The organism is Duganella vulcania, from assembly GCF_009857655.1.
Taxonomy (GTDB): domain Bacteria; phylum Pseudomonadota; class Gammaproteobacteria; order Burkholderiales; family Burkholderiaceae_D; genus Rugamonas; species Rugamonas vulcania.
The window spans coordinates 1-54,817 of the sequence record NZ_WWCX01000010.1; the positions used below are offsets into that span (position 1 = coordinate 1).

The window sequence follows — 54,817 nt, forward strand, 5'->3', positions numbered from 1 at the left end:
CCTACTCGCAGGACAGTCTCGATGAGGTGGCCAGAAGGCTGAACGAACGTCCCAGGAAGACGCTGCACTTCCAAACGCCGGCTCAGCAATTTGAAAGATGTGTTGCGATGACAGATTGAATCCGCAGCCGCGTGCAGTCAACTGGCCTATTTGGTACTGGCACGCCAGGAAAAGCCCGCCACCAGCCCAACTCCCAAGAGCAACAAGGATGCCATGCCCTTGCTTACAGCGAAAACGATTATTTGAAATCTGATGCTGTTTGCATAGAGGTCTGGGGCGGGGTTCAATCTTAACTCTTCCATCGTACTGTAGATATCTACACAGCCATAAATAAGCACGCCAAGAAGCCAAGTACAGAAGATGGCTAGTAAAATGAATTTTCGCTGCATTTCAAACCTTCTCGTCAATGCTAATCTGTCCGCAACTGTTAGGCGTAATCCACGTCAATGAGTCCACCAAAGTCTTCAGAGTAGACATAGTTACCTGCTATGACTGCATCGACATATTGTGTAAACCAAAGTTTGAAAGTACGTGCTTCAACCGACCTGGTGCCCATGTCATGCCACATTGTAATGATCTGTCCTTCCGTGCCGGCGAGGCCCGGTGCAAGGTCCAGACAGTAGTGATCGCCACCTCCGTTATGGGTAAACGGAATCCATTTTGCATTCCACCAGTCGTCTCTAACACCGGCTTGGGGTTCTGACTTGATTCCTTCAAAGTCGCCCGAGTCGAGCAAGTCCTTCCATACCATCCATTGTTCGATTATCGCAGTAGTTGAGAGAAACTCTGAGTTATCAAAAAGCCCGCCGGCACTGCCTTTTTGGCCATTGTGCATCTTCAAAAAATCCACAAAATCGGGCGGTAAACTAACGCCGAGTATCGCCTCCAAATTCTTTAGTTCATCATCTGTGGCGGGTGGACACAGGTCTTTTAATCCATCGGGCCAGTGCTCGCCAAGCCAAAGCTCAAAAGCCGCCCACGTGTCGGCTATGGAGGGAGAAGTAGCGGGTCGGCTTTTGAAAAATTTTGAGAAAAAGTTTGCCATAAAAAAGTTGATGCAGGGTTTCACAAATCAAACGGCGGGTTGTGGCCGTTATCCGCCGAATTCGCCATTGGCGATACGCCGCAAAAATTTAGTGCGTGCAATGGTCTCTTCTTGCAGACATCGAGAATCAAACTCAGAAACCGAAAGATTACTTCCGCCTTCAAGTCCACCAATTAGTGCGCAGTTTTCTTCTTTAAATTTCAGCCAAGCCCGCTGAGACTTACGAAGCTGTTCGCTGTTTTTTCTGATATCCCATTGGTCTTTTTCTGGGCGCACCACAAGGGCAGCCTTATATGCAATATTCAATTCATCATCAAGTTTTTTGTTCAACTGATTTATACATTGGACCTCAGACATATGGTCTGGAAAGCTCTTGTCGCATTCATCAGCGCCAAAAGAAAACCCCGGCACTAGCGAAGTAAGAAACATGGCGATGCACGACGCACGACGAATATGGTTTATTGGAAGAACGTCTCTTGGGGTTTGTCTCATAGGAGCAATTTCTGTACTTCTGAGGTTTTTAAAATCATTGAAAATGTCTCTGGCAGCTCTTGGCCGGTTACGGCCGCGTCGCATCCAGCTAATGGCAAGAGGCCGCCTCACCTCAACCGCACCGCGTCGCAGTTTCGGGGCGTCGCATTCTCATGATATAAATCCGCCAGATACTCACACAGATCATCTTCGGCGACGTCACTTGGCACTATGAAGTCTGCTGGCCTGCGCTTCCCATCGGCCCCAAGATAAAAAGCCCTCCAGCTCCCTTGTGAGCCGGTGATGGCGATAAGGGCGCCGAAAATATTAAATCTAAATTCTTTCACGGGTAGTAGTCCTCCGCAGAGTCAGGTTTCCAGAAGCTTCCCATCGACAAGGATGCGCACCCGTTCGCCCACAAAACCGACACGGTGGCTGCCGTAAATCGCCTTGCCGATAGCCTCGTAATGTGAGGATGTGTCTGCTTCGATCGAAACAGTCGCATCTGGATGGTCGGCGTAGATTTTTCCGAGAGCCTCGGCAACCTCATTTGTCGAAGCCAGCTTCGCCCCATTCAAATGCACGTACACACTATCCATAATCTTCAAAACAACTATTTCACTCACGATTACCACTCCAAACTTAATGTCCTGATAATGACATGAAAAAGTTGCAAGTGCAATTGCCGCCGCGAGAGGCAAAAAAAAGCCCGCGGCACAAAGAGGCGCGGGCGAAAGGTTTTCAAATCGGGAGAGACTTGAAAGAGCAAAGCCAGTATTGCAGCGCAACATTACGCCCTGATGACATACGGCGCTGCGAACATACTTTTTTTACTCTTTCAGCGGGACACGATCAGTTTCAGCCCCAAGCCGACGAAAATCGTGCCAGCCACACGGTCCATCCACGTGCCCGCGCCCGGATGGCGGTTGATCCACGCGCCCACCGCGCCGGAGAAATACCCCAGCAAGCCGAACAGGACCACGCCCTGCGCCGTGAACAACAAGCCCAGCTGCGCGGTCTGCCAGCTGGCGTCGCCCCGCTCGGCCACCACGAACTGCGGCAGGAACGACAGGAAGAACAGCACCACCTTGGGATTGACGGCGTTGGCAAACAAGCCCTTGACAAACAGCTTGCCCAAACTCTCGTCCGGCACGCCTGCGCCCTCGACACGCGCGCCGCCACGACTGCGCAGCGCGCCGATGCCCAGCCAGATCAGGTAGCCGCCACCCAGCAGCTTGAGCGCGCCGAACGCCAGCGGCGACGCCTTGATCAGGGCGCTCACGCCCAGCGTCGCCAGCAGCGTATGGCTCAGGCAGCCCAGCGCGCAGCCCAGGCCGAACATCATGCCCTGCCGCCTTCCGCGCGACATGCCGACGCTGAGCACCATCAAATTATCCGGGCCCGGCGATATCGTGATCAGCAAGGCGGCGCTGAGAAAGCCGATGAATTGTTCTGGGGAGATAAGCACGGTCGCGTTCCTGTGGTGCAAAGGCGCCATCTTACCCGCCTCGTCCGGCACGCGCCAAGTATCGTTACATGCCTTAAGTCAATTTTTGGATAAAACAATAAGTTCTCGTTTAAAATGGAAAAAACCCACCTTATCGAGACCGGCGGCCTTCGGAACACTAATGAGTAAAGCTTGCAAGATGTCTTACGGTCTGACGCGTGGCTTTTGGGTCGTGCTGCTGGCGATGCTGGCATGGTGGCAGTTGCCGCCCGCCGCCGCGGCGTCCGCCGAGACTTTGCCGGCCGCCATCAGCGTGAATACCGCAAGTATCGATCTAATGACGACAGGCAAGCTCTACCTGGACGAGGGCCAGCCCTTCCCGGTCGACGCCGCCGGCCTGCCCAAGCTGCTGGCGCGGCTCAAGCCCGCGTCCAAGGTCGATCTGCTGGGCGGCAGCTACTGGCTGTATGCCGAGCTGCGCAATGACAGCCACCAGCCCGCCTGGGTCATCGATCCCAACGACACGCTGATCGACATGGTCGACATCCAGGTGTTCGGCCCCGACGGCAGCGCACGCCAGATGCTGACCGGCTACCGCCAGCCCCATTCCTATCTGCTGCACTATGGTAAAGACGTCGACCTGCAACCCGGCCAGCGCTACCAGGTGCTGATCCGCTTCGCCAGCCCCTACTATGCGCGCACGCCGGTGATGTCCGTGCTGCCGCGCACGGCCTACCAGCAGCTGGTGGCGCGCGAGAACGTGCTCATCATCGGCTCCATCGGCGCGCTGCTGGCGCTCACGGTGTTCAACTTCTTCATCTATTCGATCACCCGCGACAACTCCTCGCTGTACTACTCGCTGTACGTGCTGTGCTATGCCGTCGCCTGGGGCATGACCTTCCACATGACGGCGGACCTGTTCGGCTGGCACAACCTGCAGTGGCATTACGTGCCCTTCTTCCTGCTGCCTGTGCTCAGCACCATGTTCTACACCAACTTCCTGCGGCTGCAGGACCACTCGCCGCTGCTGTACAAACTCAGCCGCATCAATATCGTGCTGCCGCTGCTGACGCTGCCGAGCTGCTTCTTCTACCTGAGCTACGCGCACACCATCGCCACCATCGTCATCTCGATCTGGATGACGATGGCGCTCACCACCGGCATCGTGGTCTGGCGGCGCGGCTATTATCCGGCGCGCTTCTTCGTGCTGGGCTTCGTGGCGCTGATGGTGCCTGGGCTGCTCATCCTGCCGGCCAATGTCGGCCTGATCCCGGCCATAGTCCCCAACGCCCAGCTGTTCACGCTGCTGGGCGGCACGCTGGACGGCGTGCTGCTGGCCTTCGCGCTGGCCGACCAGATCCGCCTGCTGCGCAACACGCTGGAGCAGCGCGTGCAGGAGCGCACCGCCCAGCTGACCGAGGCCAAGGAACACGCCGAAGTGGTCAGCCGCCACCGCATCGACTTCCTGTCGGCGATGAGCCACGACATCCGCACGCCGCTGGCCGGCGTGATCGGCATGATCAAGTTCGCCATGCGCGACCAGTCGGTGCGCGGCCGCACCGAGGAATACCTGCGCATCGGCCTGCAGAACAGCGAATCGCTGCTGGCCATCCTCAACGATATTCTGGACTTCTCCAAGATCGACGCCGGCCGCCTGTCCATCGAGACGGTGGACTTCGACCTGATCGCGCTGGTGGACGACGCCATCGGCATCCTGCAAGGCCAGGCCGACGCCAAGAGCCTGCTGCTGCGCTGCGACCTGGCGCTGGACATGCCGCGCTACGTGCGCGGCGATCCGACCCGCCTGCGCCAGATCCTGCTTAACCTGCTGGGCAACGCCATCAAGTTCACCGACCGCGGCGAAGTGCGGCTGGACGCCTCGGCCTTGATGACGGTTGACGGCCGCACCAGCGTCAGCTTCGACATCAGCGACACCGGCCCCGGCATCCCGGCCGAGACCCTGCCCCGCCTGTTCCAGAAGTTCGAGCAGGCCGACCACTCGACCACGCGCCGCTACGGCGGCACCGGCCTCGGTCTGGCGATCTGCAAGGAGCTGGTCGAACTGATGGGCGGCTCCATCGCCGCCGAGAGCCGCGTCGGCGTCGGTTCCACCTTCAGCTTCACGCTGCCGCTGGCCTTGGGCGCCGTGCCGGAGATCGATCCTTCCAGCCTCCCGCGCAAGGAGCACCACGCCTACCGCCTGCGCGTGCTGTGCGCCGAGGACGTGCGCACCAACCAGATCATCGTCAGCACGCTGCTGGAGAACATGGGGCACGACATCCGCGTGGTGGAAAACGGCTTGCAGGCACTGCACGCGCTGAGTACCGCCGCCTACGACCTGGTGCTGATGGATGGCCGCATGCCGATGATGGACGGCGAACAGGCAGCGCGCCTGATCCGCAGTGGCGGCAGCGAGGACTACCGCGTGCTCGATCCCGGCATCCCGATCATCGCGCTGACCGCGAACGCCAGCGACCATGACCGCGCGCGCTACCTGGCGGTCGGCATGGACGGCTTCCTCAGCAAGCCGGTCGACGAGCGCCTGCTGTACGACCAGATCGAAAAGACCATCGCCCAGCACCTGAGCCGCGGCCGGCCGCTGCGCCCCACCGATGCGGCGCGGCTCGCGGCCTCGCGCGCCGAATCGCTGGACGAGCAGTTCGGCGTGGCGCCCGCCGTCGAGAAGCGCATCGATCCGTCCACGGTGCAGATCATGCCGCTGGCCGGGCTGTCGCACTCGCACATGCAGCGCATCACCCAGGCCTTCCTGGACGAGGCGCCGCGCCGTCTGGACACGGCGCGCGCCGCCGTGGCGGCCGGTAACGCCCACGCCGCGGCGGCGGCGATCCATGCGCTCAAGGGCAGCGCTGGTTATCTGAGCTCGACCCACCTGCACACGCTGTGCCACGAAATGGAGGCGGCGGCAGCCGCCGGCGACCTGGATGAAGTGACCCAGCGCCTGCCTGGCGTGGCGGCCACGCTGGACCAGGCCTGCAACGATCTGCGCCGCGCCGCCAGCGACGACGTCGATATCTCGCAGCCCGCATCGACCATCTGATCCCGTGCCGCCGGCCAGGTGGCTGCAATTGCCGGCGTTTTGCGCCACAATGACGGGCTCCATCATCTCATCCACAGGAATCGTTCATGTCCGCTACGTTCAGCGCCGACGCCACCCTGGCCGCGCGCGACGGCCTGCCGCCCGATGCGCGGCGCTGGGCCATGCTGTCGGTCGCCATTGGCGTCAGCATGGCCTCGCTGGACACGGCCATCGCCAACACCGCCCTGCCCGCGATGGCCGCCCAGCTGCACGCAACGCCGGCCGCCTCGGTCTGGATCGTCAACGTCTACCAGTTGGCCATGGTCGCCACCTTGCTGCCATTCGCCGCGCAGGGCGAAGTGGCCGGCTACCGGCGCGTGTGCCTGTTCGGGCTCGCGCTGTTCACCGCGTCCTCGCTGGCCTGCGCGCTGGCCTGGTCGCTGCCCTCGCTGGTCGCCGCGCGGCTGCTGCAGGGCGTCGGTGGCGCGGCCTTGATGAGCGTGAACACCGCCATGCTGCGGGCGATCTTCCCCGCCAAGCTGCTGGGGCGCGGCTATGGCTACAACTCGCTGGTGGTCGGCATTTCGTTTGCGGTCGGGCCGACGGTGGCGTCGCTGATCCTGGCGGCGGCATCCTGGCCATGGCTGTTCGCGGTCAACGTGCCTTTGGGGCTGTTCGCCATCCTGCTTGGCCGGCGCGCGCTGCCGCATACGCCGCGCGCCGCGCACAAGATCGACCTCACGACGGCGGTCTACAACGCCTTCGCCTTCGGTATGCTGATCCTCACCTTCGGCGACGCCGCCCACCAGGCAAGCTGGCGCAGGCTGCTGCCGGAAGCCGCCGCCACGCTGGTGTTCTTCGCGCTGCTGCTACGGCGCCAGCACGGCCACACGGCGCCAATGCTGCCGGTCGACCTGTTCCGCCGGCCGCTGTTCGCATTGTCCGCGCTGACGGCCGCCTGCACCTTCGCCGCGCAAAGCATGGCCTTCGTCTCGCTGCCGTTCTATTTTGAATCCACGCTGGGCCGCTCGCCGATCGAGACCGGCTTCCTGATGACGCCCTGGGCGGCGCTGGTGGCGGTGATGGCGCCCATCGCAGGCCGCCTGAGCGACCGCTACGCGCCCGGCGCGCTGGGCGGCATCGGCTTGGTGATGCTGTCTTCCGGCCTGGTGACCCTGCTGCTGATGCCGGCGCAGCCGTCGGTGCTGGACATCTGCTGGCGCATGGCCTGGTGCGGCATCGGCTTCGGCTTCTTCCAGGCGCCCAACCTGAAAGCGATCATGGGCAGCGCACCGCCGGAGCGCGCGGGCGGCGCCAGCGGCATCGTCGCCACCGCCCGGCTGACCGGACAGGCCACCGGCGCGGCGCTGGTGGCCTATTGCTTCATGCTCTCGGCCTCGCACGGCACCCGCTACGCACTGGCGCTGGCCGCGACGTTTGCCGCCGTCGCCAGCGTCGCCAGCTTCGCACGGCTAGCAGTGCGCTAGCCTGGGTGACGCTGTTACACTCGCTCCAACCATCCAGGAGACGCCATATGTCCAACCGCACACTCAACCTCACCGATCCGCTGTACGACTACGTGCTGGCGCATTCGCTGCGCGAGCATCCGGCGCAAGCCGCGCTGCGCGACGCCACGCGCGGCCATGAGCGCGCCACCATGCAGATCGCGCCCGAGCAGGGCCAGTTCATGGCCATGCTGGTCAAGCTGACCGGCGCCCGCAACACCATCGAGATCGGCGTGTTCACCGGTTACAGCGCGCTGTCGGTTGCGCTGGCGCTGCCGGCCGACGGCCGCATCCTGGCCTGCGACATCAGCGACGAGTACACCCGCATCGGCAAGCCTTTCTGGGCGCAGGCCGGCGTGACCGACAAGATCGACCTCCAACTCGGCCCCGCACTGGCCACGCTGGACGCGCACCTGCAGGCCGGCGAGGCGAATCACTACGACTTCGCCTTCATCGACGCGGACAAGGTCAACTACGACGGCTACTACGAACGCTGCCTGCGGCTGGTGCGTCCGGGAGGCCTGATCGTGATCGACAACACGCTGTGGAGCGGCCGCGTCGCCGAACGCGCCGACAGCGACGACACCGCCGCGCTGCAGGCGCTCAACATCAAGCTGCACCACGACGAGCGCGTCGACCTGTCGCTGCTGCCGCTGGGCGACGGCCTGACGCTGGCGCGCAAACGCTGACCTAAAAGTCGGTCTCGCCCTCGATGACGGCCGGGTGGCCGCTCATCGCGCGCGAGGCCTGCATGCCGGCCATCACCGCCGCCTCCACGCAGCCGGCGTTCAAGCCGGTCTTGATCCAGTCGCCCGCCAGGTACAGGTTGGAGAAGCCCGATTGGTCGGTCTGCAAACGGTACTTGGTGCTGTTCACCACCGACATCACGTAGCGCTCCGACGGATCGACGTTGGCGCGCCAGTACTGGCTGTCAAAGCGCGCCACGCCGGTCGCTTCGCTGCCGTCCACCAGCCATTGCCAAGGAAACGCACCGGCCGGTCCGGCCGCCGACCACAGCGAGGCTATCCTCTTGCTCAACTGTTCGACCGCGCCCTCCTTCGCCTTCGCCGCCATCAGCGCCGGGAAGCCGGTCTCGCTCGCTGGCGGATAGCTCTCCACCGGCAGCGCGCTGCAGAAGTAGGACACGTTGCGCGGATTGAGCGCGGGCGGCCAGTCCTCGCGGCACAGCAACTGGTCCATTGGCGCCCAGGTGTCATAGGGTTCGCCGAAGCCGCTCAGCACCGGCTGCTGGCCGCCGGGCTGATAGTCCCACCCCATCTGCGTCAGGTCCTTGTCCAGCCAGACCTGGTAGGCCTGCGTGGCCACCGTCCGCACCTGCTCATACGTGGTGTTGAGCGCCGGGCTTTGCGCCAGCAATTGCGGGCACAAAGGCTTGAGCGAGGCGATCGAGATGCCGAACACCACCTGGTCGAAATCGACGCCGCGCTTGAGCGTCAGCACCGGCAGCTCCTTGTCGAACTGCTGATGATATATTTTTGCCCAGTCGCTCCACCACGATTCCAGGTTGACGCCGTGCTCCTGCAGCAGCGCGGCCTGCGCCGGATCGATCTGGCCATAGTTAGGGGTGCTGGGCCAGCAGGCCAGGCCCTTGACGTCCACCAGCGGATCGTAGTCCGCGCCCTTCAGCGCCACCTGCTGCGTCATGCGGATGCTGCCGATCTGGCGGCCGTCCGGCACCAGCTCCTCGACCTTGTGGAAGAACTTGAACTTGACGCCGCGCGCCAGCAAGGCCTGGTACATCGGCGTGAACACCGTGTCGCCCATCCCCGCCTGCATCTTGAACATGATGCCGCCCTTGTAGGCCAGGCCGATGCGGGCCATCGCCCGCAGCAGCGTGCCGGCTTCGATATTCGGCTTGCCGAAGTCGCCGCCCTCGTAGGCGAACACCAGGTCGTAGAAGCCGCGTACCGGCGCCGAGTCCACGCACAGCTCCTCGTCGCCGCCGTGGTTGCGCAGCCACTGGCGGAAATCGACATCGTTGATGACGTCGAAGCCGTTGCGGATCACGCCGTCCTCGAACACGCCCTTCATCACCGTCACACCCAAGTCCACGCAGATGAACAGGCGGCGGATATCGTCGTTGGTGTCGCTGTCGGCCTGGTCGATCAGCTTGCGGTAGCGCGCGTGCAGCCGCTGGCGCACGCCCACCAGCGCGCCGGCCAGCGCCAGATGCTCGCCCGCCGTGTGCCGCGCCACATCGGCCGACATGTTGACCACCATGCCGTACAAGGCGCTGCCCAGCAGCGACATATCCTCCAGCAGCTCATGCGCCGACGACGTCACGCCTTCGGCCAAGTGATACAGCCAGTCCGGCAGCAGGCCGGTGTGGGGCGGGTGCGGAGGCAGTTCCAGTTCGCGGGTCAGCTTGTCCATGCTCTTGATCCACTGTTCGATCCAGCCGACCATCGCCACCGCCAGCTGCCATAACGTGATCTGCTCATTGCCCTCGCCCGGCTCGCCCGGCAGCGTCGGGAAGACGATGGACCAGTTGCGCCACTGGTCGCCGACCTGCTCCGACAGCGCCACGTAGTCGTGCTGTTTGAAGGCGTCGCGCCAGGTCGCCAGCGGCGCGCCGGCCGGGCGGTCAAGGCTGGCGTATGCGGCCTTGATCATCTTGAACGCGTTGGAATAGAAGCCGAACCAGATGTGCAGGCCGTGTTCCTCGATGCGCTGGCCGTATTGTGCGTTGCGTCCACTGGCGCCCTTGCCGCCCAGGCGCCAGCCCTGCTGGTAGACGGTGATCTCGTAGTTGTTTTGCCAGCCCGGCTGGTCGCTCAGGTAGTAGGCCGCCGTCATCGAACCGACGCCACCACCGAGGATGGCGATCTTCTGCGGCGCGATCGAGGAATTGTCGACCAGCTCCTCGCCCGGCTGCGCGGTGAAGTCGAAATCCAGCTTGTACGGCAGGATGGCCGCTTGCGGCCCCAGTTGCAGGCCTAGCGTCTCGTTGAGCGGGAAGCTGTCAAAGGCGTGCAGCACGCATTGGTATTCGTAGCCCAGCAGTTTGCCGCTGTGGATCTTGTCGATGGTGGCCGGCGCCGCCAGGATAGCCTGGTACACGGCCTTCAGGCCGGCGCTGTCCGGGAACTGCTTGAGGAAGACCTGGTCGATGCGCGGATTGCGCAGCAGCGAAATAATGTCGTCCCATCCCGCCACGTCCAGGTTGAAGAAATCGGGGATGGACAGGAACAGTTCTATCGCCTGATCGATCAGATCCAGCACGCTGGCGATGGGCTTCTCGATGCCAGTCTTGCGCGTCGCCGTCACGTCCAGCAGCGGATGCATGGCGATCCTGGTCTCGGGCGAAAACACCTGGAAGCCCTTGGCCGCGACCGAGCAGCGCAGCGGTTCGGCGTCCGCCGCCGGGATCTCGTACTCGCACAGGTACTTGGGATAGCCGAACAGCTCACGGCCGTTAATCAGCGCCATCGCGTCGTCGACGAAGATGTGCGCGGGGTAGTAGTAGATGTGGGCCAGCTTGCCCTCGTCGTCCATGGCGCCGACCATGATCCAGGTGACGATGTCGATCTCCGTGATCCAGCCCTTGGCATGGTCGACCGCGACCGCCGAATCGGCGTGGTTGACGCGCGTGAACGTCAGCAGCACATACGGCGAGATCGCATTGAAGCGCATGCGCTGGCCGGCAACCTGGTTCAGGGTGTCGTCCAGCGTGGCCTGGAGCTTGGCCAGGTCGCCCTTGACGAAAAAGCCGTACATCTCGGAGTTTTTCAATTGCAGCGGCGAGTGCATCATCACCGAGCCGCCCTGGTAGATATATGAAGGCCTGGTCGCCATAAGCTATTCCATCACGAAGTCAAGATCCGTCCAGTGTATTGCAAATCCGCCACTGCTTACCAAAAAATAATTGTTGGCTTGGGTGTAGGATGTAGCCTGAACCACAGATCAGGAAAGCCGCATGGGCCGCAATCGTCAGGAAGACCGCGCGTGGGTGCGCATGCCGTCGGAGCGCCGGCTGGACTTGCTCGATCCCACGCCGTTCGACTGGGAGGACAGCGACCTGGCGCTCGGCCTGGCGCGCACCTATCGCTGGGGTGGGCATTCGGCGTGGCCGTTGCCGCTGTCGGTGGCCCAGCATTCGCTGACGGTGATGCATCTGCGCGCAGCGGCCTGCACCGCGGTGGGGCTGGAGCTGCCGCCGCTGGCGGCGCTGCGCGAACTGCTGCACGACGCGGAGGAAGGCTTGCTGGGCTTCGATTGCGTCTCGCCGCTCAAGCCCTTCCTCGGCGAGGGTTTCAAGGCACTGACGGTGCGGCTGGAAAGCGCGGTGTTCCTGCGCTATGGCCTGCAACGCTGGACGCCGAAAGAACATGCGGCCCACAAGATGGCCGACCGCCTGGCCGCCGCCAGCGAGGCGGTGCATGTGGTGGGCTGGTCGGCGAAGGAGGTGCTGCACACACTGAAGATCACCGTGCCGCCGCTGAACGACGACCCACTGCAGGCGATCTACGGCGGCACCGCCTGGGAGCCATGGAAACCGGCGGTCGCCAGCGCGCGTTTCCTGGCGGAGCTTGACCGGCTAAAAGCCCTCAGTGCCTAGCAGGCGCACTGCAAGACAGCGGCACTGCACTTTTAGCGCATAGGCAATCGCCTTGCCGATGGGTACACTGGTGCTTCAAGCTAACTCAGGAGAAACTCATGGCTTTACCGGACAACGAACTGGCCAACAACGCCAAATTGACAGCGCTGGCGCACGTGCTGCGCGACCTGCACAAGCAGCTGATTCATGTGGAGACGCAGTATTTTGGCGCGGTCGGCAGTCCGCTGGAGCATTTGCAGCTGGTGGCCAACCACCCGCATTTCGCCTGGCTGCAAAAGCTGTCCGGCCTGATGACGCAGATGGATGAGCGGCTTGATGAGCCGGAGCCGGTCACGGCGGCCGAAGCCGTCGCCTACCGCCAGGCGATCGAGGCGCTGATCGGCCCGTCCGAAAACGGCGACGCGGAATTCCGTGCCAAGTACAACACGCTGCTGCACGACGGCACCGAGATCGTCATGGCGCATGGCGCCGTGCGCAAGCTGCTGGCCGGGATTACCGGCTGATTACGCCACTCCGCCTATTGCCGAAACAGGACGGACAGTTTGGCGTCCGATTTCTTGCCGCAGCTGCCGCGCAATTGCGCGTCGGTCAGCTCGTCGTCGAACGACACCTGTTGCAACGTGCCCTTCAGGGGCAGTGTCAGCGTGACCGTATCGTCGTAGAACATCAATATCTGCGGCAGGGCCTTGCCCTTGCCATCCTCGGGATTGAAGACATCCAGCACCACCTTGCCGCCCTTCTCTTCAAAACCAGCAGTCGCACGCCCCACCACCTTGAGACGGCAACCGGCGGCCTGCTGTTCGTACACATAGTCGAACGACGGCACGCCTTTGCCATCCACCTTCCATTGACTGAGCTTGAGGGTATGCTCAATGCCGGCCCGCTTGGCGGTGAACGAAGGCGCGCCGTCGAAAGCCTGGCTCAGGCTGGAGCACAGTAGCAGTGCGGCGAAAATTACTTTGTTATGCATGCCGAAATCCCGGAAAACCATATACGGGCCGGAATGTTATCACGAAGATAAAGTTAATACTGTTTTCACTTCCGCTTCCCACCGCGCTGCTGGAGCTGCACACGCTGGCGGCAGCGGCGGCAGGTCTGACCCAATTCCTGAGAAAACGCCGATAAGTCGCCGTACTTAAAGCGCTTTTTACAGATATCCACATCAACTGTGGATAAGGTTGTGAATAACCGCCACTTGACAGCCGAGAACGCCTTTAACGGCGCGGGTTTTAATAAAATGCTTAATCCACAGGCATTATTTTTACCTAATAAAATCAGATACTTACGCCGACGAAGATTCAGACGCCAATCGCTTTCCAGCACGCTTGAAAAATATTTTTTTGTGCATAAGTAGGGATAGCGCGCACGCGCCGGGGAATCCTTTGACAAAAGTGCTGGCAAGGAATAGTGTCACTGTGAAGGTCCGCAATTCCCTTCTTCGACCTCTCGCGGGATTGACGCATGAACCAGAACGACGACACCGATTGGATGATAGAGGATGAAGCACCGCCGGCAAGCCAGCCCCAGGCAGGCAAGCCAGGCACCGCGCCGGCCCCCTGGCGGGTACTGATCGTCGATGACGACGTCGATGTCCATGTGGTCACCAAATTCTCATTGAGCAACGTCTGCTTCCAGGGCCGGCGGCTGAGCTTCCTGCATGCCTACAGCGGCGAGGAAGCGCTGACCACGCTGCGCACCACGCCCGACATCGCGCTGGTGCTGCTGGACGTGATCATGGAAACCAGCGACGCCGGCCTGAACGTGGCCCGCCACATCCGCGACACCCTGCACAACAACCTGGTACGCATCGTGCTGCGCACCGGCCAGCCGGGACAGGCGCTGGAACACAGCATCATCCTCGACTACGACATCAATGATTTCTGGTGCAAGACTGACCTGACCACGCGCAAACTGTTCACCACGGTGATCTCGTCGCTGCGGGCCTATTCCGGGCTGGAGCAGGCGCACCGGCAAGCGCAGGCGCTGCAACAGGAGCTGGACCAGGCCAGGGCTTTGCTGGCGGCGGTGGACCAGCATGCGGTGATCGTCACGCTGGACGAGCGTGGCAAGATCGTCACGGTCAATGACAAATTCTGCACCGTGTTCCAGTACAGCCGCGAGGAATTGCAGGGCGCGGACCCGCGCCTGCTGCATGCGCCGCCCTACCCGCCGGACCAGCTGACCGACGCGCTGCAAGCGCTGAAGGAAGGCGAAGCGTGGACCGACGTGGTCAGCGCCTGGCGCCGCGACGGCCAGGAAGTGCGGCTGCGCGCCACCGTGACGGCCAGCGCCGAGTTGCCGCGCCGCTACATTGTTGTCGCGAGCGTCCTGCAGGCGCTCAAAAAACCGTTGTAAGTAGCGGATTGTTATAGCACTTTCGAGGATATCCACAGACGCTGTGGATATCTATGTGGATATCACCCTCTTGACACCGCAGGGAGGCTTTACCTATGCGGTTTTCAACAAACTGCCCATCCAAGAGGCAATTTCAAACCCCTTAGAAATCAATGACTTGGAAGCCAGCGCATTGTGACAAGAAATCGTTTTGAAAAAAAATCTTGTCAACATGGTTTGTGTATAAGTAAACCAGAAACCGGCGTGCGCGGCGGCCTCAATGTGGGGCTTCTCGGCGCTGTTCGGGGTGTAATAGCACCCGTTCGATCACCCGTGGATCCACGTTATGGGATTTCATGTATTCGATCGCGCAGACCGTGTTGAAGCTGGACTGCACCTGAATGCCGCGATTGACCGCAGCACTGCATTGCTCGTCACTGCGTTGCTGTAAAAGCGAAACGTTCATCATGATCCTTAGCAAAGGTTGGTGGCGGGGACTCTGATCTGCGTCATGCTAAGGGAGTATGGCCGACAGTGAAGCAAAGTCAATGTCAGCTTCCTATCAATCCTGAATTAATATTCATCCCGCTGCGGGGCTAATGGACAGGCGGCAATACCGGCGCGATAATAAGCCATGCCTATCGATCCGCCCCGCCCCCGCCCCAAGTCGCTACTTGATCTATTCGTCTCTTTCACCATCCTGGCGCTGCAGGGATTCGGCGGCGTGCTGGCCGTGGTGCAACGCGAACTGGTGGAACGCAAGCGCTGGCTGACCCAGGAGGAATTCGTCGAGGAATGGGCGGTTGCCCAGATCATGCCCGGCCCCAATGTGGTCAACCTGGCGTTGATGATCGGCAGCCGCTACTACGGCTTGCGCGGCGGCATGGTCGCCCTGGCCGGCATGCTCACGCTGCCGCTGCTGCTGGTCCTGGGACTGGCCATGCTGCACTCCCATTTTGCCAACCATCCCGGTGTGACCGGCGCGCTGCGCGGCATGGCGGCGGTCTCGGCCGGCATGATCGCCGCCACCGGCCTCAAGCTCGCTTCCGCGCTCGGCAGGCATCCGCTGCCGCAGTGGTTGAACGCCGCCATTGCGCTGCTGTGCGTGGTGTTCGTGGTGGCGCTGCGTCTGCCACTGGCCTATACCCTGCTCATCCTGGGCAGCATCGGCGTCACCCTCACCTATCGGAAAATGAAGGGACGCCAGCCGTGAACGACGCCCCCCTGCAACTGGTACTGAGCCTGGCCGACTGGGTCAACCTGTTCGCCCACTATATGTTGCTGTCGCTGATGTCGATCGGCGGCGCGATCTCCACCACCTCCGAAATGCACCGCTTTCTGGTCGAGGAGCACCACTGGCTGACGCAATCCCAGTTCAACGATTCGATCGCCATCGCCCAGGCGGCGCCGGGGCCGAACGTGTTGTTCGTGGCCTTGATGGGCTGGAACGTCGGCCTGAACGCAGGCAGCTACGCGGCGGCGCTGGCCGGCGTGCTGGTGACGATGGTGGGGATTATGCTGCCGAGCACCACGCTGACCTATCTGGCGGCGCGCTGGGGCCATCAGAACCGGGACTTGCTGGGCGTGCGCGCCTTCAAGCAGGGCATGGCGCCGGTGGTGGTGGGATTGATGGTGTCGGTCGGGATCATACTGGGCAGCGCCCACCGCGACTGGACCACCGACTGGCCCTTGTGGACGCTGTCGGTGGCTGCCGGCCTGGTGATCTGGCGCACCCGCATCCACCTGCTGTGGATACTGGCAGGCGGTGCGGTGCTGGGCTGGTTCCAGCTGGTGTGACTTACTTGTTCTGGTAGCCGCCGTAATACTTCACGGGGCTCCAGTCCGGCTGCACTTCAGGCGAGGCCGGCGCGTACTGCTTGAACTCCTGCGCCGCATACACCACCTTGCCGTTGACGATGGTCAGGCTGCTCTCCAGGTTCTTGATCTGCTCGGCCGCCATCGAGAAATAATCCTGCGGCAGGATCAGCAGGTCGGCGTACTGGCCGGCGGCCAGCGTGCCCTTGAGCTTTTCCTCGCCGCTCATCCATGCGCTGCCCTGGGTCATCAGCTTGAGCGCCTGATAGCGGCTCAGCACATCCCTGGGCTGCCACACGCGCAGGCCGCCCGCCGTCTTGCCCGTCACCGCCCAGTAGATCGACGGCCACGGCGCGTAGCTGCTGACGCGCGTGCCGTCCGTGCCCAGGCCGACCGGGATCTTCAACTCCAGCATTTTTTTAATCGGCGGCATCTGGCGGGTCTGCTCGCCATACTGCTTCCAGTACAGCTCGCCCTGGAAGTACATGCGGTTCTGCACCGCAATGCCGCCGCCCAGCGCCTTTACCCGCGCCAGCTGCTTGTCGCTGATGGTCTCGGCGTGGTCGAAGAACCAGCGCAGGCCGTTCAGCGGCGTATCCTTGTTGACCTTTTCGATGACGGCCAGGTCGCGGTCTATGCTCTCGTCATAGGTGGCGTGGATGCGGAATGGCCAGCGGTTCTTGATCAGCAGGCGCAGCACCGGCTCCAGTTCGCTCTCCATCTGCTGCGGCATGTTCGGACGCGGCTCCAGGAAGTTTTCGAAGTCGGCCGCGCTCCACACCAGATTCTCGCCGCCGCCCTCGGTGTTGTAGCCGTTGGCGTAGAACAGGTGGTCGTTGTGGTCGGGCTTGGTCATGGTCAGCCAGCGCTGATAATCCTCCAGCTCCTTGCCCGGCTTCTGCGCGAACAGGTAGTAGGAGGTGCGCACGGTCAGCTTGCCGCTCTTGGCCAGCTCCAGGCTGACCGCGTAATCGTCCGGATAGGCTTGCCCGCCGCCGCCGGCATCGATGGCGCTGGTCAGGCCCAAGCGGTTCAGCTCGGTGTAGTACTGCTGGGTCGAGTTGAGCTGCTGCGCGCGCGGCAGCACATTGGTCTTGCCCAGCGTGGTGTACAGGATCATCGCGTTCGGCTTGGCGATCAGCAGGCCGGTCGGCTTGCCGTCCGCACCCAGCTCGACCACGCCGTCCTTGAATTTGGTGTCGGCGTTGTAGCCCAGCGTGGCGATGCCCTTCTGGTTCAGGAAGCCCAGGCCGTACAGGTACAGGATAAACACCGGCTTGTCCGGCACCGCTTCATTGATTTCAGCCAGCGTCGGCAGGCGCTTTTCCTCGAACTGGAATTCGTTCCAGCCGCCGACCACCTTGACCCAGGCGCCGTCCGGCGTGCGCGCGGCCTGCTCCTTGAGCATTTGCAGCGCCTTCTTCAGCGAGGTCACGCCGTCCCAGCGCAGCTCGGCGTTGTAGTTCAAGCCTTCGCGGATGATGTGCAGGTGGGAGTCGTTGAGGCCGGGGATGACGGTCTTACCGCCGGCGTCGATCAGTTGGGTGCCGGCCGCCTTGAGTTTCAGGATCTTGGCGTTGCTGCCGACGGCCTGGATCTTGCCGTCCTTGATGGCGAGGGCTTGCGCGAAGGCGCCCTCCTTGGTCATCGTGGCGATCTTGCCGTTGCTGATGATGAGGTCTGGTGCGGCCTGCGCCACACCGGCGCAAGCCAGTGCGGCCGCGACCGCGAGCTGGTTCAATGTCATGCTGCTGCTCCTAAAAATAAACGGGCCGGCGCGGTACCAGTTATCAGTACCGCGCCAGCCCACATCAGAAGCTAATGAATTGAGCCAGGCTCAGTTCGATTAGTCCTTGATGGATTCGACTGCGAAAGTCAGGGTTACGTCGTCGCCGACGTAAGGTGCGTATTTACCGGCGTTGAATTCGGTACGCTTGATGGTGGCGGTGGCGTTGGCGCCGCAAGCCAGTTTCTTCAGCATCGGGTGATCCATGCACTGCATGTGGGTGACGGTCAGCTTGACTGGCTTGGTCACGCCCTTGATGGTCAGGTTGCCGTCGATCGACGCCACTTTGTCGCCGTCAAAGTTGAACTTGGTCGACTTGTAGGTGATGGTCGGGAACTTTGCGGTGTCCAGGAAGTCTTCACCCTGGATGTGGCCGTCGAACAGTTTCGAGCCGGTGTCCACCGATTTGGTATCGATCACGGCTTCAACCGAGCCGGTCTTGGCGACGCGGTCCAGCACGATCTTCGCGGTCGTGTTGTTGAAGCGGCTTTGCTGGGTCGAGTAGCCGAAGTGGCTGTACTCGAAGCGGGCAAAGGTGTGGTTGGCGTCGGAGGTGAAGCTTTCCGGCGCGGCAAAGGCGGACAACGAGATACCAGCGGCAACCAGCAGGGCGAAGATTTTTTTCATTAGTAGGACTCCAGAATGTGGGAACAAGGGTTAAGAACTCGACCGGACCTATGCCAGCGCCTGGTGCATGTCTTCGAGTGAAGCGATTATGCTCGTCACATTTAAAGTTGTAAAACGAAAAATTTACCGCCTTACTATCGATAAAATCGATCATAAATCCGGCGACTCATGTGGGAATGATAACGCGGCAGGCGTCGAACAACGATCTGCCATAAGGCCGGTGGCCGCACTACCCGGCGGAGTAATGCGGCCACGGAGGGCATGTCAGGCAGCGGCGGCCACGGCGCCCGGTTGATGCAGGATGCGGCCCAGCAGCCGCTGCTCCAGCGCCGCGAATGGCGCGCTGCCGCGTGCGCGCGGACGCGGCAAATCCACTTTCAGATCCAGCGTGATGCGGCCCTCCTCGATCAGCACCACGCGGTCGGCCAGGGCAAGCGCCTCCTGCACATCGTGCGTGACCAGCACGGCGGTGAAGCCGCGCGTCTGCCACAGCGCCTCGATCAGCTGCTGCATCTCGATGCGGGTCAGCGCGTCGAGCGCTCCCAGTGGCTCGTCCAGCAGCAGCAACTGCGGCTCGTGCAGCAAGGCGCGCGCCAGCGCCACCCGCTGCCGCTGGCCTCCCGACAATTCCGCCGGCCAGTCGTCGGCGCGGTCGGCCAGGCCCACGGTGGCCAGCGTGGCCGCCGCCGCGTTCAGCGCGTGCGGCAGGCCGATTGCCACATTCTCCAGCACCGATTTCCACGGCAGCAGCCGCGCCTCCTGGAACATGATGCGGACGCTGGCCGCGATGCTGCCGTTGCCGATGACGACGCTGCCGGCGTCGGCGCCGTCCAATCCCGCGATGGCGCGCAGCAGCGTGCTTTTGCCGCAGCCGCTGCGGCCGACCACCGCGACGAATTCGCCGGCGCGCAGTTCCAGCCGCACATCGCTCAGCACCGGCCGCGCGCCGAACGATTTACTGACGCCGTCCAGCGCGAGGGACACGCCCTGCCGCCTGGCGGGCGTTGGGACGGCCGGCTGGCGGTTCACGGCATGGCCGATGTCGAATAAAGCGGTCGAGATATGCATGGGGTCTCCTTCGTCAACGGTAAACGGGATTCCAGCGCAGGAAGTGCCGCTCCATCCCGCGCGACAGCAGGTCGGCCAGCTTGCCCAGCAAGGCATACAGCAGGATGCCCACCAGAACCACGTCCGTCTGCAGGAATTCGCGGGCGTTCATGGTCATGTAGCCGATGCCCGCCTGCGCCGAGATGGTTTCGGCGACGATCAGCAGCACCCACACCAGGCCAAGCGAAAAGCGCACCCCCACCAGGATGGAAGGCAGCGCGGCCGGCAGGATCACGTCGCGGTACAGCGGCCAGCCGGACAGGCCGTAGCTGCGCGCCATCTCGATCAAGCCATGGTCGGCGGAGCGGATGCCGTGGAAGGTGTTCAGGTACACGGGGAAGAACACGCCGACCGCCAGCAGGAACAGCTTGGCCGTTTCATCGATGCCGAACCACAGGATCACCAGCGGGATCAGGGCCAGCGCCGGGATGTTGCGCACCATTTGCAGCGTGGTGTCGAGCAGCGTTTCGGCGCGGCGCACGCTGCCGGTCAGCAGGCCAAGCGCCAGCCCCGCGCCGGCACCGAAGGCAAAGCCGCTGACCGCGCGCCACAGGCTGGCGCGCAGGTGCAGCCACAGCTCGCCGGAGACGGCCAAGGTCCAGAAGGCCCTGGCCACCGCCCATGGCGCCGGCAGGATGCGGCTGGACAACCAGCCCAGTTGCGACGCCGCCTGCCAGCCGGCGACCAGCAACAGCGGCAGTATCCACGGCGCGAAGGCGTTGGAACGCGGTGCGGTGGTACGCATGTCACGCCGCCTTCTTCGGCACAATGGTGTTGGCCATCACCTCGCCGAACGGACCGCTCAGAGACTGTTCGCCAGCCGCCCTGCCCTTGCCCAGCAGCGGGAACACCAGCTCGGCGAAGCGGTACGATTCCTCCAGGTGCGGGTAGCCGGAGAAGATGAAGGTCTCGATGCCCAGGTCCGCGTATTCCTGGATGCGCGCCACCACCGTCTGCGGATCGCCCACCAGCGCGGTGCCGGCGCCGCCGCGCACCAGGCCCACACCGGCCCACAGGTTGGGCGACACTTCCAGCTTGTCGCGCCGCCCGCCGTGCAGCGCGGCCATGCGCTGCTGCCCCACCGAATCCATCTTGCCGAACGCCGCCTGCGCCTTGGCGATAATGTCGTCGTCCAGATGGCTGATCAACTCCTCGGCCGCGCGCCACGCCGCCTCGTTGGTCTCGCGGACGATCACGTGCAGGCGGATCCCGAACTTCACGGTGCGGCCATGCGCGGCGGCGCGGGCGCGGATGTCGGCGATCTTCTCGGCCACGGCGGCCGGCGGTTCGCCCCAGGTCAGGTAGACGTCCATCTGCTCGGCCGCCAGCGCGTGCGCCGGTTCCGACGAGCCGCCGAAGTACAGCGGCGGATGCGGCTTCTGCACCGCCGGATACAGCGTCTTCGCGCCCTTGACCTTGATATGCTTGCCCTCGAAATCGTAGCCGGCCTCGCCGCCCTCGCCGGACAACGAGGCGCGCCACACGCGGATGAATTCATCCGAGATTTCGTAGCGCTTGGCGTGGTCGGCGAACAGGCCGTCCGCTTCCAGCTCGCCCTGGTCGCCGCCGGTGACGACGTTGATCAGCAGGCGTCCGTTGGACAAACGGTCGAATGACGCGGCCATGCGCACCGCCAGCCCCGGCGTGGTCAGGCCCGGACGGATCGCCACCAGGAACTTGAGCTTGCGCGTCGCGCCGATCAGCGACGAGGCCACCACCCAGGCGTCCTCGCAGGAGCGGCCGGTGGGCAGCAGCACGCCGTCGTAGCCCAGCGTGTCGGCGGCGACCGCACACTGCCGCAGATAGTCGGCATCGACCGGGCGCGCTCCCTTCGAGGTGCCGAGGTAGCGGCTGTCGCCGTGCGTGGGGATGAACCAGAAAATATTCAGGGACATGATGGCTTCCTTATAGCGCGTCTTTGACCAAGATGGCTTTCGGGATCAGTTTCAGGTTGGAGAAGGCGTCCGCCACCTTTTGCTGCTGCTCGATCACGGCGGCGTTGACCGGCTTGACGCCGTAGGCATAGCGCGAGGCTGCCAGCGCCACCACGTCCACATCCAGGCCGGTCTGCGCGGCGAGAATGGCGGCGACTTCCTTCTGGTTCCTGGCGCCCCACTCGTCCACCCTGGCGATTTCGTCGAGCACGATGCGGACGATTTCCGGGTTCTTCTCCGCGTAGCTGCGCGAGGCCAGGTAGAACTGGTGGTTTGATACCAGGCCCTTGCCATCGGCCAGCACGCGCGCGCCGAGCTGCTTCTCGGCGGCGGCCAGGAACGGGTCCCAGATCACCCAGGCATCCACGGTGCCGCGTTCGAAGGCGGCGCGCGCGTCGGCCGGCGGCAGGTAGATCGCCTGGACATCCTTGTACGCCAGGCCGGCCTTCTCCAATGCCTTGACCAGCAGGTAGTGCACGTTGGAGCCCTTGTTCAGCACCACCTTCTTGCCCTTCAGGTCCGCCAGGCTGCGGATCTTCGAATCCTTGGGCACGACGATCGCCTCGCTGGACGGGGACGGCGGCTCGTTGCCGACATAAACCAGGTTGGCGCCCGCGGCCTGCGCAAAGATGGGCGGCGCCTCGCCGACGGTGCCGAAGTCGATGCTGCCGACGTTGAGCCCTTCCAGCAGCACGGGGCCAGCCGGGAACTCGGTCCATTTGACGCTGACGTTCTTGGCGGCCAGGCGCTGCTCCAGCGTGCCGCGTCCTTTCAACAAAGTCAGCGTGCCGTATTTCTGGTAGCCGATGCGGACTTCCTGCCTGGCTTGCGCGCTGGCGGACGACGGCGCGCCGGCCGCGAATACGCCCGCCGCGAACAGCAGGCCCAGTGTGTGGCGGCGCGATGCGCGTTTTTGTTCGATGCTCATGGAGTTCCTTTGTTGTGATGATCAGCGTGCCAGGCGTACCGGCTGCAGCGGCGCCACGTACGCTTCTTCAGTGCGTCCGGCCAGCGCCTGCAGGCCGGACGACAAATCCTCGATACCGGCGTCCAGGCGCCAGGCGACGGCCGGATCGATCGTCAAGCCACCATCCTCGCTCCAGACCAGTTGCTGCGAGGTGGCGTAGACACTGGCCAGCACCTGGCGCGCCTCAAGCGCATGCAGCACCGGCCGCAGCGCGTAGTCCAGCGCCAGCATGTGCGACTGGCTGCCGCCGATGGCCAGCGGCAGCACCAGCTTGCCCGCCAGGCCATCCTGCGGCAGCAGGTCGAGAAAGCCTTTCAGGATGCCGGTGAACGACGCCTTGTACACCGGCGTGGCGATGACGATGGCGTCGGCGGCGGCCACCGCGGCCAGCGCGCGCTTGATCGCCAGGTCCGACGTATCGGCATGCAGCAGCGCGCGCGCCGGCAGGTCGCGCACTTGCAGGGTGCTGCGCCAGTGGCCCTGGGTGGACAGCTTCTGGCCCACGTGATCCAGCAAACGGCCGGTGCTTGAAGGGACTGCGGGACTGCCGCCTATCAGAAGTACACTCATTGCTGCTCCCTGTGTTGTTCGTGGAAGCCAGATTAATTCCGCACAAGTGAAATCAAAACGAATAGTTTTACGTTTTGATATGCGCTTTCTTCTTTATAATTTTTAGGCATATAGAAAGCGAAATAACTTCGTTTGCCGCATGAGCCGCAGATGCGATACTGCGCGAACCGGAACCTTACAACCGGTACCAACCGCTTATTCCTGATGACTACACCTCTGATTCGCATCGATCATGCGAGTAAAACCTTTGCGCTGCCCGACGGCGGCGCGTTCCACGCGGTCCGCGACGTTTCCCTGGAAGTGAATGCCGGCGATATCTTCGGCCTGATCGGCAAAAGTGGCGCCGGCAAGTCGACCTTGCTGCGCCTGTTTAACCTGCTGGAGCGGCCGGACAGCGGCCGCGTGTTTGTCGACGGCCGCGAATTGACCGCGCTGTCCAAGCGCGAACTGCGCGATGCGCGCAGCAATATCGGCATGATCTTCCAGCAGTTCAACCTGCTGCAAAACGCCACCGTGTTCGACAACGTCGCCTTCCCGCTGCGCATCCACGGCGGCCACACGCCGGCGCAGATCACGGCCCGCGTCAATGAATGCCTGGAACTGGTGGAGTTGAGCGGCAAGGCCGCAAATTATCCGGCGCAGCTGTCGGGTGGGCAGAAGCAGCGCGTCGCCATCGCCCGCGCGCTGGCCAGCGGACCGGCCGTCATGCTATGCGACGAGCCCACCTCCGCGCTGGACGCCGAGACCACGCGCGCGCTGCTCGCCACGCTGCGCGACATCAACCGCCGCCTGAACGTCACCATCGTCATCGTCAGCCACGAGTTGTCGGTGCTGGGCGAGATCTGCAACCGCGTGGCCGTCATCGAGGATGGCGCGATCGCCGAACAATTCGCGCTGGACGACACCGCAAGCCTGGCCGAGCCGCGCAAGACCGCGCTGGGCCGCGAACTGGCGCAGCACGGCGCCGCCAGCGCACTGGCCGCCAACACCGCCAACACTATCGGCACGGAGGCCGCCTATGTCTGAATATCTCGCCTCGCTCGACGCCATCATCGCCATGCTGCCGGAGATGTGGACCGCCCTCGGACAAACGCTGACCATGCTCGGCATCGGCCTGACCGCCGCGGTGCTGATCGGCGGCCCGCTCGGCATCCTGCTGTTCCTGGTGGCGGACGGCCAGTCGCTGCAAAACCGCCCGGTGGCATTGGTGCTTGGATGGCTGGTGAACGTGGTGCGCTCCTTCCCGTTCATCATTTTGCTGGTGGCGCTGGTGCCGTTCACGCGCATCATCGCCGGCACCTCGATCGGCCCGCTGGCCGCCGCCGTGCCGTTGTCCTTCGCCGCCGTGCCCTACTTCGCCCGCATGGTCGAACAGAACCTGCGTGAAGTGCCGCGCGGCGTAATCGAAGCCGCCCACGCCATGGGCGCGTCGGAACTGCAGATCGTATTGCGCGTGCTGCTGGTGGAGGCCCGCTCCGGCCTGGTGCTGGCGCTGACCGTGCTGTCGATCAGCTTCCTGTCCTATTCCGCCGTGGCCGGCGTGGTGGGCGGCGGCGGCATCGGCGACCTCGCCATCCGCTACGGCTACTACCGCTTCGAGACCGACATCATGGTCGCCACCGTCGCCATCCTGATCGCCATGGTGCAGCTGATCCAGTTCACCGGCAACCGCATCGCCAAACGCCTAGACAAACGCTAATCAAAGGAACACATATGAACGCAACTCGCCGCAACCTGCTGCTGGCCGCACTGACCATCGCCCTCGGCATCGCCGCGCCCTCCTACGCCAAGGATCCGAAAGAACTGGTGATCGGCACCAGCTCCGGCCCGTATGCGGACCAGATCAAACTGGGTATCAAGCCTATCCTGGAAAAGCAGGGTTATAAAGTGAAGCTGGTGGAGTTCAACGACTACATCCAGCCGAACTTCGCGCTGGCCGAGGGTTCGCTGGACGCCAACGTGTTCCAGCACATCGTCTACCTGAACGAGTTCGCGGCCAAGAACAAGCTGGCGCTGGCCGACCTGGTGAAGATCCCGACCGCGCCGATCGCCATCTACAGCAAGAAGCACAAGACGCTGGCCGAGGCGAAGGAAGGCACCACCGTCGCGATGCCGAACGACCCGACCAACCAGGCGCGCGCGCTGGTCATGCTGGATCAACTGGGCTGGATCAAGCTGCGCGAGAAGTTCGATCCGGTGAAGGCATCGGAGAAGGACATCGCCGTCAACGTCAAGAAGGTCAAGCTGATCGCGCTGGAGGCCGCGCAGCTGCCGCGCTCCCTGCAGGACACCGACTACTCCTTCGTCAACGGGAACTACGCGCTGGCCTCGGGCATGAAGCTCAAGGAAGCGCTGCTGACCGAGAAGATCTCGTCCAACTACATCAACCTGGTGGCGATCCGCGCGGCCGACAAGGACAAGCAGTTCGCCAAGGACATCGCGGCGGCCTACCGCTCGCGCGAGTTCCTGGCCGTGACCAACAAATACTTCCCCGACTACTCGAAGACCGAAGACCAGCTGGCGCTGGAAGCCGGCGGCGCGGCCAAGCCGGGCAAGTAAGATCGCCTCACCGGCCGCCTAAAAGCGAAGCGCCGCCTTGTTCGGCGGCGCTGTTGTCCACTCCAGCCGGACGACTTAGCTGATCTGTTTCTTCTTGCGCGCGACAACGCCCGACACCAAAGCGAAACCTGCCAGCAGCATCAGGTACGATTCTGGCTCCGGTACGGCCGATACCCGGGTCACGCTGGTCAACATGCCGGTCATGTTGATGTGCCCGTTATCCGAGTACCAATCCAAACCGGCCTCGGCCGTGTTCCAATCGTCCACATTGAAATGGGTCGGCATTGCCAGACTGGTCAAGGTGCTCCCGTTATCCGAAACGAATTCAAAACTGAGGCGCTGATTGCTTGCGACACCGGGGGAAACCGAGGCACGCGCTTCAATGTACACACGGTCGGAATAGCCGAGATTGCTATTAATTATCGAAACGTTGTTTGCGGCATAAGGCGTAGCGCTGGTCGTGCCACTTTTATCAAAAGTAATGCTTGTCAATCCCAGCGCACCGGCCCAATTGTAGTAATACGCATTCGTCTGATTCCAAGTAGACTGTTCGGAGTTCGTGTCGAGAGAGAAAGTGCCATGGAAATCATCACCTACCCGGACACCTCCTGGTATCTTGCTGCTCGATACAATGGCATGGCTGCTGCCATTGCCGATGGTTTCGCGTAAAGTGTTGATCACGCCCGTATATTCGAACGTGAGGATTTCGGCGGACGCCGAGGCGCTCAGAAAGAGGCTGATTAAACCAAGTGCAATGCGGCGCATGGAAATTTCCGTTAAGTTATAGAAATAACATTATATTACGGAAACATCAAGTGCGCCTAGAAATGTTTTAAATAACACAATTTGATTAATCAAGGTCTTTCGCATCGTGCCGCTCGGGCACCTGCTCTTCCGGCTCTCCGAATGTGCGGTTGACCTTGCGGCCGCGAACCACCGCAGGACGTGCGGCGACATCGTCGGCCCAGCGCTTGACGTTTTTGTACTCGTGCACCGACAAGAATTCGCCAGCGCCGTAAATCTTCCCGAGCACCAGAACGCCGTACCACGGCCAGATCGCCATGTCGGCGATGGTGTACTCGTCGCCCGCGACGTAGCGATGATGGGCCAGCTGGCGATCGAGCACGTCGAGCTGACGCTTGACCTCCATCGCGTAACGGTTGATCGGATACTCCAGCTTTTCCGGCGCGTAGGCGTAGAAGTGGCCGAAGCCCCCACCCAGGAACGGCGCGGAACCCATCTGCCAGAACAGCCAGTTCAAGGTCTCGGTGCGCGCCGCCAGTTCCTTCGGCAGGAAGGCGCCGAACTTCTCGGCCAGGTACACCAGGATCGAGCCGGATTCGAACACGCGCAACGGCTGCGCGCCGCTGCGGTCGACCATCGCCGGGATCTTCGAGTTCGGATTGATCTCGACAAAGCCGCTGGAGAACTGGTCGCCTTCATTGATGCGGATGAGCCATGCGTCATATTCGGCGCCGGTGTGCCCGGCGGCCAGCAGCTCTTCCAGCATGATCGTCACCTTCACGCCATTCGGCGTGCCCAGTGAGTAGAGCTGCAGGGGGTGCTTCCCGACCGGCAGTTCCTTCTCATGGGTGGGACCCGCGACCGGGCGGTTAATGCTTGCAAACGTGCCGCCGGAGGGTGCTTCATTGACCCAGACTTTCGGCGGCACATATTGGGATTGTTCCGTCATTCAAAAATCTCCATGCCTATACAAACCAAAAGCATACCCTAATCGCTCCGCATCTGCGCTTGAGACACATTACTCCCCGGAGGCACGCTTTGCGTGAGCCACACATTCCCGCCGATGGTTGAACCGGCGCCGATGGTGATGCGGCCCAGGATGGTCGCGCCGGCGTAGATCACCACGTCGTCCTCCACCACGGGATGGCGCGGCACGCCCTTGATCAAGGCGCCCTGCTCGTCCGCCGGGAAGCGCTTGGCGCCCAGGGTCACATGCTGGTACAGGCGCACGCGCTGGCCGATGATCGCGGTCTCGCCGATCACCACGCCGGTGCCGTGGTCGATGAAGAAGCTGCCGCCGATCTGCGCGCCCGGATGGATGTCGATCCCGGTCAACGAATGGCCGATGTCCGAAATCAGCCGCGCCAGGAAGGGCGAGCCAAGCCGGTGCAGGCTGTGCGCCAGCCGGTAGTACAGGATGGCGATGGTGCCCGGGTAGCACAGCATGATCTCGGCCACCGACGTCGCCGCCGGATCGCCCGAGAACGCCGCCTGAACATCGGACACCAGCAACCCGCGGATGCCCGGCAGGCCGGCCGCGAATTCGCGCGTGATGGCGTGCGCCTGCCGCGTCAGCGCTTCCTCATCATCGGGCGCGTCGTCCAGCGAGAACTGCAGGCCGCGCCGGACCTGCTCCGTCAGGCGGTTCAAGGTGGTGTTGAGCGTGTCGCCGACGAAGTAGTCGATGCTCTCGTCGGTCAGGTTGGGGCGCCCGTAGTGCGTCGGGAACAGCACCGCCGACAGGCCGTTGACGATGATCGTCAGCGCCTCGCGCGACGGCAGCTCGCGCACCTTGCCGTGATGGCGGATGTTGTGCGTGGCCTCACGCGACACGCGCAGCTGCTCGATCACGCCGTCCAGGTTCCAGTGCGACGGCTTGACGCCGGTTCCATCATAGGTATCGATAGTCATAGTGTCTCGAATTATAAAAACGCCGGCAGCAAGGCAAAGGAATGATTTTGCCCTTGGATATGCGATGGCCGCATATCGCGTAAAATGCTCGGCTCACAGAACAATACGCCTTTCATGAATATTTTGCTGACACTGCTGCTGGCCGGCCTGAGTATGGTCGGGCCGCTGGCCATCGACACGTACCTGCCGTCGTTCCCCGCCATCGCCCTGGCCTTCGACGCCAGCCCGATGCTGATCCAGCAGACCCTGAGCATGTTCCTGTTCTGCTTCGCCTTCATGATGCTGTTCTACGGCACGCTGTCCGACTCCTTCGGCCGCCGCCCGGTGATCCTGGTGTCGCTGGTGCTGTACATCGGCGCCTCCATCGTCGGCGCGATGGCGCAGTCCATCGGCGTGCTGCTGGCCTGCCGCATCGTGCAGGGCCTGGCCGCAGGCGCCGGCTCGGTGGTCGGCCGCGCCATCGTGCAGGACCGCTTCTCCGGCGTCGCCGCGCAGAAGATCCTGTCGCACATCATGATGATCTTCGGCCTGGCGCCGGCCATCGCACCGGTGCTGGGCGGCTGGCTGCAGGTGAGCTTCGGCTGGCGCTCGATCTTCTGGTTCCTCAGCGGCTTCGGCATCCTGATGTTCATCGCCGTGCAGCGCGCGCTGCCCGAGAGCCTGGCCGTCAAGGACCGCCATCCGTTCCACCTCGGCGTGATCGCCGCGAACTACTGGAAGGTGCTGTGCCACCACCACTTCCTGCTGCTGTCGATCGCGGTCGGCATGAGCTTCGCGGGCGTGGCGCTGTATATCGGCTCTGCCGCCTACTTCGTGATGAACATCCTGCACCTGCCGGAAACCGCGTTCGCATGGATGTTCGTGCCGCTGATCAGCGGCATGGTGATCGGCTCCGCGCTGTCGGGCAAGTTCGCGCACAGGTTCTCGCGCGGCGCGCAGGTGTGGATGGGCTTCGCGGTCATGATCGCCTCCGGCGTCATCAACGTGGCCTACAACAGCGCCTTCGTGGCCGCCGTGCCGTACGCGGTGCTGCCGCTGTTTATCTACTCCTTCGGCCTGGCGCTGTCGATGACGCCCCTGTCGCTGATCGCGCTGGAGTACTTCCCCAACAACAGCGGGCTGGCGGCGTCGATGCAGTCCTTCATCCAGATGCTGCTGTTTGCACTGGTGTCCGGCCTGGTGGCGCCGCTGCTGTTCGACAGCGCGCTGAAGCTGGCCTGGGGCGTGCTCGCCAGCCTGGTCATCAGCGTCATCGCCTGGCTGCTGGCGCAGACCGGCAAGCCGGTCACGCACTAGGCCGCGCGGCTCACGGCCAGGGCGTCGGGTTCACGTCGATGTATTGAGCGCCGCCCTGCTCCGGCTCACGGGCGTCGCCTTGGGCGCCGGTCGACGGCGGCCGGCCCGGCGCCTGCGCGGGATTGCGCAGGCCCAGTATCTCCTTGCGGCTCTCGACAAAATCCGCGCTGGACAGCGGATGTTCCTTGTCCGGCCAATTCTCTTCCGCCCACCGTTGCAACTCCTCATAGCGCTGCCAAAGTTCGCTGACGAACTGGCGGCGCGCGGTTTCCTTGTCCATGGTTCCTCCTGTGTGGCTTGCAAGTCTATGGCAAACTGCCGGGTATTGTCTGTCAGGCGCCGCACAAACATAACATGGAACTTCACATCGTCATCGAGGGCACGAAGGATTTGAGCGGGCAGCTGTATCGCCAGCTGAGCGATTCGATCCGAAGCGGGCGCCTGGCCGACGGCCAGCAGTTGCCGCCCACCCGCCTGCTGGCCGAGCAGCTAGGCCTGTCGCGCAAGACCGTCTCCGATGTCTACACCCGCCTGACGCAGGAGCGGCTGGTGCTGGGCCAGGTCGGCAAGGGCAGCTTTGTCAGCGCGCCGGTGGAGGCCAGGCCGCGCCGACACGACGCCGGAAAGCTCGCCAGCGCCGCCATCGTCGCCAAGTGGGACGCCATGCACGCACCGCTGCGCACCCCGTTCCCGGAAGGCCGCTCGCGCCATGAGTTCATCGGCGGCTGCATCTCGCCCGGCCTGTTCCCCGCCGACGATTGGCGCCGCTGTGTTCTGCACGGCCTGCGCCAGGATGCCAGGACCGGCGGCATGTACCGCCAGGCCGAAGGCGTTGCCGAGCTGCGCGCCGCCATCGCCCACCATGCCGCCTACGCGCGCGGCGTGGTCTGCACCGCGCACAATGTGGTGGTCACCAACGGCGCCCAGCAGGCGCTGGACCTGCTGGGCCGCGTGCTGCTGGAGCCGGGCTGCGTGGTGGCGGTCGAGGAGCCAGGTTATCCGGCCGCGGGCATGCTGTTCGCCAGCCAGGGCGCGCAGGTGGTGGGCATTGGCGTCGACCGCGAAGGCATGCTGGTGGAGCAGATCCCGCAAGGCACGCGGCTGATCTACACCACGCCCGCCCACCAGTTCCCGCTGGGGATGCCGATGAGCGTGGCCCGGCGCGAGGCGCTGCTGGCGCGCGCGCTGGAGATCGGCGCCATCATCATCGAGGACGACTATGACAGCGAATTCCGCTACGAGGGCCGGCCCACCGATTCGCTGCAGAGCATGGACCGGCACGGCGTGGTGGCCTTTGTCGGCACCTTCTCCAAGGTGATGCTGCCGGAGCTGCGGCTCGGCTACGCGGTTCTGCCGGAGGCGGTGCTGAACGCGGCCCTCACCGTCAAGCACCTGAACGATTGGCACACCGCCACCGCCAGCCAGCACGCGCTGGCCAAGTTCATTTCGGACGGCTACCTGTCGCGCCACATCCGCCGCTGCAGCGAGATCTACGCGACGCGGCGCGAGCGCATGCAATCCATGTTTGCCGGGCCGCTGTCGTCGTGGTTCGAGCTGGTGCCGGCCAGCGCCGGCTTCCACGTGGCGGCGCTGTGCAAAAAGCCGCTGGACCTGGACCTGCTGCGGCGCCTGGCGCGGCGCGCCGACGTCGGCCTCTACCCGCTGTCGAATTTCTACGCCTTCACGCCGCCCAAGGCCGGCCTGTTCCTCGGCTACGGCGGCATCGAGACGCTCGATATCGACACCGCCCTGCTGCGCGTGCGCGACATTCTTCAACAAATGGAGTAAAGCTTCGTGAGGATGTAGAATGGTGAATTGACCTGCAACAGACACTCCGAGCCATGCGCCTGACATCCTTCACCGACTATTCCCTGCGTACCTTGCTGTACCTGAGCGCGCACCGGGACCGGCTGGTCACGATCCAGGACATCGCCGACATGCACGCGATCTCGAAGAACCATCTGATGAAGGTGGTGTACCAGCTGGGTCAATCCGGCCTGGTGGAGACGGTGCGGGGCCGCAATGGCGGCCTGCGGCTGGCGAAGGAGCCCAAGGACATCAACATCGGCGCGCTGGTGCGGGCGACCGAGACCGACTTCTTCATGGCCGAATGCTTCGACCGCGAGACCGACACCTGCCCGCTGACGTCCGACTGTGCGCTCAAGCACACGCTGAACGACGCCACCAAAGCCTTCCTGGCCGTGCTGGATAAACAAACGCTCCAGGACATGCTGCCGCAAGCCCCGTCCAACGCGGCCAAGCCGGTGCGGATGGTACGCGGCGCGGCCGGCTGAATCTAGGCCGCGTCCCGCTGCAGCTGCGGCAGGGACGCCATCAGGTCCGAGAAGCGCTGCCCCTGTATCATCACATGCTCGCGCAGCAGGCGCGCCGCCAGTTCGCCGTCGCCGCCGACGATGGCCTGCACAACACCGTCATGCTCGTGGTAGGACGTAGCCAGCCGGTCGCGCACCCGCAGCTGCAGGCGGCGGTAAGGCCGCAGGCGCCGGTACAGGTTGCGCGTCTGCTCGATCAGGAACTGGTTATGGCTGCCGGCGTAGATCGCTTCGTGGAACAACTCGTTCTTGTAGTAGTAGACGTCCGGCTCCTGCGCGTCGCGCGCCTCCTGGCAGGCCTGGTGGGCCGCCAATAAAGCCTGCTGCTCCGCAGGCGTCATGCGGCGCGCGGCGAGGCGGCCGCAGGTCGCCTCCAGTTCCGACATCACCTCGAACATCTCCACCAGCTGCTGCGGCCCCAGCTCCGCGACGATGGCGCCACGCCGCGGACGGATCACCACCAACCCCATGGAAGCCAGCTGGATCAGCGTTTCGCGCACCGGCGTGCGGGAGACGCCAAAGCGCGCGGCCAGCTCGGTCTCGTCGAGGTGCTGGCCCGGTTTCAGCTCGCCGATGGCGATCATCTCTTCAATCTCTTCGCGCAACGTGGCGGAATGGGTGGTCATGGTCTTCGCAGCCTTGTGTATATCAAGCTTCATTATAAGTCGCTTATTTAGCTTGACAATGTATTCGAACAAGATATTCTTGTATACACAAAACAAAGCGTTGCATATTTGACTTACACCTTGGAGACAACATGAGCGTAATCACCCGCAGGTCCGTACTGGCCGCCCTTGCCGCCAGCCCGTTGTTGCTGCAACCGGCATGGGCGCAGAGCACCACCCTCAAGATCTCGCACCAGTTCCCCGGCGGGACGGTCACCGACGGCGATTTCCGCGACCGCCTGACGCGCATGTTCGCCGCCGAGGTGGAAAAGCGCAGCAAGGGCAGCCTCAAATTCGAGATCTATCCCGGCTCCTCGCTGATGAAGACCAACGCCCAGTTCTCGGCCATGCGCAAGGGCGCGCTGGACATGTCGCTGGTGCCGCTGTCGTACGCCGGCGGCGAGGTCCCGGAAGTGAACATCGGCCTGATGCCCGGCCTCGTGACGTCCTACGAACAGGCCTACGGCTGGAAGAACGCCGAAGTGGGCAAGGAGTTGAGCCGCATCCTGAACGAGAAAGGCATCGTGCTGGTGAGCTGGATCTGGCAGGCCGGCGGCGTGGCATCGCGCACCAAGCCGGTGATCGATCCGGACGACGCCAAGGGCATGAAGATACGCGGCGGCTCGCGCGAGATGGACCTGATCCTCAAGGCCGCCGGCGCCGCCGTGGTGTCGCTGCCGTCCAACGAGATCTACGCCGCCATGCAGACCGGCGCGATGGAGGCCGCGCTGACCTCCTCCACCTCGCTGATCTCGTTCCGGCTGGAGGAAGTGTCGAAAGCGCTGACCACCGGCCGTGCGGGCGCCTACTGGTTCATGTTCGAGCCGCTGATGATGTCCAAGGCCGTCTTCGACCGCCTGACCAAGGAACAGCAAGCCACCATCATGGCCGTCGGCGCCGAGATGGAAGCTTTCGCGCTGGCCTCCGCCAAGGCCGACGACACGGCCGTGGCCAACGTCTACGCCAAGGCCAAGGCCAAGGTGGTGGACCTGAATCCGGCCGCGCTGAAAAAATGGCAGGCCATCGCCCGCACCACCGCCTGGAAGGATTACGGCGAACGCAATGAAAGCTGCGCCAAGCTGCTCAAGCTGGCGGAGAAGACGCTGTGAGCCACGGCATAGAGCTGGAGCCGCCGCGCGCGGCCGCTCCGCCCGACAACGCTGCCGTGGCGCTGGCCACCGCGCTGCTGAACAAGCTCAATCAAGGGCTGATGCTGGTGTCCATGGTGGCGCTGGTGCTGACGGCCCTCGTGCTGACCTACTCGGTGGTGTCGCGCTACTTCTTCCAGGCGCCCACCGACTGGCAGGACGAGGCGTCAGTGTTCATGCTGGTCGGCGTGACCTTCTTCTGCACCGCCTACGTGCAATCGCACCGTGGCCATATCGGCATCGAGGCGCTGGCCTCGCTGCTGCCGGCGCGCGTGAACGCGGCGCGGCTGTTCATGGTGGACGTGGTGTCAGCGCTCTTCTGCGCCTTCTTCTCGTGGAAGTCGTGGACGCTGTTCCATGAAGCCTGGGTCGACGGCCAGACCACCTCCTCGACCTTCGCCCCGCCGCTGTGGATACCCTACGCCATGATGGCCGCCGGGATGAGCATCCTTACGCTGCAGATCGTGCTGCAAACGCTGGCACGCATGACAAACAAGTCTTCATCGGAGCGCGCGGCATGAGCGACCTGACCCTTGGCGCCCTGTACGGCGCCGTCACCCTGGTGGTGATGTTCTCCGGGATGCCGATCGCCTTCGCATTGGGCGTGGTGGCCACCGGCTTCATGTACTTCTGCATGCCGCCCTCCTCGCTCGACACGATCACCCAGAACGTGTACGAGGAGATGGCGTCGATCACGCTGCTGTCCATCCCCCTGTTCATCCTGAAGGGCGCGGCCATCGGCAAATCCCCGGCCGGCAAGGACCTGTACTCCGCCATCCACACATGGATGCACAAGATACCGGGCGGCCTGGGCATCGCCAACGTGTTCGCCTGCGCGCTGTTCGCGGCGATGGCCGGCTCGTCGCCCGCCACCTGCTCGGCCATCGGCTCGGCCGGCATCCCCGAGATGCGCCGCCGTGGCTACTCGCCCGGTTTCGCGGCCGGCATCATCGCCGCCGGCGGCACGCTGGGCATCCTGCTGCCGCCGTCGATCACCATGATCCTGTACGCGGTCGCCGCCGAGCAGTCGCTGGGCCGCCTGTTCCTGGCCGGGATAGGCCCCGGCGTGCTGCTGGTGCTGCTGTTCGCCGGCTATGCCGTCTACCGCGCGCACAAGGAATACAAGGCCGCGCTGGTCATCTACCAACAGGGCGGCGCCAAGTCGGCCTATCTCGAGGACGAGCACTACACGCTGGCGCAGAAGGTGGAAATGCTGCCGCGCGTGCTGCCCTTCATCATCCTGCTGATCGGCGTGATGGTCGCGCTGTACGGCGGCTTCGCCACGCCATCCGAGACGGCCGGCCTGGGCGCCTTGCTGGCGCTGGTGCTGCTGGCCGCGATCTACGGCGTGTGGCGGCCGAAGGACCTGTCGCCCATCCTCAGCTCCTCGATCAAGGAATCGACGATGCTGTTGCTGATCATCGGCATGTCGCTATTCTATTCGTACGTGATGAGCTACCTGCACATCAGCCAGTCCGCCGCCGCGTGGGTGGTCAGCCTGCATTTGTCGAAATGGCTGCTGCTGGCGGTGATCCTGCTGATGGTGATCGTGTTCGGCTTCTTCCTGCCGCCGGTGTCGATCATCCTGATGACCGCGCCCATCATCCTGTCGCCACTGAAGGACGCCGGCTTTGACCTGATCTGGTTCGGCATCGTGATGACGGTGGTGATGGAGATGGGCCTGATCCACCCGCCGGTGGGCCTGAACATTTTCGTCATCAAGAACATCGCGCCCGACATCCCGCTCAAGGATGTGGTGTGGGGCGTATTCCCGTTCCTGATTTTGATGTTCGTGGCGGTGCTGCTACTATGCCTGTTCCCGTCCATTTCCACCGGCCTGCCGGACATGATCATGGGAGCAAAATAAAATGAACTGGAACACCTTGCAGCAGAATCGCGCCGCGCGCTTGCAGCGGGCGCGCACCGACCTGGGGAATGACCTGGACGGCAAAAGCCTGCCGGCCGCGCGCATCGCCGACCTGCTGCACGCGGCGCTGGAGTGCGGCGACCGCGTTTGCCTGGAAGGGAACAACCAGAAGCAGGCCGACTTCCTCGGCCATGCGCTGGCCAACCTGGACCCGGCGCGCATCAACAACCTGCACATGCTGCAGTCGGTGCTGGCGCTGCCGGAGCACCTGGACGTGTTCGAGCGCGGCGTCGCCTCGCGGCTGGACTTCTCGTTCTCGGGCCCGCAGGCGGTGCGCGTGGCGCGGCTGGCTTCCGCCGGCAAGCTCAATATCGGCGCCATCCACACCTACCTGGAGCTGTTCAGCCGCTACTTCATCGACCTGCCGCCGCGCGTCTGCCTGATCGCGGCGGAGGCGGCGGACCGCCACGGCAACCTGTACACCGGACCGAACACCGAGGACACGCCGGCCATCGTCGAAGCCACCGCCTTTAAGCAGGGCATCGTCATCGTGCAGGTCAACCGCATCGTGGACACCCTGCCGCGCGTGGACGTGCCGGGCGACTGGGTGGATTTCGTCGTGCAGTCGCCGCGCCCCTACTATATCGAGCCGCTGTTCACCCGCGATCCGGCGCAGATCTCCGAGATCCAGGTGCTGATGGCGATGATGGCGATCAAGGGCATCTACGCCGAGTATGGCGTCCAGCGCCTGAACCACGGCATCGGCTTCGACACTGCCGCCATCGAGCTGCTGCTGCCGACCTACGCCGAGTCGCTTGGCCTGCGCGGCAAGATCGGCAAGCACTGGGCACTCAATCCGCATCCGGCGCTGATCCCGGCGATCGAGGCGGGCTTCGTGCAGTCGGTGCATTCCTTCGGCTCGGAGCTGGGCATGGAGGACTACATCCATGCGCGGCCGGACGTCTTCGCCATCGGCCCGGACGGCACCATGCGCAGCAACCGCGCCATGTGCCAAGCCGCCGGCCACTATGCTTGCGACATGTTCATCGGCTCGACGCTGCAGATCGACTTGCAGGGCAATTCGTCGACCGCCACCGCCGGCCGCATCTCCGGCTTCGGCGGCGCCTCCAACATGGGCGCGGACGCGCGCGGACGGCGCCACGCCAGTCCTGCGTGGCTGAAGGCGGGCGAGCAGGCGCGCGCGGGCCGCAACACCATCCCGCGCGGCCAGAAGCTGGTGGTGCAGATGGTGGAAACCTTCCGCGAGCATATGCAGCCTGCCTTCGTCGAGAAGCTCGATGCGTGGGAGCTAATGGAGCAGGCCAAGATGGCGATACCGCCGGTGATGATCTACGGCGATGATGTCAGCCACATCCTGACCGAGGAAGGCATCGCCAACCTGCTGATGTGCCGCACCGACGAGGAACGCGAGCAGGCGATACGCGGCGTGGCGGGCTACACGCCGGTCGGCCTGGCGCGCGACAAGCGGATGGTGGAGAACCTGCGCGACCGGGGCATCATCCAGCGCGCGGAGGACCTGGGCATCGACAAACGCATGGCCACGCGCGACCTGCTGGCCGCCCGCAATATGAAAGACCTGGTGCGCGCATCGGGCGGTTTGTACCAGCCGCCCAAGCGTTTCCGCAACTGGTAGGGAGCTGACTATGGAAACACTGAACTATCGATTCGAACAAGGCACGCAGCGGCTGAAGGCCGCGCCGCAGGTGGTGGGCGTGGTCGGTTCCGGCAACCTGGAAGTGCTGATCGAACCGGCCGACCTGGCCGGCGCCTGCGCCATCGAAATCACCACCGCCGCCGTCGGCTTCGGGCCGATCTGGGAGGCGGTGATGCGCGACTTCCACCAGCGCTGGCTGCTGGCCGATACCCGCATATCCATCAACGACATGGGCGCCACGCCGGCTGTCGTCAGCTTGCGTATGGACCAGGCGGTGCAGACCATGTTGGGAGGATCGTAATGAGCAGCTATCAGGAGGCGAACGCGCGCGAACGCTTGCAGCAGCTGTTCGATCCACACAGCTTTGAAGAATTCCTGCCGCCGTCGGAGCGCGTGGTCAGCCCTCACCTGGGGCAGCTGAACGCGCCGGTGGCGTTTGACGACGGCGTCGCGGTCGGCCGCGCGAAGCTGGGCGGCGTGACCGTCTACACGGCGGCGCAGGAGGGTGGCTTCATGGGCGGCGCGGTCGGCGAGGTGCATGGCGCCAAGCTGGTCGGCCTGCTGCGGCGCGCGGTGCGCGACCATGTGGCGGCGGTGGTGCTGCTGGTGGAATCGGGCGGCGTGCGCCTGCACGAAGCCAACGCGGGATTGATCGCAGTATCGGAAGTGATGCGCGCATTGCTGGACGTGCGCGCCGCCGGCATTCCGGTGGTCGTGCTGGTGGGCGGCTCGAACGGAGCCTTTGGCGGCATGGGCATCGTCTCGCGCTGCGCCAACGTGGTGGTGATGTCGGAGGAAGGCCGGCTGGCGATGTCCGGCCCGGAGGTGATCGAGACCGCCAGCGGCGTCGAGGAATTCGATTCGCGCGACCGCGCGCTAGTATGGCGCACCAGCGGCGGCAAGCACCGCTACCTGATGGGCGATTGCCTGCGCATCGTGGCCGACGATATCGCCGCCTTCCGCGAGGCCGCCCGCGAGGCGCTGGCCGTGCTGGCGGGCCAGCCGGTGGAACTGACGCTGGAAGCGCTGGAGGCCGAGCAGAAAATGCTGGACGAGCGCATTGCCCGCTTCGGCGCCCTGCCCGATCCGGTCGATATCTGGAGCGCGATGCAGATCGCCGACGCGGCCAATATTCCGATGCTGGACGTGGACAGTTTTATCGCGGCCGCCGGCCAGCACCGTTTGGGAGTCTGAGATGGATTGGAAAAAACTGGCGGACACGCTGTTCCCGCAAGGGCACGCCATCGTCGAGCAGGACGATTTCCTGTGTGGCAGCGCGCAGGTGGACGGGCAGGCGGTGGCGGTAATCGGCACCACGGCCCACACGCCGATCGGCGTGGAGATCGCGCTGGCGCAGGCCAAGGCGATCCTGCGTACGGTACGCGAGTATCCCGGCATGCCGATACTGATGCTGGTCGATACGCAGGGCCAGCGCCTGCGCCACCGCGACGAGATGTTGGGCATTAACAGCTACATGGCGCACCTGGGCAAATGCGTGGACCTGGCGCGCCGCAAAGGTCACAAGATCGTCGGCCTGGTGTACGACCAGGCGCTGTCCGGAGGCTTCATCACCAGCGGCTTGCTGGCCGACGCCTGCTACGCCCTGCCCGACGCCACCATCCGCGTCATGGGTTTGCCGGCGATGGCTCGCATCACCAAGGTGCCGGAGGAGCGCTTGACGGAACTGGCGCAAAGTAATCCGGTGTTCGCGCCGGGGCCGGAGAATTACCTGCGCATGGGCGGGCTGGAAGCGATCTGGGAAGGCGACCTGGCCGCGCACTTGCGCGCGGCGCTTGCCGCGCCGGCCAATGGCGACCAGCGCAGCGCCCTCGGCCTGCAGCGAGGCGGCCGGCGTTGGGCGCAGCCGGTGATCGACGCCGTGATGAATGACGGTCATGTCCGCGTTGCCTGAACCGTCGCGGACGATGCAGGCCGCAGGACGTGGCCTGGAACGGCATATGCTGGTGTGGCTGTCCGAGGCGGGCTGGCAGGCGGTGATGCGCGTGGCCGAGCCAAGGCACAAGGCTGCGCTGACGCTGTGGCAGGGACAGGACTGGCCGGCCGTGGTACGGCGCGTCGACATCGATGCGCCGCCGGACGAGATCTGTCTCGGCCTGCCGCTGCCGCCGGACGCGGACAGCGGCGAGAAGGTGCGTATATCGCTGCGCGCGCAGACGGCGGAAATCAGCAGGACGTCGCCGCCGGTGGAGCTGCGCGCGGCCTTGCGCAGCGCAGGTAACTGGCGCGAGGCGCTGACGACGCTGGAGAGCGAGACGGCGCACCTGCAACTGCGCATCTACGGCTCGATGGCGATGCAGGCGCTGACTGGGTTGCTTTATCTGACGCCAACCTCGGACATCGACATCCTGTTCCATCCGCGCAGCCAGGAAGAGCTGCACGACGGCGTGGCGCTGCTCTCGCGGCACGCGACGCACGTGCCGCTCGACGGCGAGATCGTCTTCCCCGGCGGGCAGGCGGTGTCGTGGAAAGAGTGGCGCATGGCGATGGACAATCCGGCCAGGGTGATCGTCAAGGAGCTGCATGCGGTGCGGCTGGTGGATACGGCGTCGCTGCTGGCGACGTTGGAGGAACGATGATGCGCGCCATCCGCACAAGCCTGCGCCAGCGATTGCCGGTGCCGATGCCGAGTGCGGGCGACCGCAAGGCGCGGCACACCTTCGCCGGTGACGTGGCGCGGTTGGCGGTCGGCAGCCTGCACGCGGAGCTATGCCTGTATCCCAAGCCGGGATTGGTGTCGCCGGTGGACACCGGCAGCCATGACGACATGGACGCGCAGACCTTCATGCGCAGCCTGTTCTCGCTGCGTCACTACTTCAAGAAAATCTGCCTGGCGGGATGGGACGATGCGCCGTTCGCGCGGCTCAAGCAGCTGGGCATCGAAGCCGAGGCGGCGATGCTGAAGGCGACGCGCGGCATCAACACGCATCGAGGTGCGATCTTCAGCCTTGGCATGCTGTGCGCCACAGCCGGACGCGCCCGCGCGCAAGGCATGCCGATGAGACCCGCCGCGCTGCGCGCCGCCATGCTGATACGCTGGGGCGGCGAACTGGCCATGCATGCGGCACCGTCGCAGGAAAACAGCAACGGTCTGCGCGTGGCCGCGCGCTACGCGGTCAGCGGCGCGCGCGAGGAAGGCGCGCTCGGGCTGCCGTCGGTGTTCGAAATCGGCGTGCCGGCGCTGGTGGCCGCGCGCTCGCGCGGCGCCGGCATGACGCATGCGCGCATCGACGCCCTGTTCACGCTGATGGCCGCCATCAACGACAGCAACGTCTATCACCGCGCCGGTCCGCAAGGCGCGCAGACCGTGCGCGCACATGCGCAACGCTTCATCGATCTTGGCGGCACGGCCAACGCCAACTGGCACGCGCAGGCCTTGGCCAGCCATCAGGATTTTGTTCGGCAGCGTCTTTCGCCAGGCGGCGCGGCGGATCTGCTGGCGGCCAGCTGCCTGGTGCACGCCTTCGCCGCGCTGGATCACGGGACGCCATGACGATGTCCTACGGCGCGCATTCCCGCCTGCTGCTGCTCTGCCCCGGCCAGGGCGGCCAGCACGCCGCGATGTTCGACCTGCCCCGCAGCAGCCCCTCCGGCGACGCCACCGCCGGCGCGCTGCTGGCCGGCCTGGCGCTGGCCGGCGATGTGGACATCTACACCAACCGCAACGCCCAACCGCTGATCGTCGCCGCCACGCTGGCGATGTGGGAATCGATTCGCGCGTTCGCGCCGCAGCCGGCGCTGGTGGCCGGCTACAGCATCGGCGAGCTGGCCGCATACGGCGTCGCGGGCGCCTGCCCGCCGGAGACCGCGGCGCGGCTGGCCGTCGAACGCGCGCGGCTGATGGACAGCTGCGCCCTCGCCCTGCCCGGCCAGACGCTGACGGCCCTCTCCGGCCTGGCGCTGCCGCGCGTGGCATCCCTGCTGGCCGAACACGATTTTTACATGAGCATAGAAAACGGCGACGACGCCTGCATCGCCGGCGGCCCTGCAGCGAGCGTCGAAGCACTGGAGCGCGCGGTGCACGCGGCCGGCGGACGCAGCACGCGCCTGCCGGTGGAAGTGGCCTCGCACACGCCCTACATGCAGGCCGCCGTCGCACCGTTCGCGGCAGCCTTGCAGCATGCGGATTTCAAGCCGATGACCGCGCCGGTATTGTCCGGCATCGGGGCAACGGCCGTCACCACCAAAGCGCAGGCGGTGGACCAGCTCTCGCGCCAGCTGGCGGAAACCATCCACTGGGCAGGCTGCATGGACGCCGCCGCCGAAGCGGGCATCACCTACGCGCTGGAACTGGGCCCAGGCGCCGCGCTGTCACGCATGCTGCAGAGCCGCCACCCGCACATCAACACGCGCTCCGTGGCCGATTTCCGCACGCTGGACGGCATCCGCAAATGGCTGGAGCGCGCCGCCGAATAAGCGGCGGCCGCAAACCTCACCCGCGATTGTTCTGCGTGGCCCACGCGACGATATTGGCCGCGTCCATTGCGCCCGGCTGGCGCGCCACCTCGCGCCCGCCCTTGAACAGCGCCAGCGTGGGTATGCTGCGGATCGCATAACGCGCCGCCAGCTCCTGGGCTTCCTCGGTATTGAGCTTGACCACGCGGAACTGCGGCTCCAGCCGCTGCGTGGCCTGCGTATAGAACGGCGCCATGGTGCGGCACGGGCCGCACCAGGGCGCCCAGAAATCCACCAGCACGGGAATGTCGCTGCGCTCGATATGCTTGAGGAAGCGCGCGGCCGACAGGTCCACCGGCTGGCCGGTGAACAGCGCCTTCTGGCACTTGCCGCACACGGGCTGCTGCGCCAGTTTGGCGGCGGGAACGCGGTTGACGGCGTCGCAATGCGGGCAAACGATGTGCAGCGATTCAGGCTGCGCGGCGGCGGTATTGGTCATCTTTATCTCCAGACAGCGTCAAGCCGCCCATGATAAAGCATGGACAAAAAAAATGCCGCGTCACGCGACGGGGGATCGCGCGGCGCGGCGGGAATCAGGGCTTATCGGCCCCGTCGCCCGTCTCAGGTTTCCTTGCGGGCGCCAGTCTGTTTGCCGGCTTGAGCAGCTTGAGCGGCAGTCTGGGCTTGAGAGGCTTGCCCCCCTTGCATGCTGCCTTCGCGGCCTTCACGGCTTTCGGTGCCGTTATGGCCGGCGCTTTGCATGGTCGAGGTGCCGCGCATTTCATTGCCGCGCGATTGACGCATGCCGTCGGTGTGGACAAAAGGATCGGAGAAGCGTTCCACCGCGTCCTGGTGGCTGCGCAGCGTTTTTTCCGTTTCTTCCGACGTCACGCGTGCCACTTCGTCCGCCAGCGCCTTGGCGGTGCGGCTGGTTTCCTGCACGTGTTCTTCCGCCACTTTGGACAGGTCGACCTGGGTGTCGGCGGCGATGCGCGACAGGTGTTGCTGGTAGGCGCGCAGCTTTTCCGCGGTGGGCTGGGCGTGGGCAGCGGCGGCGGCGATCGCCTCCGTCGGACGGTGCGCGGTGATGACTTGCTGGCCCGTCATCGTGCTTTCTTCCAGCAAGGTCTGCGCCAATTGAATGTTCAGGTCGCTGTACTGCTGGATAGTACGGAACAGGGACTTCGACATGTCGTTAAAGAACGACAGCTGAGCTTCCATGTGGGTTTTGGCTGCTGGGGTGACAGATTGAGAAAATGGATACATAGATTTGCCTCGAAAAGAAAGTAAAAGGATGGCCTGGGGAGTGTCGAACCGGTTTCGACGCCGCGTTGGCAGCGCGAATGCCAAGGCTACGTTAGACAGTCCCGCGACATCTGATCTAGATCAAACGTGCGGTATGCGCGTCGCCGGATCCCCGCAATCAGGATTACTTCCAGGCCATACCTTTTTCGTTCAGTTGCGCGCGGCGCGCCAGCTTTCATGCCAGAGGCCGCCGGCAACCAGCGCCAGCCCCAGCAACAACTGCACGCTCACCGTCTGCGGCGTGGCGACGCCGTTGAAACCGACCACGTCCAGCACAGGCACCTTGACGGCCTGCGTCGCGACGTACATGCCGAACAGAAACGGCGCGAGGAAGACGCGTCCGCTGCGGCTGATGCCTCCAAGCATGCTGGCGGCGCCGGCCAGCGCCAGCACGCCGGTCAACAGCGCGGCCGCGCGCAGGGGTGCCGCCATCGCCCAGCGCAGCAACACCGGCGCGGTGAACAGCAGCGCCAACATGCAGGACGCCAGTAACTGCGCGCCATAACGCCGCGTGCCGCCGCCCGGCGCCGTGCCGCTCATCGCGTCGACGTCGTGCTGGTGGTCGCGCACGCTGACCTCGCTCACCAGCAAGCCCCAGATGGCGATGGCCGCGACGATTACGCCGCCCAGCGCCGCCGTCGGCAGCACGCAGCCAACAATCCACAGCACCAGCGCCGCCATCACCGCCACCGGGTTGGACACCAGCGTCAGCGCCAGCACCGCCAGCGCCTGGCCGGCCACGCCGGGCACGCGCGCGGCCAGGCCGAACAGCGGACGCGCCAGCCACAATAACGGCCGCAGCACACGGTTGGCCAGGGCCAGCGGCGACCAGCGGCCGCCGCCCGATGCGCGCACCTTGACGCGGTCCGGCGCGAAACGATGGAACAGCCATTGGGCCGGCAACAGCGGCAACAAGGCCACCAGCGCGCAACCGAAGCGCGTGGCCACCAGTTGCGCGCTCCACAGCCAGGTGGGCAGCACCAACGGCGCCAGCGCCGGATTGAATTCGCCGCCGCCGATGGTGAAATTGGACGTGTGCAGCATCGCCTTCACGGTCAGCACCGACGCGCCTATGCCGGAAAAATCGACCAGCAGCAGCGGCGACCATTGGTCCTTGCTCTCCGCGGTCAACGCAATGGGTGTCGCCAGCTGCGCCACGTAGAGGATGAAGTACAACACGTCGCCGCGCTTGCCCATCAGCGGCGCCCACGCATCGCACAGCAGCGCCATCGCGGCGGTGAAGAACACCAGCGGCAGCAACAACACAGCGAAGGTCTGCACATACACCAGCGGCTGGATCGGTCCCTGGCCGCGCAGCACATGCAGCACCAGCATGGTCAGCATGAAGATGAACAGCAGCCCGCACAGGTAGGCCACGCCGCCCAGCCAGCGGCCGAACAGGAACGCGGCGTTGCTGACCGGCGTGGCCGCCAGCACCGCGCCGGCGCCGCTGCGCACATCTTCGCTCATGCGCCCGCGCACCAGGTAGAAGCCGGCCAGCCCGAAAAACAGGCCGCCCAGCGCCGCGCTGCCGAAGGCCAGGCAGCTGCTGGTGTAAGCCACGCGCGTGTTGTCGGCGGTGACCATCGCCACGCCCTTGGCCGGGTCGCCTACCATCACCCAGGTCAGCGCGATCAGCGCCAGCACGGCCACCAGGGTGCCGGTGCGGCGCATGCGCAGACGCACCTCGGTCAGCAGCAAAAGCTTCAGTGCCAGCGCGTTCATGCCGCCGCTTCCTGCACCGCGTAACGCTGCGTCATCAACGCCTCCTCCAGCGTCGGCTCGGCCGGCACCGCGCCGGCGCACGGCGAGGACGCGTGGGCGATGCGCAGGCTGATGCCGTGCTCATTGCGTTGCGCCTGCAGCACCTGCACCTCGGCGCGCAGGGCCTCGTAATGTTGCGCCTCCACCGTGACCGACCACACCTTGCTGCGCGCGTCGCGCACAAAGCTGTCCGGCGTGTCGTAGGCCATCAGCCTTCCCTTGTTCATGATCGCCAGGTGGTTCGCCATGTTCTCGATGTCGGACACGATGTGGGTCGACACGATCACCAGCTTGCGGAAGCCGATCTCCGACAGCAGGTGGCGGAAGCGCAGCCGCTCCTCGGGATCGAGGCCGGCGGTCGGCTCGTCGACGATCAGCACATCGGGGTCGTTGAGCAGCGCCTGGGCGATGCCGAGCCGGCGCCGCATGCCGCCCGAGAAGCCGGCCGCCTGCCGGTTCGCATGCTCGTGCAGGTTGACCATCTCCAGCAGCAGCCGCAGGCGGGCCGGATCGCGCACGCCCTTCAACGCCGCGAAGTACTGCAGGAACTCCAGCGCCGTCAGGTTCGGATACACGCCGAAGTCCTGCGGCAGGAAACCCAATCGCCCGCGTATGGCGTCGGGCCGCTTGACGATGTCGGCGCCGTCGAACAGGATCTGGCCACTGGTCGGCCTGGTCAGCGTGGCGATCATCTGCATCAGCGAGGTCTTGCCCGCGCCGTTATGGCCGATCAGGCCCACCACGCCGGCCGGCAAATTCAGGCTGACGTCGTCGACGGCCCGCACGTTCTTCGCATAAGTTTTAACGACATTGCGTAATTCAAGCATCTACCAAGGACTCCCAAAAATGAAAGCGGGGCTGGTCCGGCACAATGCCGGACCAGCCCCGCGAACTGGCGCCCTATTCTACTGGGTTATTTAAATAACACGGCAGCTTTTTGCACCGTCAGCCACACGCCGATCGCCAGCGGAATGCCGACCGCCAGCCAGCCGAAGGCCACGGCCACGGGACTGGTCACGCCGTTCGACGCGACCGCCGTGCCGCTCGATGCGGCGGCGTCGCGCTCGTGCGCCAGCTTCTTCTCGGCGGCCAGTTCGGCCTCGGTCATGAAGTGCCTGTCGGCCACCGGGCGCACCATCAGGTTGCACAGCAGGCCAAGCACCAGCAGGCCCGCCAGCACATACATGGTGATGTCGTAGGCCTGCGCCTTCGGCACGCCGTGCGCGATCTGGTACTCGCGGATGTAGGTCACCAGCAGAGGGCCGAACACGCCGGCCACCGACCACGCGGTCAACAGGCGGCCGTGGATCGCGCCCACCATCTGGGTGCCGAACAAGTCGGCCAGGTAGGCCGGCACGGTGGCGAAGCCGCCGCCGTACATCGACAGGATGATGCAGAAGAAGCCGACGAACAGCGCCAGCTGCCCGCCGTGCGCCATCGACGGCACCAGGCCATACAGCGCGATGCCCAGCACCAGGAAGATGCCGTAGGTGGCCTTGCGGCCCAGGTAGTCCGAGCACGAGGCCCAGACGAAGCGGCCGCCGATGTTAAACAGCGACAGCAGGCCGGTGAAGCCGGCGGCGATGGCGGCGATCTGGCCCTTCTGCGCCAGCGTCAACTCGTTGAACGCGACATTCACGCCCAGCAGCTGGCCGGCGAAGATCTCCTGCAGCAGCGGCGAGGCCATGCCCAGGATGCCGATACCGGCCGTCACGTTCAGGCACAGCACCAGCCACACCAGCCAGAATTGCGGAATGCCCCACACCTTGCTGGCGTGGACGTGGCGGCTGGTGATCATGGTGTTGGCGCTGGCCTTGGCGGGCGGCGTCCAGCCGGACGGTTTCCAGCCTGCGGGCGGCACGCGGTACGACAGCGCGCCGGCCAGCATGAAGACGAAGTAGATCGCCGCCATCACCAGGAAGGTCTGCCACACGCCGACCGAATCGGCGGTGGCGAAGAACTTCATCAGCTTGTCGGCCAGCGGAGCGCCGATCATGGCGCCGCCGCCGAAGCCCATGATGGCCATGCCGGTCGCCATGCCGCGCCGGTCCGGGAACCATTTGATCAGCGTGGACACGGGCGAGATGTAGCCCAGTCCCAGGCCGATGCCGCCGATCACGCCGGAGCCCAGCCACATCAGCCAGATCTGGTGCTGGTACACGCCCAGCGCCGAGATCACCAAACCGCCGCACCAGCACAGCGCCGACACCACGCCGGCCTTGCGCGGGCCGGCGTGTTCCAGCCAGCCGCCGAACAGCCAGGCGGACAGGCCGAGGAAGACGAAGAACATTGTGTACATCCAGCCCAGCATGGAGATCTGCCAGTCGCAGGTAGACGACAGGATCCGCGCCATCAAGTCCATGCCGGCCGGACAGGCCAGCGACTCCTTGATGCCCAGCGCGCGCGACAGCGGCAGCCAGAACACCGAGAAGCCGTACGCCATGCCGATGCACAGGTGGATCGCCAGCGCCGCGGGCGGCACCAGCCAGCGATTGAAACCGGCCCCCGCCACCGTCCGTTCCTTGTCCAGAAAATCAAAAATTGCCATCTAAAAGCCCCTTATATTTTCATGTAACTAAAGTACATGTTTCGCCAATGCAACTGCGGGCGGGAGGGTAGCATAAAGGTAGCGAATTGTCCTACGGGTGGCGTTTCAAATCGTCCGGGGTGAACCACAGCTCCTTGCGCGCCAGCGGGGTCTGCGGCGGCAACAGCGGATTGGGCAACTCGATCACCCGGCGCCGGTCGAACCTGGCCTTGCGCAGCAGGCGGGCGAAGTGCTGGTCGAACAGGCGCGCAAAGCTGCCGTCGGCCAGCGCCGTTTCCAGGCCGGCCCGCACCGCCTCGGCCAGGGCCGGGTTGTTGCGATTGACGAAGAAGTAATCGGCGGTGACGTAATGCAGCACGATATGCGGATCGACCGCCAGCTCCGGATGGCGCGCCGCCTCGGCCCAGATCTCGTAGGCCGAGCGCGGCGCCCAGTCGATCCGCCCCGCGTTCAGCATGCCGAACAAGCCGTCGTAGGTGGCCAGCGCGTGCACTTGCAGGCCGCTGTGGCGCAGGATGCGCAGGTCCGGCCAGTCATGCCCCTGGGCGGTGGAGAACCTCTTCAGGTCGTCCACCGAGCGCACGTCGCGCAGCAATTCCCTGCGGTCGCCGCGCAGCAGGCCGAAGCGCCAGCCGATCAGGCCGCGCGTCATCGGTATCCGCACCGGCAGCAGCGCCTGCTCGCGCTCGGCCGAGGTCATGGTGCCGACGATGTCGATGCGCCCCGAGCCGGACTGCAATTCCACCAGCGCGCGGTTCTGCTGCATGCGGGTCGGCGACAGCTCCACCCGGTACAAGCCGCCCGACTTGGCCAACGCCAGTTGCAACAGCGCCAGGCCGTACTCGCCGCGCTCATCGTCGATGCTCTCGGCCCGGGGATAGTGCACCACGATGGGTTCGGCCCCGGCGGCCGCCGCGAGCAGCATCAGGCAGGCGCACAGCAGCCGGCGTAACTTAGGCATGTAACATTTCCGCAAGAGTATCTCTACGACAATACTCGCCCAGTTGCCTGGCGACGTCAAGCCTGCCGAATTTTTAATCAAACACGTGCAATGCCCGGCGCCCCGGTGTACACTTGGTTTAATTGCCGAAGGGAAATGTCAATCATGGCCATCGCCGCACTCAGTTCAGGAGTCACCGGACTCAACGCCGCCGAACGCGCGTTGGGCAACAGCGCGCACGCGGTCGCCAACCTCAACACGCAGGGCTTCCAGCCGGCGCAGGCCGTGTTCAAGGAAAACGCCCCGGCCGGCAGCGGCGTGTCGATCTCCTTCCAGGCGCGGCAACTGCAGGCGGCGGACGCGCCCAGCGCCACCGACCTCGCCACCGAAACCACCAACTCGCTGGTCTACAAGGCGCAATTCGACCTGTCGGCCAAGGTGATCCAGGCCGCCGACCAGAATATCGGGACGCTAATCAACACCAAAGCTTGACAGGGTCTGGCCGAATCGGCACATTGAAGTCTGCCGAAAAGGGAGACCCATGATAAGAGACCAGGAAACGCTCAACATCCTGTTGGACAGCATCCGCCGCTTCGTGCGCGAACAGCTGGTGCCGCACGAGCAGCAGGTGGCCGAGACCGACGAGATCCCCCCCGCGCTGGTGGCGCAGATGCGCGAACTGGGCCTGTTCGGCCTCTCCATCCCCGAACAATATGGCGGCCTGGGTCTGACGATGGAGGAGGAAGTGCTGGCCGCGTTTGAAATCGCCCGCACCTCGCCCGCCTTCCGTTCCCTGTTCGGCACCAACAACGGCATCGGCTCGCAAGGCATCCTGATCGACGGCACCGAGGAACAGAAAAACACCTGGCTGCCGCGCATGGCCTCCGGCGACATCGTCGGCTCGTTCGCGCTGACCGAACCGGGATACGGCTCCGACGCCGGCTCGCTCACCACCTCCGCCGTGCGCGACGGCGACCACTACATCATCAACGGCACCAAGCGCTATATCACCAACGCGCCGGAGGCCGGCGTGTTCACCGTGATGGCGCGCACCGACGCCACGCGCAAGGGACCGGGCGGCGTATCGGCCTTCATCGTCGAACGCGGCACGCCCGGCATCTCGCTCGGCAAAAAGGACAGGAAGATGGGCCAGCAAGGCGCCCACACCTGCGACGTGATCTTCGAGAACTGCCGCGTGCCGGCCGCCTGCATCATCGGCGGCAAGGAAGGCCAGGGCTTCAAGACCGCGATGAAGGTGCTGGACAAGGGCCGCCTGCACATCTCCGCCATCTGCGTGGGCGTGGCCGAGCGCATGCTGGAGGACGCGCTGCGCTACGCGATGGAGCGCCAGCAGTTCGGCCAGCCCATCGCCGAGTTCCAGCTGATCCAGGCCATGCTGGCCGACAGCAAGGCCGAGATCTACGCCGCCCGCAGCATGGTGCTGGACGCCGCCCGCCGCCGCGACAACGGCGAGGACATCCCCACCGAAGCGTCGTGCTGCAAGCTGTTCGCCTCCGAGATGTGCGGGCGCGTGGCCGACCGCTCGGTGCAGATCCACGGCGGCGCGGGCTACGTGTCTGACTACGCGGCCGAACGCTTCTACCGCGATGTGCGCCTGTTCCGCATCTATGAAGGCACGTCGCAGATCCAGCAGCTGGTCATCGCCCGCAACATGATCAAGGCGGCCGGAGCCTGATGGAGTCGCTCGACACCGGCCGCCTGCTTGCCACGCTGCCCACGCGCCTGGGCGGCATCCCGCGCCGCTGGGCCGAACGCGCGCCGCAAGCGCCGGCGCTGCACGACGGCGCGCGCCACTGGTCCTACGCCGAGCTGACCGCCGCCATCGACGAAACCGCAGCCCTGCTGCGCGCGCTGGAGGTGCGGCCCGGCGACCGCCTGATGGTGGTCGGCGAAAACGGCGTCGCGCAGGTGGCGCTGATCTTCGCCGCGGCCGATATCGACGCGTGGATCGTCAACGTCAACGGCCGCCTGTCGGCACGCGAGGTGGACCAGATCCTGGACCACAGCGGCGCGCGGCGCGTGATCTACCTGGCGGCGCCGGACGATGGCCCGGCGCAGCTCCCGGCCTCGCCGGAATCCGCCGCGCACGCCCGGCGCCACGGGGCCGTGCCCACGCCCTCGCCGTTCGGCACGTGGATGGTCGGCGCGCTCAACGCCGGCTGCGCGCCGGAGCCGGTACATGCCGACCCGGCGCAGCAAGTGGCGGCGCTGATCTACACCACCGGCACCACCGGCCAGCCCAAGGGCGTGATGCTCACGCACCTCAACCTGCTGTTCATCGCCGCCGTCTCCAGCACCCTGCGCGGGCTCACGCCCACCGACCGCGCGTACGGGGTGCTGCCCATCACCCACGTCTACGGCCTGGCCTCGGTCATGCTCGGCACCCTGTACGCGGGCGCCTGCCTGTACCTGTGCCCGCGCTTCGCGCCGGACGCCGTGCTGAAGGCGATCCGCGACGACGGCCTGACCATCCTGCAGGGCGTGCCCGCCATGTACGCGCGCCTGCTGGAGCAGCTGGGCGGCGCCAACGAACCGCTGGCATCGCGGCTGCGTTTCATCTACGCCGGCGGCTCGCCGCTGGCGCCCAGCCTGAAGGCGCAGGTGCAGCAGCTGTTTGGCCTGCCGCTGCACAACGGCTACGGCATGACCGAGACCTCGCCCACCATCAGCCAGACGCGCCTCGACCAGCCGCGCGACGACGCCTCGGTGGGCCAGGTCATCCCCGGTGTCGAAGTGCGGCTGGTGGACGCCGGCGGCGCCGACGTGGCGCCCGGCGAGGACGGCGAACTGTGGGTGCGCGGCCCGAACATCATGGCCGGCTACTACCGCGAGCCCGAGCTGACGGCGGCGGCGATGCGCGACGGCGGCTGGCTCAATACCGGCGACGTCGCGCGGCAGGATGCGGACGGCGCGCTGTTCATCGTCGGCCGCACCAAGGAGCTGATCATCCGTTCCGGCTTCAACGTCTATCCGCTGGAGGTGGAGACGGTGCTTAACGCCCACCCGGCGGTGACGCAATCGGCGGTGGTCGGCCGCAACGCCGCCGACGGCAACGAGGAAGTGGTGGCCTTCGTCGAGATCGACCCGCGCCACCGCGTCACGCCCGAGGAATTGCAGCAGTACCTGGCGGGCCTGCTGTCGCCGTACAAATGCCCGTCCGAGATCATCGAAATGCACGCCCTGCCCGCAGCGGCAACCGGAAAAATCTTGAAAGGACAGCTGCGGCAACTGGCACAAAAATAACCACAAGGGAGACTGGAATGAAGAACATCACAATCGCGGCACTGACCGCGATGGCACTGGCTGGCGGGGCGCAAGCGGAGGAATTCACGGTTGGCGCGGAGCTGCCGCTCACCGGCACGCTGGCCCGAGTGGGCTCCGGCATGCAGGAGGGTGTGCTGGTGGCCGCCGAGGTATTCAACAAGACCAACGGCAAGCACAAGATCAAGATCGTCACCATCGACGACGAATCGGCGCCGGCCAAGGCGGTGGCCGCGGTGGAGAAGCTGGCCAGCCAGGGCGCGGTGGCGATCACCGGCGGCTACGGCTCCAACAACATCTCGCCCGCGTCGGACGCGGCCAACAAACTGGGGCTGGTCTACATCACCTCCGGCGGCGTGGACGATAGCCTGGTCAACAGCGGCCGCAAGAACTTCTTCCGCATTAATAACACCGCCGGCTACGAGAAGGCCGTGCAAGGGCTCTTGGCAGACATGGGCACGAAGTCCGTCTCCATCGTGTTCTCGACCAAGGAGGCCACGTCCGACCTGGCCAACTCGGTGCAGAAGGCGCTGACGGCCAAAGGCGTCAAGGCCACCGCGCACTCCTTCGATCCGGCCATCACCGACTTCAAGCCGATCATCAACAAGATCAAGCTGCAAGACAAATCGGAAGCGATCCTGATGGTCGGCTACGAGAACGACTACGTCGGCATCCTGCGCGCGGCGCGTGTGCTCAAGCCGGCCGTCAAGGCCATGATCGGCGTATGGTCGCTGGCCACGCCCAAGATGGCCGCCGAGTTCCCGGACCTGATGCCCAATGTGTACGGCACCGCGCTGCTGCCCTTCCCCGCCGTCTTCGACACCGCTGACGGCAAGGTCTTCGCCGACACCTACAAGGCGCTGTACAAGAAGGAGCCGGACTACCTCGGCCAGTTCGGCTACGTGCAGTCGATGCTGCTGTTCGAAGCCATCGCCCGCGCCGCCGACAAGGGCACGGTGAAGAAAGGCGGCGTGGCCGAGGAACTGCGCAAGACCGACCGCGAAACGCTGATCGGCCGCGTGCAGTTCGGCGCCAACGGCGACAACCCCAACTTCGTGCACCGCATGGGCCAGCACCAGGGCAAGAATATCGTCATCGTCTGGCCGCGCGAGACGGCGACCGGCAAGATGGTGTATCCGGGCCTGCCCTGGTAAGCCGCCGTGACGGAACTGATACTCCAGGCGCTGTATTCGGGCCTGCTGCAAGGCGGCTCCTACGCGCTGATCGCGCTGGGACTGGCTCTGGTGTTCGGCACCATGCGGGTGATTAACCTCGCCCACGGCGAGCTGGTTCTGCTGGCGGCCTATATCGCCTACTCGGTGGAATCGGGGCTGGGCCTCAATCCGGCGTGGGCGATACCGATCGCGCTGGCCGTGGTCAGCGCCACGTCGGCCGGCGTGTACTGGATCGTCAGCCGCATCAGGAAGGACCGCGAGATCAATTCGCTGATACTCACCTTCGGCATCGGCGTGATCCTGACCAACCTGATACTGCTGATCTGGAAGGCCGACGTGCGCTCGACCAGTTCCAGCTGGTTGCAGGAGGCCTTTGTGGTCGGTCCCCTGTACAGCATGCGCAGTGAGTTGATCTTCTTCATCGCCAGCCTGCTGCTGATGGGCGGCTTGTGGTGGTGGCTGTCGCGCAGCTGGTATGGACGCGCGCTGCGGGCCGTCTCCAGCAATCGCGACGCGGCCAAGTTGATGGGCATCTCGCCCGGACGCACGGAGCTGGTGTCGTTCATCGTGGCCGGCATGCTGGCAGGGTTCGCGGGCGTGGCGCTGTACAGCTACGGCGTGATCCAGCCCGCGTATGGCGGCGCGCTGACGGTCAAGGCCTTCATCATCACCGTGCTGGCGGGCATAGGCTCGATCCCCGGCGTGCTGCTGGGCGCCGTGCTGCTCGGCGTGGCCGAGGCGCTCACCGTCACGCTGGCCAGTTCGGCCCTGCAGGAGCTGGCCGGCATGACCCTGTTCCTGCTGGTGCTGTTCGTGATGCCCAATGGCCTGATGGGCGCGGCCCGGAGGCGCGGATGAGCCGCCCCGCCGCAAACACCGGCGCGGGCATGGTCCGCCTCTGGTGGATCGCCGCCCTGGCCGCGGCCTACGTCGCCGTGCCCATGCTGCTCGGCGCCGACAACTACGTCATGAGCCTGATCGTCGCGGCCATGGTGATCGGCTGCGTCGCCCTGTCCTGGGCGCTGCTGGGGAACATGGGCGGCATGGTCAGCTTCGGCCACAGCGCCTTCTTCGGCGTGGGCGCGTATGTATCGGCCATCGTCACCGCCAAACTGGGCGTGCCCGTACTGGCGGGCATCGCGCTGGGCGGCGCCGGCGCACTGCTGGCATCCATCGTGATGCTGCCGGTGCTGCGGCTGCGCGGCCCCTACTTCGCGCTGGCCATCCTGGCGTATGCCCACATCTTCCGCATCCTCGCCACCGAATGGAGCTCGGTCACCGGCGGCTCCGGCGGCATCGCCAACATCCCGGTGCTACCGACGATCCTAGGCTATGACATGAGCGGCAAGACCGGCGCCTACCTGACGATACTGACCATCGTGCTGCTGTTTGCGCTGGCCTACCGCGCCATCCGCGCCAGCCACTACGGCATCGCCCTGCGCGCCATGCACGACAGCGAGGACGCCACCCGCGTGGTGGGCGTCAACAGCACGCTGCTCAAGGGCCTGATGTTGATGGTGTCCGCCTTCATGGCCGGCGTGGCCGGCGCCTTCAACGCCCACTACATCAACTTCCTCGAACCGGATTACGCATTCAACAGCGTGTGGGTGACGGTACCCATCGTCGCCGCCATCTTCGGCGGCTACCGCACCATCGCCGGGCCGGTGGTCGGCGCATTGGTGGTGTACCTGCTGGACCAACTGGTGTTCAAAACGCTGATCCCCACCGGGCATCAGCTGGTGCTGGGCGGGCTGCTGGTGGCGATGATCATCTTCAGTCCCACCGGCCTGCTTGCTCTGCTGCGGAGGAAAGACCATGCTTGAGCTGAACAATCTCTCGGTCCGCTTCGGCGGCCTGACGGCGGTCAACGCCGTCACGCTGACGGTCGGCACGCACGACGTGGTCGGCCTGGTTGGCCCCAACGGCGCCGGCAAGACCACGCTGTTCAACGCCATCTCCGGCCTGGTG

General features: G+C 64.7%; 59 protein-coding genes (1 of these 59 cut by a window edge). 32 read left to right on the forward strand and 27 right to left on the reverse strand.

From position 1 onward, the window contains the following. Nucleotides 1-427: 427 nt before the first annotated feature. From GTP90_RS09035 to GTP90_RS09050, 5 genes are all read right to left on the reverse strand, one after another. On the reverse strand, nt 428-1,045 hold the full coding sequence (locus GTP90_RS09035) for an SMI1/KNR4 family protein (protein ID WP_175048029.1): 618 nt from the start codon (nt 1,043-1,045) through the stop codon (nt 428-430). A 48-nt stretch (nt 1,046-1,093) separates the two neighbouring features. Then, entirely contained in the window at nt 1,094-1,537 is a 444-nt protein-coding gene (locus tag GTP90_RS09040) for a lysozyme inhibitor LprI family protein (protein ID WP_161083191.1), read from the reverse strand. Between the two features lie 107 nt (nt 1,538-1,644). Further along, a complete protein-coding gene (locus GTP90_RS37725; RefSeq protein ID WP_443093306.1) occupies nt 1,645-1,863 on the reverse strand; it encodes a DUF7661 family protein in 219 nt (72 codons plus the stop codon). 21 nt (nt 1,864-1,884) lie between these two features. Continuing rightward, entirely contained in the window at nt 1,885-2,307 is a 423-nt protein-coding gene (locus GTP90_RS09045; RefSeq protein ID WP_161083192.1) for an ExbD/TolR family protein, read from the reverse strand. Nucleotides 2,308-2,354: 47 nt separating this feature from the next. Next, nucleotides 2,355-2,984: a LysE family translocator gene (locus GTP90_RS09050; RefSeq protein ID WP_161083193.1), complete on the reverse strand. Its 630-nt coding sequence runs from the start codon at nt 2,982-2,984 to the stop codon at nt 2,355-2,357. A gap of 160 nt (nt 2,985-3,144) precedes the next feature. Here GTP90_RS09050 and GTP90_RS09055 point away from each other — a divergent pair, with 160 nt between their 5' ends. The 3 genes from GTP90_RS09055 (at nt 3,145) to GTP90_RS09065 (ending at nt 8,194) form a co-directional block, all read left to right on the forward strand. Further along, nucleotides 3,145-6,021 carry a hybrid sensor histidine kinase/response regulator gene (locus GTP90_RS09055; protein ID WP_254451786.1) on the forward strand — a complete coding sequence of 959 codons (2,877 nt, stop codon included), beginning with the start codon at nt 3,145-3,147 and terminating at the stop codon, nt 6,019-6,021. 86 nt (nt 6,022-6,107) lie between these two features. Further along, complete coding sequence (locus GTP90_RS09060; protein ID WP_161083194.1) at nt 6,108-7,487, forward strand: MFS transporter; 1,380 nt, start codon at nt 6,108-6,110, stop codon at nt 7,485-7,487. Between the two features lie 47 nt (nt 7,488-7,534). Then, nucleotides 7,535-8,194 (forward strand): class I SAM-dependent methyltransferase, encoded by a 660-nt coding sequence (locus GTP90_RS09065; protein WP_161083195.1) that lies wholly within the window; start codon nt 7,535-7,537, stop codon nt 8,192-8,194. A gap of 1 nt (nt 8,195) precedes the next feature. Here GTP90_RS09065 and GTP90_RS09070 read toward each other — a convergent pair whose 3' ends face one another. Continuing rightward, the gene (locus GTP90_RS09070) at nt 8,196-11,321 is read right to left on the reverse strand and encodes an NAD(P)-binding protein (protein WP_161083196.1); all 3,126 of its coding nucleotides are present in this window, start codon (nt 11,319-11,321) and stop codon (nt 8,196-8,198) included. 121 nt (nt 11,322-11,442) lie between these two features. Here GTP90_RS09070 and GTP90_RS09075 point away from each other — a divergent pair, with 121 nt between their 5' ends. After that, nucleotides 11,443-12,084 (forward strand): phosphohydrolase, encoded by a 642-nt coding sequence (locus GTP90_RS09075; RefSeq protein WP_161083197.1) that lies wholly within the window; start codon nt 11,443-11,445, stop codon nt 12,082-12,084. A 98-nt stretch (nt 12,085-12,182) separates the two neighbouring features. Then, entirely contained in the window at nt 12,183-12,587 is a 405-nt protein-coding gene (locus GTP90_RS09080; RefSeq protein ID WP_161083198.1) for a hypothetical protein, read from the forward strand. Nucleotides 12,588-12,601: 14 nt separating this feature from the next. Here the strand turns inward: GTP90_RS09080 and GTP90_RS09085 are convergent, their stop codons facing one another. Together GTP90_RS09085 and GTP90_RS09090 are read right to left on the reverse strand one after the other, a co-directional pair. Continuing rightward, nucleotides 12,602-13,054 carry a hypothetical protein gene (locus GTP90_RS09085; protein WP_161083199.1) on the reverse strand — a complete coding sequence of 151 codons (453 nt, stop codon included), beginning with the start codon at nt 13,052-13,054 and terminating at the stop codon, nt 12,602-12,604. Nucleotides 13,055-13,119: 65 nt separating this feature from the next. Continuing rightward, nucleotides 13,120-13,485, reverse strand: coding sequence for a hypothetical protein (locus tag GTP90_RS09090; protein WP_161083200.1), 366 nt, complete (start codon nt 13,483-13,485; stop codon nt 13,120-13,122). A 60-nt stretch (nt 13,486-13,545) separates the two neighbouring features. On the opposite strand from GTP90_RS09090, the gene GTP90_RS09095 reads away from it, so the two are divergent. Further along, nucleotides 13,546-14,439 carry a PAS domain S-box protein gene (locus GTP90_RS09095; protein WP_161083201.1) on the forward strand — a complete coding sequence of 298 codons (894 nt, stop codon included), beginning with the start codon at nt 13,546-13,548 and terminating at the stop codon, nt 14,437-14,439. A 55-nt stretch (nt 14,440-14,494) separates the two neighbouring features. Beyond that, the gene (locus tag GTP90_RS37300) at nt 14,495-14,617 is read left to right on the forward strand and encodes a hypothetical protein (RefSeq protein ID WP_256369096.1); all 123 of its coding nucleotides are present in this window, start codon (nt 14,495-14,497) and stop codon (nt 14,615-14,617) included. 78 nt (nt 14,618-14,695) lie between these two features. Here GTP90_RS37300 and GTP90_RS09100 read toward each other — a convergent pair whose 3' ends face one another. Further along, nucleotides 14,696-14,887, reverse strand: a complete 192-nt coding sequence (locus tag GTP90_RS09100) for a hypothetical protein (protein WP_254451787.1) — start codon at nt 14,885-14,887, stop codon at nt 14,696-14,698. Nucleotides 14,888-15,052: 165 nt separating this feature from the next. Here GTP90_RS09100 and GTP90_RS09105 point away from each other — a divergent pair, with 165 nt between their 5' ends. Both GTP90_RS09105 and GTP90_RS09110 read left to right on the forward strand, forming a co-directional pair. Further along, entirely contained in the window at nt 15,053-15,631 is a 579-nt protein-coding gene (locus GTP90_RS09105) for a chromate transporter (protein WP_161083202.1), read from the forward strand. Continuing rightward, entirely contained in the window at nt 15,628-16,215 is a 588-nt protein-coding gene (locus tag GTP90_RS09110; RefSeq protein ID WP_161083203.1) for a chromate transporter, read from the forward strand. The genes GTP90_RS09105 and GTP90_RS09110 overlap by 4 nt, the downstream gene beginning before the upstream one ends. A 1-nt stretch (nt 16,216) precedes the next feature. Here the strand turns inward: GTP90_RS09110 and GTP90_RS09115 are convergent, their stop codons facing one another. The 7 genes from GTP90_RS09115 to ssuE all read right to left on the reverse strand — a co-directional run bounded on the left by GTP90_RS09115 (nt 16,217) and on the right by ssuE (nt 23,224). Next, nucleotides 16,217-17,980 carry an amidohydrolase gene (locus GTP90_RS09115; RefSeq protein WP_161083204.1) on the reverse strand — a complete coding sequence of 588 codons (1,764 nt, stop codon included), beginning with the start codon at nt 17,978-17,980 and terminating at the stop codon, nt 16,217-16,219. Nucleotides 17,981-18,079: 99 nt separating this feature from the next. Further along, nucleotides 18,080-18,646 (reverse strand): YceI family protein, encoded by a 567-nt coding sequence (locus GTP90_RS09120; RefSeq protein WP_161083205.1) that lies wholly within the window; start codon nt 18,644-18,646, stop codon nt 18,080-18,082. 264 nt (nt 18,647-18,910) lie between these two features. Next, the gene (locus GTP90_RS09125; protein WP_161083206.1) at nt 18,911-19,714 is read right to left on the reverse strand and encodes an ATP-binding cassette domain-containing protein; all 804 of its coding nucleotides are present in this window, start codon (nt 19,712-19,714) and stop codon (nt 18,911-18,913) included. A gap of 13 nt (nt 19,715-19,727) precedes the next feature. Then, complete coding sequence (gene ssuC / locus GTP90_RS09130) at nt 19,728-20,498, reverse strand: aliphatic sulfonate ABC transporter permease SsuC (protein ID WP_161083207.1); 771 nt, start codon at nt 20,496-20,498, stop codon at nt 19,728-19,730. A 1-nt stretch (nt 20,499) separates the two neighbouring features. Then, nucleotides 20,500-21,642 carry an FMNH2-dependent alkanesulfonate monooxygenase gene (gene ssuD / locus GTP90_RS09135; protein WP_217431952.1) on the reverse strand — a complete coding sequence of 381 codons (1,143 nt, stop codon included), beginning with the start codon at nt 21,640-21,642 and terminating at the stop codon, nt 20,500-20,502. 16 nt (nt 21,643-21,658) lie between these two features. After that, a complete protein-coding gene (locus tag GTP90_RS09140; RefSeq protein ID WP_161083209.1) occupies nt 21,659-22,615 on the reverse strand; it encodes a sulfonate ABC transporter substrate-binding protein in 957 nt (318 codons plus the stop codon). A 21-nt stretch (nt 22,616-22,636) separates the two neighbouring features. Then, on the reverse strand, nt 22,637-23,224 hold the full coding sequence (gene ssuE / locus GTP90_RS09145; protein WP_161083210.1) for an NADPH-dependent FMN reductase: 588 nt from the start codon (nt 23,222-23,224) through the stop codon (nt 22,637-22,639). Nucleotides 23,225-23,428: 204 nt separating this feature from the next. Between ssuE and GTP90_RS09150 the strand changes: the two genes are divergently transcribed. From GTP90_RS09150 to GTP90_RS09160, 3 genes are read left to right on the forward strand one after another with little or no spacing between them, the layout of a single operon-like run. Beyond that, nucleotides 23,429-24,250 carry a methionine ABC transporter ATP-binding protein gene (locus tag GTP90_RS09150; RefSeq protein WP_161083211.1) on the forward strand — a complete coding sequence of 274 codons (822 nt, stop codon included), beginning with the start codon at nt 23,429-23,431 and terminating at the stop codon, nt 24,248-24,250. Beyond that, complete coding sequence (locus tag GTP90_RS09155) at nt 24,243-24,923, forward strand: methionine ABC transporter permease (RefSeq protein ID WP_161083212.1); 681 nt, start codon at nt 24,243-24,245, stop codon at nt 24,921-24,923. Before GTP90_RS09150 ends, GTP90_RS09155 begins: the two co-directional genes overlap by 8 nt. A gap of 14 nt (nt 24,924-24,937) precedes the next feature. Further along, the gene (locus tag GTP90_RS09160; RefSeq protein WP_161083213.1) at nt 24,938-25,783 is read left to right on the forward strand and encodes a MetQ/NlpA family ABC transporter substrate-binding protein; all 846 of its coding nucleotides are present in this window, start codon (nt 24,938-24,940) and stop codon (nt 25,781-25,783) included. Nucleotides 25,784-25,858: 75 nt separating this feature from the next. Here the strand turns inward: GTP90_RS09160 and GTP90_RS36855 are convergent, their stop codons facing one another. From GTP90_RS36855 to epsC, 3 genes are all read right to left on the reverse strand, one after another. Then, nucleotides 25,859-26,548 carry a PEP-CTERM sorting domain-containing protein gene (locus tag GTP90_RS36855; RefSeq protein WP_254451788.1) on the reverse strand — a complete coding sequence of 230 codons (690 nt, stop codon included), beginning with the start codon at nt 26,546-26,548 and terminating at the stop codon, nt 25,859-25,861. Nucleotides 26,549-26,633: 85 nt separating this feature from the next. Continuing rightward, a complete protein-coding gene (gene yghU, locus GTP90_RS09170; protein WP_161083214.1) occupies nt 26,634-27,476 on the reverse strand; it encodes a glutathione-dependent disulfide-bond oxidoreductase in 843 nt (280 codons plus the stop codon). 38 nt (nt 27,477-27,514) lie between these two features. Beyond that, on the reverse strand, nt 27,515-28,438 hold the full coding sequence (epsC, locus tag GTP90_RS09175) for a serine O-acetyltransferase EpsC (RefSeq protein WP_161083215.1): 924 nt from the start codon (nt 28,436-28,438) through the stop codon (nt 27,515-27,517). Nucleotides 28,439-28,552: 114 nt separating this feature from the next. On the opposite strand from epsC, the gene GTP90_RS09180 reads away from it, so the two are divergent. Beyond that, on the forward strand, nt 28,553-29,734 hold the full coding sequence (locus GTP90_RS09180; protein WP_161083216.1) for a multidrug effflux MFS transporter: 1,182 nt from the start codon (nt 28,553-28,555) through the stop codon (nt 29,732-29,734). A gap of 10 nt (nt 29,735-29,744) precedes the next feature. On the opposite strand, the gene GTP90_RS09185 is transcribed toward GTP90_RS09180, so the two are convergent. Continuing rightward, nucleotides 29,745-30,014, reverse strand: coding sequence for a hypothetical protein (locus tag GTP90_RS09185; RefSeq protein ID WP_161083217.1), 270 nt, complete (start codon nt 30,012-30,014; stop codon nt 29,745-29,747). A 74-nt stretch (nt 30,015-30,088) separates the two neighbouring features. Here GTP90_RS09185 and pdxR point away from each other — a divergent pair, with 74 nt between their 5' ends. Then, on the forward strand, nt 30,089-31,522 hold the full coding sequence (pdxR, locus tag GTP90_RS09190; protein WP_161083218.1) for a MocR-like pyridoxine biosynthesis transcription factor PdxR: 1,434 nt from the start codon (nt 30,089-30,091) through the stop codon (nt 31,520-31,522). A gap of 53 nt (nt 31,523-31,575) precedes the next feature. Further along, on the forward strand, nt 31,576-32,028 hold the full coding sequence (locus GTP90_RS09195) for an RrF2 family transcriptional regulator (protein WP_161083219.1): 453 nt from the start codon (nt 31,576-31,578) through the stop codon (nt 32,026-32,028). A 2-nt stretch (nt 32,029-32,030) separates the two neighbouring features. Here the strand turns inward: GTP90_RS09195 and GTP90_RS09200 are convergent, their stop codons facing one another. Next, nucleotides 32,031-32,693 (reverse strand): GntR family transcriptional regulator, encoded by a 663-nt coding sequence (locus GTP90_RS09200; protein ID WP_161083220.1) that lies wholly within the window; start codon nt 32,691-32,693, stop codon nt 32,031-32,033. Nucleotides 32,694-32,824: 131 nt separating this feature from the next. Between GTP90_RS09200 and GTP90_RS09205 the strand changes: the two genes are divergently transcribed. Genes GTP90_RS09205 through GTP90_RS09250 form a run of 10 tightly spaced genes read left to right on the forward strand, consistent with a single transcriptional unit; the run spans nt 32,825 to nt 41,856 of the window. Next, entirely contained in the window at nt 32,825-33,841 is a 1,017-nt protein-coding gene (locus GTP90_RS09205; protein ID WP_161083221.1) for a TRAP transporter substrate-binding protein, read from the forward strand. Beyond that, entirely contained in the window at nt 33,838-34,401 is a 564-nt protein-coding gene (locus GTP90_RS09210) for a TRAP transporter small permease (RefSeq protein ID WP_161083222.1), read from the forward strand. Before GTP90_RS09205 ends, GTP90_RS09210 begins: the two co-directional genes overlap by 4 nt. Next, a complete protein-coding gene (locus tag GTP90_RS09215; protein WP_161083223.1) occupies nt 34,398-35,747 on the forward strand; it encodes a TRAP transporter large permease in 1,350 nt (449 codons plus the stop codon). The genes GTP90_RS09210 and GTP90_RS09215 overlap by 4 nt, the downstream gene beginning before the upstream one ends. A 1-nt stretch (nt 35,748) precedes the next feature. Continuing rightward, nucleotides 35,749-37,401 (forward strand): malonate decarboxylase subunit alpha, encoded by a 1,653-nt coding sequence (gene mdcA, locus GTP90_RS09220; protein WP_161083224.1) that lies wholly within the window; start codon nt 35,749-35,751, stop codon nt 37,399-37,401. Between the two features lie 10 nt (nt 37,402-37,411). Further along, nucleotides 37,412-37,723: a malonate decarboxylase acyl carrier protein gene (gene mdcC / locus GTP90_RS09225; protein ID WP_161083225.1), complete on the forward strand. Its 312-nt coding sequence runs from the start codon at nt 37,412-37,414 to the stop codon at nt 37,721-37,723. After that, a complete protein-coding gene (locus GTP90_RS09230; RefSeq protein ID WP_161083226.1) occupies nt 37,723-38,616 on the forward strand; it encodes a biotin-independent malonate decarboxylase subunit beta in 894 nt (297 codons plus the stop codon). Before mdcC ends, GTP90_RS09230 begins: the two co-directional genes overlap by 1 nt. A 1-nt stretch (nt 38,617) precedes the next feature. After that, on the forward strand, nt 38,618-39,334 hold the full coding sequence (gene mdcE, locus GTP90_RS09235; RefSeq protein ID WP_161083227.1) for a biotin-independent malonate decarboxylase subunit gamma: 717 nt from the start codon (nt 38,618-38,620) through the stop codon (nt 39,332-39,334). Continuing rightward, entirely contained in the window at nt 39,318-40,019 is a 702-nt protein-coding gene (gene mdcG / locus GTP90_RS09240; protein ID WP_254451789.1) for a malonate decarboxylase holo-[acyl-carrier-protein] synthase, read from the forward strand. Before mdcE ends, mdcG begins: the two co-directional genes overlap by 17 nt. A gap of 44 nt (nt 40,020-40,063) precedes the next feature. Continuing rightward, on the forward strand, nt 40,064-40,933 hold the full coding sequence (gene mdcB, locus GTP90_RS09245; protein WP_254451795.1) for a triphosphoribosyl-dephospho-CoA synthase MdcB: 870 nt from the start codon (nt 40,064-40,066) through the stop codon (nt 40,931-40,933). After that, nucleotides 40,930-41,856: an acyltransferase domain-containing protein gene (locus tag GTP90_RS09250; RefSeq protein ID WP_161083228.1), complete on the forward strand. Its 927-nt coding sequence runs from the start codon at nt 40,930-40,932 to the stop codon at nt 41,854-41,856. The genes mdcB and GTP90_RS09250 overlap by 4 nt, the downstream gene beginning before the upstream one ends. Before the next feature lie 16 nt (nt 41,857-41,872). On the opposite strand, the gene trxC is transcribed toward GTP90_RS09250, so the two are convergent. The 6 genes from trxC to GTP90_RS09280 all read right to left on the reverse strand — a co-directional run bounded on the left by trxC (nt 41,873) and on the right by GTP90_RS09280 (nt 48,413). Beyond that, nucleotides 41,873-42,334, reverse strand: coding sequence for a thioredoxin TrxC (gene trxC, locus GTP90_RS09255; RefSeq protein WP_161083229.1), 462 nt, complete (start codon nt 42,332-42,334; stop codon nt 41,873-41,875). A gap of 122 nt (nt 42,335-42,456) precedes the next feature. Further along, nucleotides 42,457-43,056, reverse strand: coding sequence for a phasin family protein (locus GTP90_RS09260; protein ID WP_254451790.1), 600 nt, complete (start codon nt 43,054-43,056; stop codon nt 42,457-42,459). A gap of 234 nt (nt 43,057-43,290) precedes the next feature. After that, nucleotides 43,291-44,865, reverse strand: coding sequence for an ABC transporter permease (locus GTP90_RS09265; RefSeq protein ID WP_161083231.1), 1,575 nt, complete (start codon nt 44,863-44,865; stop codon nt 43,291-43,293). Then, complete coding sequence (locus GTP90_RS09270) at nt 44,862-45,731, reverse strand: ABC transporter ATP-binding protein (protein ID WP_161083232.1); 870 nt, start codon at nt 45,729-45,731, stop codon at nt 44,862-44,864. Before GTP90_RS09270 ends, GTP90_RS09265 begins: the two co-directional genes overlap by 4 nt. Before the next feature lie 86 nt (nt 45,732-45,817). Continuing rightward, entirely contained in the window at nt 45,818-47,452 is a 1,635-nt protein-coding gene (locus GTP90_RS09275) for an OFA family MFS transporter (RefSeq protein ID WP_161083233.1), read from the reverse strand. A 91-nt stretch (nt 47,453-47,543) separates the two neighbouring features. Continuing rightward, nucleotides 47,544-48,413: a substrate-binding periplasmic protein gene (locus GTP90_RS09280; RefSeq protein WP_161083234.1), complete on the reverse strand. Its 870-nt coding sequence runs from the start codon at nt 48,411-48,413 to the stop codon at nt 47,544-47,546. 144 nt (nt 48,414-48,557) lie between these two features. Here GTP90_RS09280 and GTP90_RS09285 point away from each other — a divergent pair, with 144 nt between their 5' ends. The 7 genes in view from GTP90_RS09285 to GTP90_RS09315 are tightly spaced (at most 49 nt apart) and all read left to right on the forward strand, a layout consistent with a single transcriptional unit that may run on beyond the window. Next, nucleotides 48,558-48,884 (forward strand): flagellar basal body rod C-terminal domain-containing protein, encoded by a 327-nt coding sequence (locus GTP90_RS09285; protein WP_161083235.1) that lies wholly within the window; start codon nt 48,558-48,560, stop codon nt 48,882-48,884. A 49-nt stretch (nt 48,885-48,933) separates the two neighbouring features. Continuing rightward, nucleotides 48,934-50,088: an acyl-CoA dehydrogenase family protein gene (locus GTP90_RS09290; RefSeq protein ID WP_161083236.1), complete on the forward strand. Its 1,155-nt coding sequence runs from the start codon at nt 48,934-48,936 to the stop codon at nt 50,086-50,088. Continuing rightward, nucleotides 50,088-51,656 carry a class I adenylate-forming enzyme family protein gene (locus GTP90_RS09295; protein WP_161083237.1) on the forward strand — a complete coding sequence of 523 codons (1,569 nt, stop codon included), beginning with the start codon at nt 50,088-50,090 and terminating at the stop codon, nt 51,654-51,656. Before GTP90_RS09290 ends, GTP90_RS09295 begins: the two co-directional genes overlap by 1 nt. Before the next feature lie 17 nt (nt 51,657-51,673). Next, on the forward strand, nt 51,674-52,828 hold the full coding sequence (locus GTP90_RS09300; RefSeq protein ID WP_175048032.1) for an ABC transporter substrate-binding protein: 1,155 nt from the start codon (nt 51,674-51,676) through the stop codon (nt 52,826-52,828). Nucleotides 52,829-52,834: 6 nt separating this feature from the next. Next, on the forward strand, nt 52,835-53,707 hold the full coding sequence (locus tag GTP90_RS09305) for a branched-chain amino acid ABC transporter permease (protein WP_161083238.1): 873 nt from the start codon (nt 52,835-52,837) through the stop codon (nt 53,705-53,707). Next, nucleotides 53,704-54,672, forward strand: coding sequence for a branched-chain amino acid ABC transporter permease (locus GTP90_RS09310; RefSeq protein WP_371875039.1), 969 nt, complete (start codon nt 53,704-53,706; stop codon nt 54,670-54,672). Before GTP90_RS09305 ends, GTP90_RS09310 begins: the two co-directional genes overlap by 4 nt. Further along, on the forward strand, nt 54,665-54,817 hold the beginning of the coding sequence (locus tag GTP90_RS09315) for an ABC transporter ATP-binding protein (RefSeq protein ID WP_161083239.1). It continues 561 nt past the right edge of the window; 153 of the gene's 714 nt are visible here — the first part of the coding sequence; its start codon is at nt 54,665-54,667; its stop codon lies off the right edge, out of view. The genes GTP90_RS09310 and GTP90_RS09315 overlap by 8 nt, the downstream gene beginning before the upstream one ends.

Excerpts from the sequence above, each read along its gene's own strand:
- GTP90_RS09035 (WP_175048029.1), bottom strand. The coding sequence starts at position 1,045 with ATGGCAAACTTTTTCTCAAAATTTTTCAAAAGCCGACCCGCTACTTCT.
- GTP90_RS09040 (WP_161083191.1), bottom strand. The coding sequence starts at position 1,537 with ATGAGACAAACCCCAAGAGACGTTCTTCCAATAAACCATATTCGTCGT.
- GTP90_RS09045 (WP_161083192.1), bottom strand. The coding sequence starts at position 2,307 with ATGTTGCGCTGCAATACTGGCTTTGCTCTTTCAAGTCTCTCCCGATTT.
- GTP90_RS09055 (WP_254451786.1), top strand. The coding sequence starts at position 3,145 with ATGAGTAAAGCTTGCAAGATGTCTTACGGTCTGACGCGTGGCTTTTGG.
- GTP90_RS09060 (WP_161083194.1), top strand. The coding sequence starts at position 6,108 with ATGTCCGCTACGTTCAGCGCCGACGCCACCCTGGCCGCGCGCGACGGC.
- GTP90_RS09065 (WP_161083195.1), top strand. The coding sequence starts at position 7,535 with ATGTCCAACCGCACACTCAACCTCACCGATCCGCTGTACGACTACGTG.
- GTP90_RS09070 (WP_161083196.1), bottom strand. The coding sequence starts at position 11,321 with ATGGCGACCAGGCCTTCATATATCTACCAGGGCGGCTCGGTGATGATG.
- GTP90_RS09075 (WP_161083197.1), top strand. The coding sequence starts at position 11,443 with ATGGGCCGCAATCGTCAGGAAGACCGCGCGTGGGTGCGCATGCCGTCG.
- GTP90_RS09080 (WP_161083198.1), top strand. The coding sequence starts at position 12,183 with ATGGCTTTACCGGACAACGAACTGGCCAACAACGCCAAATTGACAGCG.
- GTP90_RS09085 (WP_161083199.1), bottom strand. The coding sequence starts at position 13,054 with ATGCATAACAAAGTAATTTTCGCCGCACTGCTACTGTGCTCCAGCCTG.
- GTP90_RS09095 (WP_161083201.1), top strand. The coding sequence starts at position 13,546 with ATGAACCAGAACGACGACACCGATTGGATGATAGAGGATGAAGCACCG.
- GTP90_RS09100 (WP_254451787.1), bottom strand. The coding sequence starts at position 14,887 with ATGATGAACGTTTCGCTTTTACAGCAACGCAGTGACGAGCAATGCAGT.
- GTP90_RS09105 (WP_161083202.1), top strand. The coding sequence starts at position 15,053 with ATGCCTATCGATCCGCCCCGCCCCCGCCCCAAGTCGCTACTTGATCTA.
- GTP90_RS09115 (WP_161083204.1), bottom strand. The coding sequence starts at position 17,980 with ATGACATTGAACCAGCTCGCGGTCGCGGCCGCACTGGCTTGCGCCGGT.
- GTP90_RS09120 (WP_161083205.1), bottom strand. The coding sequence starts at position 18,646 with ATGAAAAAAATCTTCGCCCTGCTGGTTGCCGCTGGTATCTCGTTGTCC.
- GTP90_RS09125 (WP_161083206.1), bottom strand. The coding sequence starts at position 19,714 with ATGCATATCTCGACCGCTTTATTCGACATCGGCCATGCCGTGAACCGC.
- ssuC (WP_161083207.1), bottom strand. The coding sequence starts at position 20,498 with ATGCGTACCACCGCACCGCGTTCCAACGCCTTCGCGCCGTGGATACTG.
- GTP90_RS09140 (WP_161083209.1), bottom strand. The coding sequence starts at position 22,615 with ATGAGCATCGAACAAAAACGCGCATCGCGCCGCCACACACTGGGCCTG.
- ssuE (WP_161083210.1), bottom strand. The coding sequence starts at position 23,224 with ATGAGTGTACTTCTGATAGGCGGCAGTCCCGCAGTCCCTTCAAGCACC.
- GTP90_RS09150 (WP_161083211.1), top strand. The coding sequence starts at position 23,429 with ATGACTACACCTCTGATTCGCATCGATCATGCGAGTAAAACCTTTGCG.
- GTP90_RS09155 (WP_161083212.1), top strand. The coding sequence starts at position 24,243 with ATGTCTGAATATCTCGCCTCGCTCGACGCCATCATCGCCATGCTGCCG.
- GTP90_RS09160 (WP_161083213.1), top strand. The coding sequence starts at position 24,938 with ATGAACGCAACTCGCCGCAACCTGCTGCTGGCCGCACTGACCATCGCC.
- GTP90_RS36855 (WP_254451788.1), bottom strand. The coding sequence starts at position 26,548 with ATGCGCCGCATTGCACTTGGTTTAATCAGCCTCTTTCTGAGCGCCTCG.
- yghU (WP_161083214.1), bottom strand. The coding sequence starts at position 27,476 with ATGACGGAACAATCCCAATATGTGCCGCCGAAAGTCTGGGTCAATGAA.
- epsC (WP_161083215.1), bottom strand. The coding sequence starts at position 28,438 with ATGACTATCGATACCTATGATGGAACCGGCGTCAAGCCGTCGCACTGG.
- GTP90_RS09180 (WP_161083216.1), top strand. The coding sequence starts at position 28,553 with ATGAATATTTTGCTGACACTGCTGCTGGCCGGCCTGAGTATGGTCGGG.
- GTP90_RS09185 (WP_161083217.1), bottom strand. The coding sequence starts at position 30,014 with ATGGACAAGGAAACCGCGCGCCGCCAGTTCGTCAGCGAACTTTGGCAG.
- pdxR (WP_161083218.1), top strand. The coding sequence starts at position 30,089 with ATGGAACTTCACATCGTCATCGAGGGCACGAAGGATTTGAGCGGGCAG.
- GTP90_RS09195 (WP_161083219.1), top strand. The coding sequence starts at position 31,576 with ATGCGCCTGACATCCTTCACCGACTATTCCCTGCGTACCTTGCTGTAC.
- GTP90_RS09200 (WP_161083220.1), bottom strand. The coding sequence starts at position 32,693 with ATGACCACCCATTCCGCCACGTTGCGCGAAGAGATTGAAGAGATGATC.
- GTP90_RS09205 (WP_161083221.1), top strand. The coding sequence starts at position 32,825 with ATGAGCGTAATCACCCGCAGGTCCGTACTGGCCGCCCTTGCCGCCAGC.
- GTP90_RS09215 (WP_161083223.1), top strand. The coding sequence starts at position 34,398 with ATGAGCGACCTGACCCTTGGCGCCCTGTACGGCGCCGTCACCCTGGTG.
- mdcA (WP_161083224.1), top strand. The coding sequence starts at position 35,749 with ATGAACTGGAACACCTTGCAGCAGAATCGCGCCGCGCGCTTGCAGCGG.
- mdcC (WP_161083225.1), top strand. The coding sequence starts at position 37,412 with ATGGAAACACTGAACTATCGATTCGAACAAGGCACGCAGCGGCTGAAG.
- GTP90_RS09230 (WP_161083226.1), top strand. The coding sequence starts at position 37,723 with ATGAGCAGCTATCAGGAGGCGAACGCGCGCGAACGCTTGCAGCAGCTG.
- mdcE (WP_161083227.1), top strand. The coding sequence starts at position 38,618 with ATGGATTGGAAAAAACTGGCGGACACGCTGTTCCCGCAAGGGCACGCC.
- mdcG (WP_254451789.1), top strand. The coding sequence starts at position 39,318 with ATGTCCGCGTTGCCTGAACCGTCGCGGACGATGCAGGCCGCAGGACGT.
- mdcB (WP_254451795.1), top strand. The coding sequence starts at position 40,064 with ATGCCGAGTGCGGGCGACCGCAAGGCGCGGCACACCTTCGCCGGTGAC.
- GTP90_RS09250 (WP_161083228.1), top strand. The coding sequence starts at position 40,930 with ATGACGATGTCCTACGGCGCGCATTCCCGCCTGCTGCTGCTCTGCCCC.
- trxC (WP_161083229.1), bottom strand. The coding sequence starts at position 42,334 with ATGACCAATACCGCCGCCGCGCAGCCTGAATCGCTGCACATCGTTTGC.
- GTP90_RS09260 (WP_254451790.1), bottom strand. The coding sequence starts at position 43,056 with ATGGAAGCTCAGCTGTCGTTCTTTAACGACATGTCGAAGTCCCTGTTC.
- GTP90_RS09265 (WP_161083231.1), bottom strand. The coding sequence starts at position 44,865 with ATGAACGCGCTGGCACTGAAGCTTTTGCTGCTGACCGAGGTGCGTCTG.
- GTP90_RS09270 (WP_161083232.1), bottom strand. The coding sequence starts at position 45,731 with ATGCTTGAATTACGCAATGTCGTTAAAACTTATGCGAAGAACGTGCGG.
- GTP90_RS09275 (WP_161083233.1), bottom strand. The coding sequence starts at position 47,452 with ATGGCAATTTTTGATTTTCTGGACAAGGAACGGACGGTGGCGGGGGCC.
- GTP90_RS09280 (WP_161083234.1), bottom strand. The coding sequence starts at position 48,413 with ATGCCTAAGTTACGCCGGCTGCTGTGCGCCTGCCTGATGCTGCTCGCG.
- GTP90_RS09285 (WP_161083235.1), top strand. The coding sequence starts at position 48,558 with ATGGCCATCGCCGCACTCAGTTCAGGAGTCACCGGACTCAACGCCGCC.
- GTP90_RS09290 (WP_161083236.1), top strand. The coding sequence starts at position 48,934 with ATGATAAGAGACCAGGAAACGCTCAACATCCTGTTGGACAGCATCCGC.
- GTP90_RS09295 (WP_161083237.1), top strand. The coding sequence starts at position 50,088 with ATGGAGTCGCTCGACACCGGCCGCCTGCTTGCCACGCTGCCCACGCGC.
- GTP90_RS09300 (WP_175048032.1), top strand. The coding sequence starts at position 51,674 with ATGAAGAACATCACAATCGCGGCACTGACCGCGATGGCACTGGCTGGC.
- GTP90_RS09310 (WP_371875039.1), top strand. The coding sequence starts at position 53,704 with ATGAGCCGCCCCGCCGCAAACACCGGCGCGGGCATGGTCCGCCTCTGG.